Origin of the sequence: Jeotgalibacillus sp. ET6 (genome assembly GCF_029667115.1) — a bacterium.
GTDB lineage: Bacteria > Bacillota > Bacilli > Bacillales > Jeotgalibacillaceae > Jeotgalibacillus.
This window is the reverse complement of record NZ_JARUIU010000004.1, coordinates 1-57,671: the sequence shown is the minus strand read 5'-3', so window position 1 is coordinate 57,671 and position 57,671 is coordinate 1. Positions and strand designations below refer to the sequence as shown.

Genomic DNA, 57,671 nt, shown 5'->3' with positions numbered 1-57,671 from the left:
ACTGTTTTACTATAGTGGCAAAAGGGGAACGGTAGACCACTTCTATTCAGCTATTCTATTCAAATTTATTTTCAGGCTTACTCCAGCGTAAAGGAAGCCAAGCTCGCACTACCCGTTCCGCTAAACGTAAAGTATAACGCCTGCTTGCCGTCCGGAATGATAAGGTCGGCCGCATATTCAGTCCAAACGTTAGTAAAGTCCACCGGGATTCGCCCGTGCACCGGTCCGTTCCAGGCTGTTTTAACCTCAAAGCTGCCGCGGCAGTAGCCCCGAACCTCAATTTTCACTTTTTGAATGCCGTTGCAATCGAAATATTTAAATCCAGCAGTTGCTTCATTCTGCATATTGGCAATATACCCTCTTTCTTCGTCTCCATCTTTTCCGTCCTGTGTAATCTTCGGAAATCTCCCGTCCATCCACGCACCAAAGGAACCGGAATACACTTCTTCCTCTTTTGTGAAAAGGCTGCACGCAAGATGAGCGGGATACTCCCCGCGTCCGGCAAGCGGCCCCCCGTTTGGTCCGGAAGACGTCATCTCTACCTGAGGAATCGTTCCATCCGGGAGAAACTCTATCTGCTCAATGCAGCCCTGACGGCTAAAGCTCGTCCCATTCGTGTGCCTGTGGTAAAAGATATACCACCCGCCATTTACTTCAACGATGCTGCCGTGGTTATTGCCGCCGTAATACATCGGCTGCGCGGCAGGTTTATACGTCTCGATATGAAGATCGTTATTGCTTACAATGACGCCCTGGTAAACAAAATCCTTCGTCGGATGCTTGCTTGTTGCATAGCACAGCTCATGCATCACAATGGAGGAATAAATGAAATAATAGGTGTCGCCTTTTTTCCGCATAGACGGTGCCTCAAAAAATTCATGTCCTTCGTAGCCGCTTCCTTTGCTGTAAGGCTCACTCGGTGCAATAAAAACCGGCTCTTCCACGATTGTCAGCATATCGGCAGCCAATACCGTTGCCATCGCGCCCTTTCTAGACGTGTCGCCGGCCGCGCAAAATCCGGTATAAAGATAGACAGTATCACCTTCTGTCAGGACACCGGGATCAAACTGGGGCTGGTCGCCTTCTCTATCTCCAAGCAGACCACCTTCTGAATCCTGCACATAGCCGTAAAATTCATATTTCCCTGCCGGCGTGTCGCACACAGCCACAGATACAATGGACACTTTATCAAGCACATAGTATAGATAATAACGTCCACCCGGGCCCTGCGTTACATCCGGTGCGTACAGACACATTCTGCCGTCCGGGTTAAGGGGATCATCCCTTTTTTGGTAGATAACCCCCTCAAACCGCCAATCGCCAAGATCGTCAACCGGCGCCGACCAGCATACATAATCGTTTAAACAAAACACATGCCCGTTAAAGCGGTCATGGGAGCCATAAATATACACCCTCCCTTGAAAGACATGCGGCTCCGCATCCGGAATGTACTCCCAGGATGGAAGATACGGATTTACCCCTTGTTTCATCGTCATACGTGTTTTCACTCCCTGCATTTCCGTTTTGATCGTCATTATCGGAGAATCAGCTGATCGGTTTCAGCTTCCTGTTCGATGGTAAAGGAGACCTTTTCCCCATCGCATACCAGGTCGTACTCACCTAAAAACCCCTCAAAGGAAATCACTCCATTGTCATCGCTTTTCACGGTAAGATGTGTACTCCAATCCCCTTTAATCCGCTTTTTCAGCACCTTATACGCTGGTTTTGGACTGTTGTCTTTCCGAATAAATCCGGCAGGCGCACCAAGCCACGAACCATCGTCACTGAAGGACCAGGTCGTAATCGCTTGAACTAATGGATGCTGAAACAAAATCGAATACATTTCCTCTGCTTCTTTTGCCTGACGCTCTTCAAATTCCGGTGTAGACGGCCAGTGGGAAGGTTCATAATCATTTAAATCCACAATCTCAGGCGGCATCAGATGCCCGGAGGTTAAGGTGTTTTCAGTAAAGTGGATCGGCAGACCGAAATGTGAAAAACGATCCAGCACTTCCTCAAGTTTTTCACGGCCCCAATACCCCTGATGCTGATGGGACTGAATGCCAATCGCATCAATCTTAACCCCAGCATTCAAGCAGCCGTCGATTAAAATTTCATAGTTGATCGACGTATTAAAATCATTTAATAGAAGCGTCGCATCCGGGTTGTGTTCACGCGTTTTTGCAAACATTTCTTTAATGATGCCTACACGTCCTAGATCCTGACTGATTCTTGTAATGCCATTATCGTACTGATCAAAAATCGGCATAATCACCACTTCATTGATCACATCCCATGTATCAATCAGCCCTTTAAAGTCAGTCACCTCGCGCTCGATTCTAGCAAACTGCGCCTGAAGAATTTCCTCATTGCTCATTTCCAAAAGCCACGGGGCGGTTACAGTATGCCAGCAAAGCGGATGTCCTTTTACGGCAACATTCCGCTCCTTTAACCACCGGGCTGCTGCCTGTAATTCTTTTGTGAGCGGCTTTCCTTTTTCAGGCTCGAACCTCCCCCAGTAAAACGGCAGCGTGGCGGAGTTAAACACGTCTAAAAATAAATCCAGCTTTTCTTCCTGGAATGCAAGTCTGTCTGAGGGTACGTTTTGGTTTGCTACATCCACCGCGTCAAAAATGCCGCACCCAAACAAAAACGCATGATTTGTCTGCTTGATCTCGACTTCTTTTCCCGCGGCTGGTAGACCTGCTGCATCCACCAGCTTAATCGTCTTGTTCCCCATTCTGTGCTTCAACTCATGAGCCTGTCCCATCTAAACCCCTCCATTTTTCACGTATGTATTTTTGTTAAAATAGAAAGCGCTTACTTATTTCTAGATTTTAGCAGTACAGATTTCACAAGAACACAGGTAAACTATACAATTTTCTGTGAAAAGTATAGGAATTAGGGTGAATAGCTCTTCTAATATAAAAAAACAGGCGGCTAATTCTATTAAAATAGATAGCCACCTGCTGTAGGCATAATTATTATTTATTCAGCTTTAGCGAAAATAGATGCGTATTGTCCAACTCTCTTTTCTCCTTTTTCATATAGTAAATAGAAGGAGGTGAATAAAGAGATGACTATGGATCAAAATCAAGATTCCAATCATGATAGAGTGATAGAGAAAGAGCAGGAGTGTAAGAACCACTCATTAAAACCACACCAGGATTGCCTTGACCGCGCATTTCGCCTTCCCGTGTTCTTAAGCACGACGAATAACTTGAACGCAAAGCAGCGGCAATTTCTTAACCGGCTTATTTTTGAAATGGAGAATGCATTGCTTTTCCCTCGTACAGGTCCTATAACAGAAAACTACCCGGAAACCATTTTAACGAATGTCCGCAGACTGGTTTCTTCAAGCTACGGCATGCTGGCCGTGAACTTCCGCCGTTTTCTCATTGAAACCATCGATACAAATGTAGGGCCACCCCCATCAACCGAACCCTTCTGGCAGGGCTCAAGCTTTGCCCAAATCGAACCGGCCATGGCCTTTCAGCGCGGGATTCCCCTTCTACTAGTCCGGGAAGATGACACCGACCTCACAAATGGATTGTGGCTCGGAGGAATTCCCCCGCTTAATACACTAATCGTCTGGGATTCTGACAATCAATCTGTTGATGAATTTTTCAATAGTGTTTCCTGGAGGTCAGCCTTTGCCTTTTGGGTGGCAGAAGTGAGAACGGCTTATTATATCCAAACAGAACCTGAATTCAAGTACGGATGTGACCGGTAAACAGGCACACACTTAAAAATTATTGAATCGAAAACCCCTCTATTCTTCAATGTTTGAAGATTAGAGGGGTTGCTTATACATAGGAGAACCTATAGATTATAAATGAACCTGATCACCATTACTTTGAATTAACTTAAGCTCGATGCCATAAGAACTACCCGAATCAATGTGGTTGGGAACCTTAGATACATCCAGCAGCTCCGTCACGCGGATGGACCTTTTTTCATTCGCTTCCATGGTGACCTTATGCGGGCCAGCGAGATTCATAAGCGATACCATTCTTTGATTTTCTTCAACGTAATAAAAGGAATCCATAAACTCCACCTCAAACGTCACTTCTTCATTGCTCCGGTTACGCAAAACGAACGTGCATTCACCGTTTAATTGGTCTTCTTCAACCGTTTCAAAAAAGCACTCTCCATCTTGACCGTATGAGACCGCCTTTACCCCGGAAGCAAAGGTTTCCTGATACCCAGTCATGAGAATACCCGGCAAAAAAACGAACACAACCATCACGCCAATGACGGACCGTACACGATATTTTTCCAACCCCCTGGCCAGGCAAAATAGACACGCGATGAAAAACAATGTCCCAATCGTACCCAATACAACCATCCCATTGTGGTCTTGTACAGGAAAATTCATCACAGTAAGAGTTCCCTGCAATTTTCTTTCGTTTGGAATGATGAAATAGACAATGATGGAAAGACAAAACAGGATAGCTGAACTGATAAGGAAGAGTTTGTTCTTTATCATTGGATTCCTTCTCTCTGGGGTTTTTATTGTTATACATTATTTTGGAAGGAAAGGTTTCAATAATAAAAGAACAAAATACTAAAAGCTGAAACTTAAAAAAGTAAAACATTTAAACTTATTTCTTTGAATACCGATTGGAGAGTTGCAATTCCAATGTTACTTTACCCATTAATGGCCTACCATTAATTTCTATCACCCTATACAATAAGAGATATGGACTAACTAAACTTTACAGGGGGAATGAACATGCAGATTACTCTTGATAAAAAATACGAGTGGACTACTTTCTATATGGAACTAGCCAATAAATTGCTCGATTATAAACAAAATCGGCACGAATTATTGAAGACTACTCAGGAAATATTTAAAGAACTAAAAATGAAATATCCTTTCGTTGATAGGAGTAGCGGTATTGACGACTATATGATGGATGTATGTCCTTTCACTATTTTCGGAACGTTTAACAAAGGAATTAGAGATGATAACCGCACAGCGATTTTAACTAAATTTAAAGAGAAGTTTAATATTAGTGCCGTTGTACCAGATGTTTTTGATGGAGTTCCTGTGTTAAACAATATGGCAGCATGGTTTTTTGGTAATCATACCAATCGAGAATCCATGGATATTCAAAACCTTTGGGATTTTTTTGAAGCAAGCATCGTTTATTCAAATAACCCTTCAAATGAGACGGAAGAAATCTTTATAGATCTTTACAATCGTGTCATCCAACAGCATAAAATCAAATGGAATATTACTATGGGGTTATACTGGATTCGCCCTTTCACATTCATAAGTCTTGATGGGAAAAACCGCGCTTACTTTCAAGCAAATCCTCAAATAATAAATGAAGTTCTTAGTGGAATTTCTATAAACACCTTACCTGATGGAGAAAATTACTTAAGAATAAATAGTCGTATCAAACAGGCTATTACTGATAAAACATTATACTTTCAAAGTTTTCCTCATCTTTCCTATGATGCATGGATCAGTTCTTCTACTATGATAAATGAGCCAGGTAAAGAGAATGATAGTGTAATTTATGAAACACTTCCCTCGTCACAAAATGAAAAAAGATATTGGCTCTATTCTCCAGGCGAAAAGTCTTACAAATGGGAGGAATTTTATCAAGCTGGGATAATGGGCATAAGCTGGCATGAACTTGGTGATCTAACTCAATACGAGTCGAAAAATGCTATTAAAGAAAAAATGAATGAGCTCTTCGATGAAAATCAAAGCTATATGAATATCGGACATGCCCTATGGCAATTCAGCAACGAAATCACCCCTGGTGATATTATCTATGTTAAAAGCGGGTTATATAAGGTTGTTGGAAGAGGTATTGTAGAATCTGAATATATGTATGATGAGACACGAGAGGATTTTTGTCACGTTCACAAGGTAAAGTGGACTCACAAAGGAGAGTGGCCCCATCCAGGACAAGCACCTATGAAGACACTAACAGATGTTACAGACTATCCAGATTATCTTGAGCAGATCGAAAATCTGTTTGGAGGAGACATAGTTGATCCAATAATACAATACGATCCTTATACTAAAGAAAATTTCATAAGTGAGGTTTTCTTAGACGATTCTCAATATGATCGTTTAACAAATTTGCTCTTAATAAAGAAAAATTTAATTCTTCAAGGAGCACCTGGCGTAGGAAAAACTTATATTGCTAAACGTCTAGCATACGCACTGATGGGTGAGAAGGATTCCAGTCGTATTAAGATGATCCAATTTCATCAAAGTTATAGCTATGAAGATTTTATGATGGGTTATCGTCCAACTGAAAGTGGGTTCGAACTTTTGAAAGGACCATTTTATCAATTTTGTAAAACAGCAGAAAAGGATAGCGAGCGTCCTTATTTCTTTATTATTGACGAAATAAACCGCGGAAACCTTAGCAAAATTTTTGGTGAGCTACTTATGTTGATCGAAAAAGATAAACGTGGTGATAAATTGAGACTGCTGTATGCCAATGAGCTTTTTTCCGTTCCTGCAAATATTCATATTATTGGAATGATGAACACAGCTGACCGGAGCTTGGCAATGATGGATTACGCCTTACGCAGAAGATTTGCCTTTTTTGAGCTGACACCTGCATTTAATTCTAAGGGCTTTCAGCAAATTGTTGAAAAAGCCCAATCAAGTAATTTTCAAGAACTGGTGAATAGAGTTCAACTATTAAATCAGGACATTGCTCAGGATGAAGCGTTAGGGAGTGGTTTTATGATAGGCCACAGCTACCTTTACACAAATGAACCAGTTACTAATGAATGGTTAAATAGCGTAATTGAATACGAGCTAATTCCTCTTATACAGGAATATTGGTTTGATGAACCCGCCCATGTTGAAGAATGGTCTGTTCGCTTACGAGGAGTATTAAATGATTAAAATTCAAAATCTTTATTATATGCTCGCCTACGCTTTTCGGTTTTTAAAAGAAGATGGCACTGCGCATGTAGATACCGAATCTTTTGAACATGCAGCAGACCTTTGTGCTGCTCTCCTTGTTCTGGGTATGTCAAAACAAATTAAAAGAGGACTCGCAAAAGATTACATGCTTCATACAGAATCTATAACGTCCCCTCGTGGCAGAATAGATGTTGCAGCTTCTATTAAAGAAAGAGCTCCTTTCAAGAAACAGCTAGTCTGCGATTTTGATGAATACACTGAAAACACCAAAATTAATCAAATCGTTAAGACTACCTTATTATTACTTCTAAGATCAAAAGAGGTAAGCTTAACTCAAAAAAAAGAACTAAGAAGGATCGTGCTTTATTTAAGACAAGTAGGAACAGTCCACCTGACATCTGTACAGTGGAGTTCCATACAATACCAGCGTAATAACGTCACTTATCGGATGCTTATTAATATTTGTGAGTTTATAGTCAAAAGCAACCTTTTATCAACACAAGAGGGGTATTCAAAACAAAAACAAGTTACCGATGATCAAGCAATGCACGTATTATTTGAAAAATTTGTTTTGGGTTATTATCAAAAGCATCACCCTTCACTTCGTCCAGCCTCTTCCCATATTGAGTGGCAAGTGGATAATGATGAAAGAGATTTTTTGCCTAGAATGAAGAGCGATATAACCCTATATAAAGAAAACCGCACTCTCATAATAGACACAAAATATTATAAAAGTGCTTTGCAACACAATTCACTCTATAACAAGAAAACAATTCACTCTAGTAATCTGTATCAGATGTACACTTATGTTAAAAACAAAGATATGTTTCAAACTGGGCTGGTAAGTGGTCTTCTACTTTATGCGAAAACGGATGAAGAAATTGCTCCTAATCAAAGTTATATAATGGAGAGTAACCGAGTTAGTGTAAAAACGTTAGAACTTAACACTAATTTTTCAAATATAAAAGACCAGCTTGAAAAAATTTTGAAAGACTTTTAATTACTTTAGAAAAATATTCGATAAATAGATATTACAAAGTTGTTTTTCAATTTTTTATAATTTCATAAACTAATGGAACGGATTATCGAGGTTGTTTAAGGGGCAAGAAAATGAGCATTGGAAGTCTATCCAATGCTTTTATTAATTTTATGATAAGTTATATTACCACATTAGGATCGAGGATATAGATGTTACTTCAAAAAGTATCTCCACTTTGAGGTAAGGTCTGATAAATTTTATCGTACGTGTAAACAATACCTTTATCTTTTCTGTTTTATTTTGATGAAATCAATATATCGTTCAAGTGTGAGACGATAATGAGAGTCTTCTGGATAAGCCCTATCCATAGAAGCTCTCAAAGAAGGGGTAAGCTCTGTTTCCCCGTTATATAAGCCGTCGTTAACGATCCTGTTCCACCGACTAATATAATCTTTTACAGATTTGTCCCCTAAATGATAATTCTCTTTTAAAAAATCCTTAAATTCCACACCCTACCCCTCCTTCGTTACTGTTTTTTTAAATATCTATTCTCTACCAACTGCTTTTTCTCCTTTTTAAAAAGCTAAAAAAACATATATGAAAACCTTCACTGCCAACTATATAATCTACTATGCATTAAAAGCGAATAAATTCATCAACTAAATACTCTTTTAAGGGATAAAGAAATACTCTATATAGCTATGATATAATTATACCAAATAAAACCATATATCAGGGAAGGATCTCCATATGCTTAAAGAAGGAATATATGAAGAAATCATTACCGAAAAGCTTCACGAAGAGCTCAAAGGCTCTGATTTAGATTTTGATATTGGCAAGACTCCTCTGGATGTGGAGGAAGCTCGTAAAGTACTCTCTTCCTACATCAGCTCAGTCACCAGGAGTGCATTGAAATCTGTCCGCGATGAGGAGCGGAATGATCAACAGGCTCTTCTTAAACAAATCGAGACGTGTAATGAAATTATCACCATTCTTAGCCAGCGATTGGATCAACAAGAATTTGAAAAACTAAGAATCTCTGAAGAAGGTGAAGTCCTCACCCATATCTACTCTAAGATAAATTCCATCCGAAGTATTGGAAATCAGGGAGTGGTTCGTCCTATAACCCCCATTTCTGAGAGCTCGTTATTCACCGGTTCCAGCTACGAGCCAAACATGCTGGGTGAGTTGAAGAAGGAAATCGTCTCCTCTGACTCTATGGATATGCTGGTCTCCTTCATTAAATGGAGTGGTCTGCGAATCATTTTGGAGGAATTGAAGACATTCACTGAGGGTGGCGGCAGGCTTCGTGTCATCACGACTTCTTATATGGAAGCAACGGATTTCAAGGCAATACAGGAGCTGAGCAAGCTTCCCAACACCGAAATTCGTATTTCTTATGATGTGCAGCGGACAAGACTTCACGCCAAGGCCTATCTATTTAAAAGAGATACAGGCTTCAGCACGGCGTACATCGGCTCTTCCAACCTATCCAACCCAGCTCTAACTTCTGGTCTTGAGTGGAATGTGAAGGTAACAGAAAAGGATTCCTTCGATGTATTAAAAAAATGTGAAGCCACCTTTGAAAGCTATTGGAATGACAGGGAGTTCAAGCTGTTTAATGGAGAAAATGCGGAAGACTATCAGACTCTCAAGCTCGCTTTGGAAAAAAGTAAAGTGGCTGAGGACTCTGTTCAATATCTCTTTGACATCCAGCCTTATTTCTACCAAAAAGAGATCCTGGAAAAGCTTCAGGCAGAACGAGAAGTTCATCATCGCTATAAAAATTTATTGGTTGCCGCAACTGGTGTGGGGAAAACCATTATTTCTGCTTTCGATTACAAACGTTTCAGAAAAGCAAATGGAGGCAAAGCAAAGCTGCTTTTCGTTGCTCACCGTGAAGAAATCCTGAAACAAAGTTTGAATACTTTTCGTGCGATTTTACGAGATCAAAACTTCGGGGACATGCTTGTCGGCGCTCAACAGCCGTCCTCCCTTGATCACTTATTTGTTTCTATCCAAAGCTTTAATAGCAAGGAGCTTCACAAATACACCGAAAGCGGCTACTACGATTTCATTATTGTCGATGAGTTTCACCATGCGGCAGCAAGCTCTTATCAAAAGCTGCTGAACCATTATCAGCCGCAGATACTCCTGGGACTGACCGCTACACCTGAGAGGATGGACGGAAAAAGCATCCTCTCTTACTTTGATGATCACATTGCAGCCGAAATGCGCTTAACAGAAGCCGTTAATCAAAAGCTGTTAAGTCCTTTTCAATACTTCTGCGTCACTGATACCGTCGATCTCTCCAAACTGAAATGGTCGAGAGGCGGTTACGATACTAAGCAATTAGAAAATGTCTATACGTCCAATCACCTGAGAAGCTCCCAGATCGTCCAAAGTGTTCAAAAGTATGTAACGGAGATAGGCGATGTAAAAGGACTGGGCTTCTGCGTATCTATTGCTCACGCTCAGTACATGGCAGACTTTTTTAATAAGTCCGGTATCCCTTCCATCGCATTACACGGAGGAACAGACCGAAAATCCCGTCAGGATGCACAACAGCTGCTCGTCTCAGGAGAAATCAAGTTTATTTTTGTTGTCGACTTATACAACGAAGGAATCGATATCCCAGAAATCAATACCGTCTTATTCCTGCGCCCGACTGAAAGTATGACCGTCTTCCTGCAGCAGCTAGGACGGGGCCTTCGACTTTCAGAAGATAAAGAATGCCTGACAGTACTTGATTTCGTCGGACAGGCTCACCGCAACTATTCTTATGAAGAAAAGCTTCGTGCTTTGATCGGCAAATCAAAGCACTCCGTCCAGTACTATGTCGAAAATGGCTTCTTCAACCTGCCAAAAGGCTGCTTCATCCAGCTGGAAAAACAAGCAAAGGAATACATCCTGCGAAACATTAAGGCAGGTGCCAATACGAAAGGAAACCTGGTAGCCAAGTTAAAAACCTTTGTGAACGATACTGGGAAATCTATAACGTTGAAAAATTTCCTGGAGCACTATCACTTGGATGTCTATGACTTTTACGAAGGAAATCGAAATAGAAGCTTTTCCCGACTTCTAGTGGACGCTGGTATTACAGAAGATTTCACCTATGAGGACGAAATTTGGCTGACTAAACGCTTACCAAGCCTCTTTCATCTTAACTCAAGAAAGCTGCTGGAGTTTATAAAGGAATATATTGAAACAGGAGAAGCTAGCGGGAAAGAAGAAGAACTAATGCTGAACATGTTCTATTACTCCTTCTATCAAGCGCATCCTGAAAAAGAAGGACTCTCTTCAATAAAGGAAGGTATTGAAAATGTGTTGAAGCATCCTGTTTTCAAAGAGGAAATCAATCAAATTATCGGGGTATTGTACGACTCATTAGAAACCGTAGAACTGCAGCCTCACTTTGACTTCCCTTGCCCGCTCCAAGTCCATAGCCGCTACTCAACGGCTCAAGTGCTTGCTGGATTTGACTATAACAACGAAGAACAAAGCCCAGCGTTCCGGGAAGGAGTCAAATATTTCAAGGACAAAAACCTTGATATCTTTTTCATCACTCTAAACAAATCAGAAAAAGACTTCTCACCTTCAACTCTTTACGAGGACTATGCTATAAACGAAAAGCTTTTCCATTGGGAAACTCAAAGTCGTGTGACTGAAGAAAGTCCGACTGCCCAACGATATATTCACCACCGGGAGACCGGAAACAAAATCGCTCTGTTTGTCAGAGAATATAAAAAAGAGAAAGGTAGCATTCCTTCACCTTTCGTCTTTCTTGGCACAGCTAATTATATTAAGCACTCCGAGAACAAACCAATGAGTTTTGTTTGGGAGCTTGAGGAGGACATGCCTTCTTATTTGGTGCCGAGGGCTAATAAGAATATATTGTAGAGCTTAGAATGACTAACTATTTTTTTCACCATAATATTATTCATTTTGTTATAAATAAATTTAGTCATTTCGAAATAGATCCAGAAGGTCCTTACTTTCAAGGTGAGTACCTTCTGCTTTAAGATTAAGCTCTTTAATTTATCAGCAGTATTTACTTATGATACAGCTCTCCCCATCACATACATCAACCTTTTCTCACGCGCAGTATGCCCGCCTGTGTATATCTGTCCTTGTTGGCTATTTCCTGCGCATAAGGCCTGATAAAATCGATTTAGACAGCGTCTTCCACTCTTCATCTCCTCAATGTAATAAGCCTCGACCTGCCAGTACGCCTCGGAAAACACATCGTTACAAAATTTAGTTCATCATAAAAATCCCCGACTGCTCCACTTCACCATTTGGCATAATGATCGGCGTGTGGCATGAAGTGAAGTTATTTGGAATACTGTTTTCTCAACCTTGCTCAATTTCTGATAAATTTAGTCTAAAGCTATACTCAGGTATTAATATCTTATGACCAAGTAGAGAAAATCGACTATGCCTCTTTCTCCGCTCTATTGGAAGTTTTTTATCACTACTATTTAAAACAGTTCTAACTAATGACATGCCATTCCTTTTTTTCATTAAATCTTTATAATGATCCGTTAAAAGAATAGGTGTTGGCGTATTTTCTCCTATCCCAGTCCCTATAGAATAATTTGTTAAGACAAAGTAATCAATACGCCCAGGAATGACTTTCTCATATTCACTTCCAAAATATTCTTCTAATAATGTATGCATACGATCTTTAGTCAAACTTTTAGCCACTTCTACTTGTTGATAAGCTTTTTTTAACATATCATCTAAGTTTTTTATATCAAGTGTTGAATCAACTGGAATTTTATATTTCAATTCAATTATTTGAAGGTGTCTTCCTACAGGATCAAAAACTAGCATATCAATCCCTGGAAGATTTTTTTGTGCTTTACTAGTTCCATAACTCAATAGAAAATCTTTGTTAATGTTTCCTTCTATATCTTTTCTTTCTTGCTCTTCAAAATTATTTTGAGCAGCATCATAATTCGATGACTTGTTCTTCGCTAGTAAACGCAAAGCATTAGCTTCTGGTCTTGAAAGACTAAACACCGCTTCTGATATAACTATATAGTCATCTGAAATTGGAACAAGATAAGATAGTGAAATATCACTTTTCGGATTAGAAAAGTTGTACGTAAAAAAACTTATAATGTTTTCTATCTTCTCTTTAGTCATTTTTGTTTTATGAGCCAAATCATTTATGAAGATTTCCCTTTTATATATTAAATACCCCTCCTTTTTGGGATTTATAATATAATTTTTTCCATTAAATTTCTTCATTCTGTTTTCTGATAGCAAATTTGTTAATGTTGTAGAGAACTTTTTATAATCGTCCAAGTTAAATTGATCAAACTCAACGTTGAATGTACAAACAAAATCCATTTGATGGGCAATACTCATAGTTTCTTCAAAAGTATTATGATTTAAATCTGTAAAGAGATCTATCTTTAATCGGTTTTTAGCATCGCTTTCTTTTTTAAAATAAGTGTCATATAAAAGATGAGTAATGTAATTTTCTTCATTATTATAGTCAAAAGTTATTTTATTTTTGTATTTTTGAAATTTAACTTTTTTATGATTGTGCATTCCCCACATATCAATAAATTTTTCATAAGCATAAGCAGTGCCCATAAATTGAAAAACTTCTTCAGGGACTATATCGCCTTTATTTATTGAAGACTCTTCTTCACAATAGATTGCACACCAACGAAATATCCACTTTAAGGATTCTTGAAAAAATGAAATATCTTCAATCTCTGAAGCATTAGTTTTAACATATTCCTTAATGATTTTTTGCATTTTTTCATGTTCTAAAGTAATGGAAAGTGAAAATAAGACACCTACTACTTCAAAAATTAAAATTACTGCTTCGTCTACTGACAGCTTAAAAATCTTGTTTTGCTTAATACTTTTTTCTAGATCATTTTTTATGCTGTACAATTTTTCATAATTATTTGGCATATAATTCTTCCTCCGTGTAATTTTAATATTGGAATAAGTTGCATATCAAAGTAACTACAGAAGATAACACTTACGTTACTCGAGGAAGTAGAATCAAACTATTACGAAAAAAATTAGATAGAAATGCTCTATGTCCCTAAAAAAATCAAGTACTAATTGAAGCAGTACTTGATTTTGTATTACCATCATTTACTCTTTAATTACTTAGTTCCTACAACCATCCTTATCGCAATTATACCGGAACTAGTATCTACCCAGTGACTGGCACCTCATATTTCATATTGGAATAAAAAATATATATAGAGCTACAAATTTTATATTTTTTTATGAGAAAAATAATATATTGTCAATTATGTGGTCTATTCTTTCTTGAGATGGTAATTTTTCATCATATTGAGTCCCTAGAAATTCTAATTGCTTTAGTGATGGATACTTTAAAGATTTTAAGTCCCCCACATTGACTTGGGTACTTCCACTAAAAGTTCTGAAATAATTATCTACTAATGATGAATTTAAATATAACGATAAACCTCTTGCTAAGTTTAAGTTGTCTAAGCTGGAAAAATTTACATGAAAATAATTCAAATTATTATTAAAAGCTACTTTTCTTTGAGAAGTTTTTTCACTATTATATATAGCAGCAACTACCCTTTTACGCTCTTCTTTTGAACTCATTCTTTTGACTAATACATAAATACCTGGTTCTCTCAGTTTATTTATATTACTTTCACTTTCTAATATAAATCCTGGTTTTTTTCCGAATATTGGCCACTTTACAAATCCGGCTACAAAGTTTTCAGGGTATATTATTGGCAGTGACCATATATTCCCCTCATGAGATAAAAGAGATGGATGCTCTCTAAAATCTACTATAGGTCCGGTTGAGACACTTATATTTAAATCTTTCAATACGCAATTCAGGTTATGCATCCGCTCTACAATAGTTGTATCTTCATCTTTAATTATACGAATTAAATTTTCTGGATCATTTGGGAATACTACTTCTTCAAAACTTTTCTGAATAGTTATTATTTCTGAAAATTCATCTTTGACTGACTGGGTTACTTCAATCCTATCATTCGCATTTTGTTTGTTTCTTGACAAATACATGATTAGTGTTTCTTGCAGTACGTCATCTTTGAATATGTTTTTCCGGGAATCAAAAACATGCAACTTTTCCATTTTGACTTTAGTTGTGAGATCTTTTCTAAAGGCTTTGAAATATTGTCCATTGCAGAAGCTTCTAGGAATAATGCAAACTAATTGGGCTTTTTTATTCAGCAAGCGGTATGATAAGGCAACAAACGCTGCATAAAAGTTCGGGACGTCTATTCCAATTTTCATTAAACTTTGTTTATGCCGTTGATTTGTCCCCATTTTTTTGTAAGGTGGATTCAACAAAATATAATCAAAAAGATTTTTACTGTCCTCAGAGTTAATATCATTAATACAGCTATCAATATAGTCTTGATTAATTATTGTCACTTCTAATTCAATATTGTTATTTTCGCAAAATTCTTTAGCAAGTTCCATATTCTTATTTAGACCTGGAATCAATGTGGAGTCAATTTCGTATAGTACCGCTCTAATTTTTTGAGGTTTATTTTCCCACTTACAAACCGTGGAGATAAAAGATGCAGTTAAATTACCAAGACCTGCTCCAGCATCTAAAAATCTTATAGCTGATTTATCTTGGGGTTTGAACATAGAACTCATAAAAGATGCAACAGATAACGGCGTGAAATATTGTTCATTTTTTTCTTTGTTCTCAGTATTTAGTCTGTTTAAAGATACTGCAGTAGAATTATTATTAATATTATCTAAAAAACTTGTTATCATAATGTAGCCTCCATAGACTATATTATATATTATTATCAGTACTACTTAAATAACTTAAAAAGACCGAACATGTGACGAGTCCAGTCTTTTAAGTATACTTATTTAAAATAATTTATAATTTTAAATACCCTTTTATTTCAGCCGCCTCAATTACCTGACTCTTGAAACTCTCCATAATAAACAAAACTTGATTGTAAACTTCATAAAAATTATATTCAGTGTCCTTATAATTTTCTCCATGAACAATTTCATGTCTATATTTTAACATCTCATTATCTATGTAATTCTTTTTAGTTTCATATATATTTTCTAACCCTATACTTTTAATTATTTCATCAAACAAATCAAAGTTTAGATTGGAATTTGTGTTAATAATTCTGTTAAAAGGTCTATCATCATATTTAATGTAAAATACTTCTTCTTTTATACTTTCCAATCTTAAAATAAATTTAGTATGGACTGTATTTTTTTGTGAAGACCCTAAATTGATTACATCTTTTTTAAGTTTGAATGCCACAAAATTCTCTTTAAGGTATTTAAATTTTATTTTTTGATTGCAAACATAAACCACATAGTAATTTGCTACGCTTCTTATAAATCCTTCCCAATGAGCACACAGCAATGCTATTCCACTGCGTATAAGAGTTTTTTTCGAAAGAGTTGCATTATTTTTTTCAATAGCCATTTTTAATTGCAGAAGCTCCATTTTTCTCCAAGAAAAATCTTTATCTATCATTTCCTCCAACTTTTCGATACTTCTAATTTTCATTTTCAAATATTTCCCTAGACAAATTAGTTAATTCTTGAAACCTAGCAATGGGTCTTTTTCCTCTAGTTGTAGCATGTGCAAATCTAGCGTCAAATGGAATTTCTTTAATTTTCTCTTCCAATTCACTTGCGTTTTTCCATTTTTCATAATTTTCACTTAACCCAACCACTATAACTTCATACATACTAAGTGAAAAGCCACCCGAAAAATCACCTTTTTCAGAGTTATACTTTTTAAATCCATTAATCCCTAATGACTCATCTAATAATTTTATTACTTCTTTAAAATCTTCAATAAATTGATCTAAATCTGCTGAGCTTAACTCCATCAAATTCATCAATTCTTCTGTTAAATATATTCCCATATCTTGTTGTAGATTAATTTCTTTCAAGTTTGCTGACCTGGCTACAATATATCTTACTATTAATTCTTTGTCATACTGTTCTTCTATAAATTTAGGGGTTAATGATAACATGCCCTGAAGGACATCGTTTCCAGCTAGAGAATTTACCATCTCATGATATTCTGGGTTAATCATTAGCATTAAACAATTCCTAATTTCTTGCCCTGTAAGTTGAGAGCTATTTGTATTTAACCTCTGAAACATCTCATATTTGGCTTTAGGGTTCGTAGTACTATCGATAATTATGAAATCTAGTTTACTTCTCTTAATTCTTCTTCTTAAATCAGCACTTAAACTGTTTGTGGTGTCATGTTTATTTTCCCACCATTTACCCTCAAGCGAAGGTAAAAACTTTGTCTTTGTCATTCTGCTAGGCTCATACAACTCTTCTTCACTGTTTCTTTTTTTTAAAATTCCTACGAATTCGAGTATTGTACTTATTCTTTGTAATCCGTCTATTACATCCCATTTTCCTGAAGATTCTTGCGCCACAAATATGGGAGGGATTGGTATCCCTAGTATAATCGACTCTATTAAGTCAGATTTTTGAGTTTGATTCCATCTAAAGTACCTTTGATACTCGGGAAAAATTTCAATGTCATTGTCTTTATACAAATTAGTCACTTCACCAATTGACATACTATATGAATCTGTTTTTATCTCATTAATGCTTGCTTCTATCTCTTTTTCTAAACTCACATTATCACTCCACTTCCATATTTGATTCAATTATCTCAAATATAAGGACATATTTAAATAAAAAACAATACAATTTTCCTAATTGTATTGTCTTAGTATTCGTTATACGTTATTTGGCCAACCTCTCTTTTGTTCTCTTGTTAAAAATAGCCATTGTGATAAATATTAGTTGCTGTACCTTAGTTCACTAGCTCATCAAAACTTTTTACTGCCACGATTACCTTTGCGTATGAAAGTCAAATAATACAACTTAAAACTTTTCTATTAATTTAAATCAACATAAATTAAAAAGAGCCTCTATCTACTTATGATACAGTTCCCTACTGTATATTTAAATGAGGTTAACTTTCCTCTTAAATTGATTTAAACATTTTTATGATTAATTTTAATTTTTGGTTGTTGGTATTAAAAGGGCAAAATATAGATAATCTTTTATCTGTGTTTTTCCGTATATGATACTAATCTATAGCGATACTATCAGGTTTTTTCAAAGAGCTTTATTTAACATTGTATACCCAATAACTCTAATAAGTTTAACTTCATTAGAAAGTTGATTTAGATTGTCTACATTTGGAATAAAAACTTTTGGTTTTTCATACTTTTTACTATGTACAATGAAATTTCTCACAGCATAAATGCGTTCTGCAAGTTGTTTGCAAAATTTGTCAGTTAATTCAGTATCTGCATTATCGAGAAGATCTCTTCCTACGAACATACTTTTATCCATTCTTATCTTTGTTCCTGTTAATTTACATGCATCACTAGTTAAAAACCCTAAGGATATACCACTATTGTTTAAGGCGTGTCTGAGTAGATTATAACCTAAATCAGTACCAATTACGTATCCCAGTTGGTCAATTTCAGTTGTATTCTTATCTTCTTTTCTAAAATAAGAATCAAAGAGATTTATTAAATCCTTATAATATTCTTGCTTATTTTCCGAAATTCTTTTAGTCATTTCTATAGCTAACAAATCTTTAATAACATTTTCTACATCTTTTATTCGCTTATGTAAGAAATAATACTCTAATACATGATAATACTCTAAATATTTCAAATGAAGATGTTCAACAGACTCGGCAAAAAGGAAATAAGTTAATGGTTCGCTATCTTTTATTAAATTTACTCTTAAACTATCAGTTATTATATTCTCTATATTTGCCTGCTTAATTTTTGTTTCTCTTGGATTTTCTAAAAAGATATTATTTGAATACGATAAATGAGCTCTTATTGAATCTATATAATAGTCTACTTTGTCCTTAGTAATTTTATTGTTACTGTCAAATGTAACTTCACACACTAAAATACTATCATGAATAATTTCATCCAATGTATGTGTTTCTCCTACTTTAAATTTAGATTTATCAGCTAGGAACTCCAGATTGTTTAACAATAAGCCATATGCTCTTTTGTCACGTTTTAAACGAACGCGAGTAGTACTAGAAATTTCACCTAATATATCTAAATCATTAAAATCAGTTAAATTTGAAAAGGAATCCTTTAAAATAAAGCTAAATTGATCCTCAATAATGGTAAAATATTGACCCTTATCAACAATTAGAGACAACTCGGAATCTAGTTCACCTTCATCAAATGCTAATTTAAATATATGCTCTCCCATAGTTATACTTAGTTCATCATTATCTGCGGTAATTATCGATTCTTCCCCAAATAAAGTTTTAAATTTTTGTATAAGTAGTTCTTTACTAATTAACTCTGTCATAACTATACTCCCAATTTAGTTTATCAATTGCTGAAGAGGATAAGAAGAAATCTCTAAATGTTTCATAAATAAAACGACGCCGTTTATCACCAATACTTGTCTTAAAACTTGCATAATAATGAATAAATATTTTCATGTCTAAAGGGTCATCTATCTTGGTGAACCTTTCTTCAAGTATCCTTATTTTGTTCGATAAATTTATTGGGTCTTTCTTTTGACAATAACCGATACTAGCGAATAAAGAAATTATGAAGATTTCATACTTTTCAAGGGGATTATCATTTTTATATTTTTCATTTAGAAGTGCATTAAATTTAACCAGTACCCATTCTAAATATTCATATGTTGCATCATTTGTTATTAATGATATCCCACTTGATTCCTCATCCATATTTATATTAAATCTTTCGAATAAGTATTCTGCTGCATTTTTTTTACTTGGAATTGGTGAACCATTGATAAATGAAACTAATGCTTGAGTTATATTGGAGAGTTCGAAGTGACCTTCTTTTTTCCCGTCACTAATTCTTTCTTTTGTCGTAATATATGCTATATTTTTTTCTTGAAGTTTTTCTTTAACACTATCACTTAAAATATCAAGTTGATGACCATAATCCATCTTTTTTTGACCAGTATTCAATACAACCATTTTATAAAGAATATATTTCAAATCCACTTTTTCCCATATTTCAACATAAATGAGTTTTTCATAAAAACTATCAAGGTCTCGGAAAATGCCATTTGACTTACCTTTAATAATTCTATCTCTACACTCAAGAATACAATTAGTTCGTTGAAGACCATCTAAAATTATAAATTTTTTATCAATGCGTAATCCTTCTTTGAAATCAATAGCATTTTCGGGATATACCACAGAGATTGGAGGCATTGTTGTATCATCTAGTAAATCATTTATTAATTTATTATAGAAGCTTAAATTCTGTAGATTTCTCTGATATTGATTACTTTCAATATCAACCATTTGTAAGTAATCCCTAATTTTCATTTTAACCAACCATGACTTACCATCTATCTTTTTATCAATTAGAGGTTCAGAAAAATTTTGACTTACTAATACTCGTCTACTAGGTTGCACCATCTTTTCATCTCCTTAATTTTTTTAATTTGCTATGTTAAAAACTAATGTTGATTTTTTTAACTCTTGATTGGAGCGGAGGGCGATCTACTCCTTCAGGGAATTAATGGTCGTGGCCTCCCCGTGGAAAGTGAGCGCACAGATCGTAATTCAACACTCATTTATTACAAAGCCATTTATTAAAATAATAACAGAATATTCCACAAAAAACCTCATTTACTTATGATAAGGCTCCCCCCGATTAATCCGAAATCCCCGATAAACCTGCTCCAGCAGCACCAGCTTCATCAATTGATGAGGAAAGGTCATCTTAGAAAAAGATAGCGCAAAATCACTTCTTTTCGAAACGTCCTCACTTAAGCCCAGTGATCCTCCAATGATAAAGGCAATTCTGCTTTTGCCGTACGTCGCGAGCTGGTCCATTTGTTTGGCGAGTTCTTCTGAGGTGAGCTGTTTGCCTTTAATCTCCAGGGTGATGACGTGGGTGTCCGGGGTGATTTTGCTGAGGATGCGTTCGCCTTCTTTTTGTTTGACGATTTGCATGTCTGCTTCACTCAGGTTTTCGGGTGCTTTTTCGTCCGGTACTTCGATGAGGTCGATGGTGGCGTATGCTCCGAGGCGCTTGGTGTATTCAGCGATGCCCTGTTTGAGGTATTTTTCCTTTAGTTTTCCGACGGTGATGATTGAAATTTTCATGTGTTTCCTCCGATTAACTTGATGCTTTTATTGTATCACTTTTCCTCTCCCTTCATTAGCTGTCATTTTTCTCCTTCTTGTTTTTTTCGCCAATATTCTCGTCCATGATTCCCCCACCGATATTAGGGAAACCATAGAATAAAGAGATTCAGGAGGGATAGGGATGGAGAAGGCTGCTGTGGTTTGGTTTCGAAAGGATTTGCGTGTGCATGATCATGAGCCTCTTGTGCAGGCGGCAAAAAGCGGGCTGCCGGTGATTGGGCTTTATGTGTTTGATCCGAAAGAATATGAGGAAACACGCTTCGGCTTTAAGAAAACGGATCGCCATAGAGCGCGGTTTGTGCAGGATAGTGTGGAGGATTTGCGGCGTAATCTGGAGACGATTGGGGTGCCGCTGTTGATTCGTCATGAGGACTCGGCTGACGCTTTCTCTGCGCTTTCCCAAGAGCTGTTGATTCAATCGGTTTATCTCCATGAGGATATTGCGAGTGAGGAACAGGCCGTTGAAGATTCGGTGCGCAAGGTGCTGCCGGATGCTTCCTTTACCGTTTCACACGGTCGCAACCTGATTCATCCGGATGATCTGCCATTTGCGATTGAGGAACTGCCGCAGACCTTTTCTCAGTACAGAAAAAAACTAGAGAAGGCTGGGACTCCGATACGAACGGCGATGCCTGCTCCTCTGCACGTAACCGGCGTTTCACTGCCTGAGTCGCTTCCCCTTGGTGAATGCCCGTCTCTGTCAGAGCTTGGACTGGAGGAGGTAACGCGCGCTCCCCGCTATACAGGCGGTTCTTCGCAGGCAAAGGAGCGGCTGACGGATTATTTTTTCACGAAAGACCGTCTCAAGGTCTACAAGGAAACGCGGAATGGCATGCTGGCAGAGGATGATTCTTCGAAGTTTTCTCCCTGGCTTGCCCATGGCTGTCTGTCGCCGAGAGTCGTGTATGAGCAGATCAAACGCTATGAAAAGGAACGCGTGGAAAATGGCTCGACGTATTGGCTGTATGTGGAGCTGTTATGGAGAGATTATTTTCACATCGTTCACCGTAAATTTGGCAACAGGCTGTTTTTCGCTTCCGGTCTGCGGGACTTTTCCGTTCCGTGGGAGCAGGACGAGTCACATACTCAGGCCTGGATTCAGGGGAAAACCGGGTATCCTCTTGTGGACGCGTCGATGCGGGAGCTAAAAGAAACTGGATTTATGTCAAACCGTGCCAGGCAGAATGCTGCGTGCTTTTTCACGAAAAACCTGGGGCTGGATTGGCGGATTGGCGCTGCCTGGTTCGAATCACAGCTCGTGGATTTTGATGTAGCAAGCAATTACGGCAACTGGCTGTATAGTGCAGGTGTTGGAAACGATCCGATTCAGTTCCGGACATTTAATGTGGAAAAGCAGGCGGCTGATTATGACTCGGAAGGCGATTACCTGAAGCACTGGCTGCCCGAGCTTCGCCGCGTGCCTGTTCCCTGGATCCACGCCACCCGTGAGATGGGGCTGATTGAGCAGGAGGAGTACGGAGTGACGCTTGGTGAGGACTATCCCCTGCCGATCATTGACCTTCATGAAGCCATGCGGGAAAGAAGAGAAAAGATGAAGCAGGCGATGGGGAAAACATAAACAAATTAAACACATTATATGATGCGAAAGTCCTTCTTCTGTGATATGCTTTTTTTACTATATGAGAAGAAGGGCGGTGCTTTCATGCGCGAAGTTTTTATCCCATTAGCGATCTATATGCTGCCGGCATTTATCTTGTTTTACATGGCGGTGGATGTATTTTGGCGCAACCCCAAAAAGGTGGAGCACCGCTTAGTCAGTCTCTCGATTCTGTGCTACGGTATGCTGTTTTTATCTGAATACGTCAGGCATCTTTTGCCGATCGAATACAGCCCGGCACTTGTGACCTATTGGTTTGGCAATGCGGGCATTATGATTTTATCGCTGTTTACTCACTTTATCTTTAAGGCTTCTCTGCTTTATAAAAAATTACCTGCTTTTTTGTATCCTTCTATCTTCTACCTGCCGCTGGTTCCGATCCTTCTCACCTATGTATTCCAGGAAAACTTCATGAACAGCCAGGAATTTGTTCAGGTGGGCATGTGGAAGTACCCTGAGTTTAACACAGCTTATCTTGTGACCTTGACCGTATCGAATCTATTCCATTTATTCGTCATCGTCCTGCTTTATTACGCCCGAAAGAAAGCGCGCGTAGCCGTCCAGCAAAAGGTACTTTCCCTTTTGATATACGCAGCTTCCTTCGTGCTTGTATGGGATGTCATTTTTGGCTACGCTTCAATTAGAGGCGCGATCCCGCCTTACCCTTACATTTACGGCGCGTTTGCCTGGGCGGTTGCGTTAAGCTACGCGCTTCGGAAGTTTGATTTTCTCACTTCCTCCCATAAACGATTTGAGACACTGTATAACCTTAATCCCGCTGCGATCGTGCTGATTGACCGCTATGGATTAATCGAAAGTGCCAACCCCGCTGCCCGCCTTCTGCTTGAAGAGGGGCAGGTAAACCAGCTTTTTTTCCAGCATTTTATTCCGGTTAAACGTCAGAAGGAATGGATTCAGCACCTGCAGCATTCTTTTAGCAGTGAAGAGAAACTTACGAATTACGAAACGAAAATCATTACAGCCTCCGGCGCAGAAAAATATGTTGTGATGGACGGCGATTTTATTTTCATCGACCAGCATTTGCACTCCATGCTGATCATCCGGGATATTGATTCCACCAAAGAAGATGAAAAAACAATTCGCTTTTTAGCGTATCACGATTCCCTTACTCATCTCGCCAACCGCCGCTCGTTTTATGATCAGGGCGAAAAAGCGATCCGGGAATACCAGCAGCTTGCTGTGGTACTGATTGATCTCGATGGTTTTAAAAACGTCAATGACACATACGGCCATCAGGTGGGGGATGCCTTTTTAGTGCATGTGGCGCAGCTGTTAAAGCATTCTATGAAAAAATCCGGACTCGCTTCACGGGTTGGGGGAGACGAATTCTTCTTATACCTGCCGATCAGCTATGAACATGAAATTGAGGACTACCTGGATAATCTTTTAGCAGCATTTGAGCAGGAGCCTTTTCTCGCAGAAAACATTGAAATTCCGATTTCCGTTTCCATTGGTGCAAGCCTCTCCCCCCTCCATGGAAACGAGCTTGAAACCCTTATCCATAACGCCGACCAGGCAATGTATGAGATTAAGCACAACGGGAAAAACGGCTACCGGATTTATAACGAATCGATGGAGATCAAGCCACTGGTTCTGTAATCAAATAGCTAAACTAAATAATAATGACCATAAGAAAAGGACTCCAATCGAGTCCTTTTTTTACGCTATTTTAAAGCTCGATATTGATTTTTCACATCGGTTAGTCCTGCATAAAGACCCGTTAAGGAACGAAACAAAGCCCGATGCTAAAACTACCTTGGGACAATGGAATGGACTTAAACAATCTTAACTCACTAAGTCATTCAATCGAATGATCTCGCATCCTTTACTTTCATAATAGTCGATCATGCCATCAATCTTCTTTTTATCATAGCTGGTGATGCAATCTGATAGTACACTAACCTCGTAGCCTGATTTGCGTAAGTTATAGCAGGTTGATTTAACGCAAGCAGTCGCATCTGCTCCCGTGATGTAGAAGTCGTCTATTTCATTTACACGTATAAAGTCTGCGAATTCTTCACTGGTTAAGGCATTTCCTTTATATTTTGTAAAAACATTTTCGGATACCAGCTTCAAATCAGGAGCTAACTCGGCACCACGAGTACCTGTTTTAAACGTTCTCGTACCGGGTGACAAATTCTCATGCCGTATATAAACAACATGAAGATGATTTTCGACCGCCCAATCAATTGATTTGTTGATATTGCCTATAACCTCTTTGTAATTCTTTGTGATGTCATTTTGAATGTCAATTACGACTAAAGCTTTTTTCTCCATCCTGCTTCCTCCTACTAAATCAATTCCATTGAATGAGCGAACGCATTAATAAATGAACAATTTACCTTTTAATTCAATTTACTTAATTAATTAAAGACTCTTCAACGATGCGCATACACTCCCCGACAATCGATTCGGGCTGAGATACGCCTGGATCCTGATTCACCATTACCACGATTCCTGTCTGCTTTTCCGGATTAAACCTGACCTGACACTGAAATCCGACGCCCCAGCCGTTGGATACGATCTGTACTCCATTTTCACAATCTGCACGAAACACCCCAAGACCCGCTGCAGGCTCACAACCAAATGAGCTCAGCATCTTTCTTGCTGATGCTTGGGAGAAAACGTCAGATGAACCACTCCATGCTTTTGTTAATTCGATACATAATTTACCTAAATCTTCAGATGAAGTCCATATACCAGCGCCTGATTCATTTGGATAGACAGCTCTTTTCCCTTCAACAACCTTTCCAGTTTTGTGATGCCCGGAAGCCATAGGCAGCTCCGTTGGCATCGCAGACCACAGAAAGGTGTTCTCCATCCCTACCGGCTCCAAAACAAGCGAGGTTATGGCAGACGAAATGGGTTGTCCTGTCACATCCGTGATCACTTGTTCTGCGACAGCGTAGCCTGTGTCTGAATAAGAGAATTGAGTTTCAGGCTCGTACGAAACCGCAGCAGGTTTTGCATGATAAGGCGTTTTTCCGGAAAGCAGATCGAGATTACCCGGAACTTGTTCTCCGCTTTGAATCGGTTCATAGCTTCCGGGAGAATCAATAAAACCTGCCTGGTGTGCTAGAAGATTTTGAAGCGTCACCGTTTGCGCATCAGTCCATTCATGATCCGGAATCTTATAGGATACTAGATAATCATTTACAGGCCGCTCAAGCTGAACCACTCCCTGCTGGACAAGACGCATTATGGCAGCTGCCGTAATGAACTTGCTTATAGAACATGCATGAAATAGATCCTGTGCCTCTACCGGTTCGCCGCCTGCTTCTCTTACGCCCAGCTGAGCCTGCCAGAAGTCATTGCCGGTAAAAGCACTGATCGATAAACCGGGCACCTTCCACTTTTTCATTTTTTCTTCGATTTCCTGCAAGACTTTTTCTCTATTACGCATGCATTCTCCTCCACTCTGACTTTTTCAGTAGATAGTGGTGATGAGCTTCGTCATCAATTATCTGAATCCCCTTAAAAACAAACCCGCATTTTTTGATCACGTTCGTTGAGGAAACATTCCGGGGAAGCGCGACGGCATTTAAAATTTCTGTATTGGTTTCGCTAAATAAGTAATTGATCAAGCCTTGTGCCAATTTTGTCGCATAGCCTTTTCCCTGAAAGCGCTCAGAAATCGCATACACAATTTCACGGTTTGGCTCAGGAAGTTCCTCTTTTATCCCTGAACAGCACCAGCCAATGCATTCGTCTGTCGCCTTGATGAAGACCCCCAGCTTTAAAAAGTGCTCTCCTATGTTCCCTTGACTCACAGCTTCAAGAAACGCTTTATTTGCCGGTATTTCATAGTGAGTCAGCCACTCCTCTCTTTGTTCTTTGGTGGAGGACCAATCCGGCAGGAATTCTCTGATTGCCGGCTGGCTGGCGATGCTGGAAATACTCTCTGCATCTTCATTTGCAAATTCCTTAAGATAAAGTGCTCCGCAATCAATCTTAAATACATTCCGTTCTGTCTTGTTTTCCATTTATTTTCCGCCTTGCTATGTAGGTTTAAAGCAAATACATGATATACTTAGGTTACCAGACTTTACTAAATATTCCTAATCTTCTTTCGCTTTATTTTCTATATTCTTGCAAGGCAAATTCAGCTGTATAGGAGGAAAATACATGGCATTACTTGCCGCTATTCTCAGTGCATTTGGAATCTGGATTTATTTCCGTTTTAATGTGAAGTCGATGAACTTGCTTAGTCTTTTAATGGCAAAAGGGTGGGATGGTGTGGCTCAGGAGGAATCACGATCCATTCGCTGCTCCTATTGCAACGGTGTGATTAGAAGAGGCCACACAACGCCTTATTGCACGAAGTGTAAAAAGTTTATGTAATTCCAAAGCTTACGTTGTGTACTTAAATAGTGTAAGCATTATAGAATAGGATCTATTAGTGCTAAATAAGGTATCGTTGAAATGGACGAGACCTTTTTTTATATTCTTGTATCACATTTAATATGTAAACGAAGAAAGGACAGTAACTATGGATTGGAATGACGATAGCGTAGAACTGGAAAAAACTAAATTCTCAACTAAAATGGGCTGTCTGTTTATCCCAGTCGCTTTAGGTATTTCAGTTATTTCAATAGTGGCCTGGTATGTTATATCCTCTCAAGAAACTCAGTTAGAAATCAGTCATTCTCCAAATCAACTAAACTCAATCGAGATTGTTAAGAAACATGATTTTCCTGACCCAACTATTAGAATTTACTACGATGATAAAAACGTGATGAAAACACGGATACCGGACAAAATAACTATCGAATGGAAAAACGATTATCAAGCGATCGTCACCCTGACAAAACAAGGAAGAGAACCAGATGTTGTCGAAATAGAGTTTGCTGCAAATCCAGACAAAGAGAGATAAGTCGATAAGAAAAACTAATCGTTGGGGTACCGTGAAAAAGGTGGCGGCCCCAGGAAATAACGGCAATTTGAGACCCCAAAAGGCAAAGTCTAAGGGCTCAGCGTCCAATTAAAGCAGACCAGTCAAAGAGCTGAGACATATCCGTCTCAAGCTCTTTTTTAGTTTAAAGGCTTAAATGGAAAGCTAGCTTGACATCCCATAACATATAGAGTACATTTCAATTATGGAAAGTTAACTTTCCGTAAGGAGGGTGAGTGGGTGAACAACCGTTTAGAAGAAATACGAAAAAAGCATGGAATTAAACAGGAAGAATTAGCACGAGCGCTTGAAGTGTCCAGGCAGACGATCGGTTCGCTGGAGAATGGACGCTATAATCCATCGATCCTGTTAGCCTTCAAGATTGCCCGTTACTTTGAATTGAATATAGAAGAAATTTTTATTTATGAGGAGGAGGAAAAAGAATGAAGAAAATTCATACGGCTTATTTGCTTGCCGCTGTTGGGTTAGGTCTGCTGGCAATTGGTGTGTACTTCATTAAAACCGGTGACGATTTGCAGGGTTTGCTGGCAGCTTTGCCTTATCTTTCTGTTGGACTTGGCTGTGTGATTTTTGGTCACGGGATGGGAGAAATCGTCCTTCAGCACGCCAGCAGCAGAGCTCCCGAGGCTGCAAAGGACCTGGAGATTGAAAAGAAAGATGAGCGCAACATCGCGATTGCTAATCGGGCCAAAGCAAAAGCCTATGACATGATGATCTTTTTAATCAGCGCCTTATTATTCGCCGTTGCCATCATGGGGATCGATCTAATGCTATTATTGCTATTTGCTTTTACCTATTTTTTCGTCATTATGTACACGACCTATTACCGATATAAGTTTTATAAAGAAATGTGATGAATTAAAAGAAGTGATAGAGAGGTTGGGACTCAACTCTATAAAAGTTTAAAAAAAGAGGAAGTAATTATAAATAATATGAGGTGAGGGGCGCGGAGGGTGGCGACTCCATCAGGAGATTACGGTTGCTTGAGACTTCGCAGGGCAAAGCCCAAGAAGGCTCAGCGCCGTCCCTGCGGAAAGCGTCCACCTGAAGCGCAGTGAACCGGTCAAAGAGCATGAGACACTTGTCCCACGCTCTTTTGTTTACAATCCCCTATATTCAAACCAGTCAAAATAAGCCACAGTATCGCTTTTCTCTCCATTCGAGCTGGCATACAGTCCCATTTGTGCGCCGACAAACCCTCCTGCCACATCTGTACTCAGGATTCTTCCATCCACTTGCTGAATGAGAGACGTATAGCTGGAAGGATTTTCGCCATACCAAAAACTGAAATCCTGGCCCCTTCCTTCAACCTTTAAGTAGAGTTTCTCTGAATGAACCGGTTGTTCTTCCAGCAATTCTTCTTCTCCTGCGGCACATTTGATTAACCGGATGACGTTTTCCCCGCCTTTTTTAGTGTGCACAAATCGAAAATGGAATTCATTGCTTTGAAGGAGGACGATCCCTGCTTCTTCGTTGTCATTTTGGGGTGCTAACTCCAGAACCGTTGAGGCTTGAAAATGAAGATGCTGCTGTCTTCTTCCGACAAAGCTTGGATTGACGAGTTCCGTCATCTTCTCGGGTCTAAGCATCAAGCTTAAAAAGCCCGGCCGGCTGGTTAAGCTGTAACATTCTTCTTTTGGCGTGCGGATAAAATTCCAGTGAAGGGCAAGCTTGTCCTCATCAAAATGCTCACAGGCTGAAGAAGCAGGTGTTGTGACTTCTTGCTGGGGCAGCGCTGGTATGGGATAAGACATTTCCAATTTCCCTGTGCCCGGACTCATGATCGGCCAGCCGTCCTCCCATTGAATCGGCATCAAATATGTTTCTCTTCCCAGGTTTCGGTAATAGCCGCCGTTAATCCGGGAAGCCAGCCCGACAGCCCACCATTCGCCGTTCTGCGTTTCGACCATGTCGCAATGTCCGACATTCACGACAGGGTAGTCTTTTCCTAAATGTCTGTGCGTTAGAATTGGATTTCCCGGATTTCCTGTATAAGGACCTGTTATTTCCTTGCTTCGAGCGATCGATACAGCGTGATGGTGCCCGGTTCCCGCTTCAGAAATCAACAGATAATACATGCCATTTATTTTATATAGATGAGGGCCTTCTGGCCAAATGACCTCTCGTAATGCGCCCCTCCAAAGGCTGTATGAGTCTCCGACCAGCTTCATGGTGTCGAGATCCAGTTCCTGAAGCCATATTTCCCAGTTCCCGCTGTATGCTTCTCCCTCAGGAGCCGGCCTTGTTCCACAGTAGTACGCTTTGCCGTCGTCATCAAAAAATAAAGACGGGTCAATTCCCGGTGAGTCTAAGTAGGTCGGATCTGACCAGGGTCCTGAAGGGTCAGTCGCTGTAACCACGAAGTTTCCGCCCCGCCCGACATTTGTTGTGATCATATAAAAAACACCTTGATTGTAGCGTATGGTCGGCGCAAAAATTCCCTCTGACTGCTTTTGCCCATCCAAAGGAAGCTGTGAGGGCCGGTCTAAGACATGCCCGATCTGTTTCCAGTTCACCAGATCCTTGCTGTGAAAGATGGGTACGCCGGGGTAATACGCAAAGGATGACGTAACCAGATAATAGTCTTCCTTCACTCTGCAAATGGATGGATCCGGATAAAATCCCGGCAAAATTGGGTTTTGAAATGTTTTCATCTATGTACTCTCCTATCCCCGCTAAGATGGCTTTTTGCTTTCAAATCGGAAGTAATCAAACTCAACAAAACCGCCGGAAATGACGGTGGCATAATGAAACAGGGCAAACCGGTAGCCCATAAAGTGTTCGAGTTTATACGTTAACGGAAGGGGTTGTCCGATTGGATGCCACTCCTCTTCATCCAGACTATAAAAGAAATAGGCTTTGTCTGCCGCGTTTTGAAAATCAAATTCAACCTTCAAATAAATTCGATTCTGATCAACTGGCACAGAAGCAATTTCCTCTTCCCTTCCTGAGCTTGCATTGACCATGACAATGGATTTTGTGCTCCCAGCTGCTTTTACGCCTGCATAGCCGTAATCCTTTTGAAAGGCAGCTAGCCCTGCGACATCCCCGTCTTTCATATGGGCTGTTTCGATTGCAATCCGCCCTGAGCATGCCGGTCCAAGTGTTCGTTGAGTCAAAGTATTTTGAGCCTGCTCCAGATTTGAGCTGATTCCTCCTGAGGTTAATCTCAAAAACCCTGGACGCTCAAGTAAAGACCAATTCGTATGTAAGGGATAATGGTTCCATTGCCAGACGAGCTGAAGAGCATCGGTGCCGGAATCAAATTCATCTGATTGAATGATCGGGCTGATCCCGTTTTTCGCGTTAAGCGGAACAGGCAATCGTTCTGGTATCCTTCCATTGTCACCAAACACCGGCCACCCGTCTACCCATTCAACGGGAATAAGACATGGCGTGCGGCCAACAGGTCCGTAATCGTGAAACAGCATTCCATGCCAATTTCCTTCAGGGGTATCTACAATCCCTCCCTGAGCAATGCCAGCCGGGTCCTTCACTGCGACTCTGCCTTCATAGACACCGTCAATGCTCGTTGCCCGGTGCACAAGCTGGGTTCTCGGACCATTTTTCGGCCACGTGATCGTAAAAATATAATAGGATCCATTTCGTTTATGAATATGGGCTCCTTCGGCTGGGAGACCCACGTCTTCTTTTGCACTTGCGGCTAAGCTCGCATCCTTGATGATGATTTTGTTTAATCCGCCTTCTTTAATTGCCGTAGCATCTTCTGTCAGTTCAATCACCTTCAGATCGCCGGTGCCATACACCATAAAGACCCGGTCATCGTCGTCAAAAAGCAGGGACATGTCATGATAATACTCATTCAGCACAGAGCACTTCCATGGGCCCTGTTCGATATTTTGTGTTTGAAAAATGTACGTTTTCCCGGTAGACAGGGACCCTGCTGCTACGTAAAAAATCCCCTTATGATAACGGAGACTGCTGGCCCACGAGCCTTTGCCGTATTCGTTTTTTCCATTTAGAAGCTTCTGCTCATCCTGGCAGTCAAGCACATTGTACGTATAATTGATAATCTCCCAATGAAGAAGATCCGTAGATTTCATGATGGGGATTCCGGGGTTCATATGCATCGTGGTGCTCGACATATAATAGATTTCTCCGACTCTGATGACATCCGGATCCGGCACATCTGCCCAGATGATCGGATTTTCATAGAATCGCGGCTCCTGTTCGCTTGTCATGAAACTCCCCCTCGCCTTTGGTTGCGCGTCAGCTGCTGATTAAAGACTTCAGCAGGCTGAGCGCTTCTTCTTTTTCTTCACTGTACGCCGGAATAAATGCAGCCAGCGGCTCTTCGAGTGTCCAGCCCATTTCTTTTATAAAGGACGAATCGTTATCTACAGGAACTGCATAGACGTGCAGCTCATCAGTATCGGGATCCGTCCCTTTAAGCTCTTCCAGTGCCCCTTCTTCCAGTGAGGAAGCCTCAGCCACTTCGGTTAACGGGGTGAATGCAACGGGGTCAATCAGGTATTTCACATCTTTTAACGGCACAAAAAACAAATCTCCGTTTCGCCCTGCCAGTTCAATAACGATTTTTTCATAGTGATACGGGTAAAATTCCAGCTGAGAAGATGTGCCCTCTCCCGTATTTTCTTCAATAATCGCCTGTGCCTCTTCCTCTGCTCCTGCCGGAATTTCTGAGAAAAACAACAGCTGTACCTTTTCATTGCTTTGACTGCATCCGCTTGAAAATGCCGTCAAAAGAACCAGCATCAAAACGAGTCCAACGTGTTTCATGTGCCTCACCCTTCATGTTAATGCGTTATCATTTCTCCTATTCTATCTGTTTACCAATTTCCAGAAGGATTCTTTAGGCTGAAGATCCTGATCAAACAGCAGCGGCCAGTTTTTTCTTCCTTGTACTGGGAAATCATCAAGCCAGGTGTAGTTGTCTGCCACGCCCCAAAAGGTAACAGAAGAAATGACGTCTGAATATTCTCTGAAGCATTCAAAAAATTGATGGTATCGTTCAATTTGCTGCTGAGCCATTTCGGCTGTCATCGCGGTTAAATCGGTTCGCTTATCATCAAAGGCAAAGACGGAAACGTCCATTTCTGTTATATGAAGCTTTAAGCCCAAGGACGCGTATCGCTCGATGGCCGCTCTTATATGATCAAGCGTGGGATGATGCAAGCTCCAATGTGCCTGCAGGCCAATTCCATGAATGGGTACATCTTTTTCAACTAATTCTTTTACTGTTGTATAGATTTTTTCTCTTTTCTCTGGATCGGATTCATTGTAATCGTTGTAAAACAGCTCAGCATCGGGGTCAGCCAGATGGGCGTATTCAAACGCCTTTTCCATGAAGTCATCCCCAATAGTCTCTTGCCAGTTCGACTCTCTCAGCCGTCTGTCTCCGCTATCGGTCACTGCCTCATTGACCACGTCCCAGCTCTGGATCTGTCCTTTATATCTTCCAACGACGGTATCAATGTGATCTTTCATCCGGTCCAATACCAGCTGCCTGTCTGCCCTTCCGCCATTTTTGTTTTGAAAGACCCACTGGGGTGTTTGGTTATGCCAGACGAGTGTGTGCCCTCTTACCGTTTTTCCGTTTTGTTTGGCAAACGCCATAAGCTCATCCGCCTGCTCAAATGTAAAACGTCCTTCTTCCGGCTGCAGGTTTTCAAATTTCATATTGTTCTCTGATGTGAGACTATTAAAATGCGTATTTATAAACTCTTTCTGAGCCTGCAGCGTCATAGGGTTCACTGCCGCTCCTATTAAAAAATCATTTTCAAAGACGTTGAATAAAGCTGGGATTTCCCTTTGATCTGCATGTTTGGTCATCTGTGTCACTCCTTCAGAATAGGTCTCTTAACTCCTTATTTCACTGCTCCCAATGTCATCCCTTTTACAAAGTATTTTTGCAGGAATGGGTACACACAGATAATCGGTAGACTTGCGACAATCGTCATGGTTGCCTGAATGGATTTTGGTGTTACAGAGTTATCCGTATGCTCGCCGCTTGCAAGAGCAGAGTTCCAATCGGCATTTGATGTTGCGGTGTTTTGAAGAACCTTCATCAGCTCGTATTGGAGGGTTGTCAGGCTCGCATTACTTGAGTTGTACAGGAATACGTCAAACCACTGATTCCACTGGCCAACCGCAAGAAACAGCGATACCGTGGCAAGCACGGGCAAAGAAAGCGGCAGCACGATTTGAAAGAATACGCGAAAATCACCTGCACCGTCTATGCGGGCTTGTTCAAAAATACTTTTTGGTATGCCCTCTATAAAGGAACGCATGATAATCAGATTAAAAGCACTGATTAAGCCAGGCAGAATGTAAACCCAGAACGTCCCAATCAACTGGAGGTCTCTCATTAATAAATACGTCGGGATTAACCCGCCATTAAAATACATGGTCATGATAAAAATAATAGTGATGGATTTTTTGAATATGAATTTTTCCTGTGCTATGGCGTAGGCGACCATGGCTGTACATAATACCCCAAGTGCTGTCCCCACCACGGTTCTTGCGACAGAAACGATTATTCCCTGTATGATCGAAGCCTGGCTGAATACGTATTCGTAGTTATTCCAGGTAAATTGTCTAGGCCATAAATAAATTCCGCCTCTCACTGAATCACTCGCAGCATTTAATGAAAGGGCGATCTGATTTAAGAACGGATACAGCATGATGACACTCAGCACTAACATAAAAATAACGTTACACGTATCAAAAATCACATCTTCTCTCGTTTTGAACTTTCTATTTCGCTTTTTGCGTTGTAATATGTTCACCCTGTCATGCACCCCCTAATATAAGCCGCCCTGGCCCATTTTTTTTGCAAACGAATTTGCTGCGATTAAAAAGATTAAGCTGATCACGGTTTTAAATATTCCTGCTGCTGTGGCTAACGAAAAGTTAAACATGGAAATTCCGTAATTGATGACAAATACGTCAATATTCTCTGAGTACTCCATGTTTTGTCCGTTGCCAAGTAAATATTGTGCTTCAAAGCCCGCTTCAATTATGTAGCCAATATTCATAATTAATAGAATCACAATGACCTGTTTCATTCCCGGTATGGTAATGTATCGAATTCGCTGCAGACGGGAAGCTCCGTCGATTTTGGCCGCCTCATACTGCTCCTGGTCGATCATAGCAATGGCCGCCAAATAAATAATGGTATTCCAGCCGACATTCTTCCAAACATCAGAAGCAGCTAAAATTCCCCAAAAATACTCTCCGACTCCCAGAAAAAGAATTTTGGAATCGATCAGATTCAGCGCAAGCAAAATTTCATTGATGATTCCATCCATGGATAAAACAGATGAAACAAGGGCAGCTGCTACAACCCACGAAAGAAAATGGGGCAGGTAACTGATGGTCTGGATCACCCGTTTAAATTTCATATTCGCAAGCTCATTAATTAATACGGCTAAGCCGATTGCGGTCACAAACCCTAAAATCAGGTTGATCACGCTTTGTGCGAGGGTATTCCTAAGCACGAGCAGGAAGCGCTCATCCTGAAAAAGAAAGATGAAATGCTTTAGTCCAACCCATTCCTGTTCCGCAAATGCCCGAGCCGGCTTAAAATCCTGAAAAGCCATCGTCCATCCCCAAACAGGGAGATACCTAAAAACAAGAACCCAAATGACAAAAGGGATGGTCATCAATAATAATGCCCGTTGACTTTTACATTTTTTTAAAAAGGGCTTCAGTCCCTTTTCCTCTTGATGCAGTGCTTCAGAAGATGCGCTGTTTAATTTTGAATGGGCCTGCAATTTTCTACCTCCTATCTAGTAACCTTTCAATAAGCAGATCGTTTAAAGACAAATACCGTAAAAGAGTACTAAAAAAAAGAGAAAGCTGAATTTCTTCAGCAGATAATCAGCTCTCCCTCATTTATTTTATTTTCCTACTCCATCAATTCAGCTTCTCGTTTTACAGATGCCTCAATTACATCTTCAAAGGCTTCGTATGGAAGCTGATCAAAACTTGTCTTAAACTTTTCCCACTCAGAATCAAAGGCACCTGGGTCAGCAAGAATGATATCCGGATAGGAGCGTTTGATTAAGTCACGTGACTGCTGGTCATAAAGCTGTGCTTCAGAGCCCGTCTCAATGACTGCATCCCAAAATGGAATGTATGGTACCGGCTCCGGCTCTGTAAAGATATCGGTAAACATTTCAATGTCATAGGCTTCGAGGAATTCTTTGTCGACCTCATCGTAAGCCATCTCAGCGACCTCAGGCTGTACATTTGGATCAACGGAGTTTCCGTCATCAAAAACCCCCGCCATAATTGGCCAGTACCATCCAAGAGCTGTCAGTCCCATCTCATCACGGAATTCTTTTTCCTGAATCTGGGCAATCTGCTCTTCTGTTCGGATAAAGCGGCCTTCTTCATTTACTTCATAGGTTTCGCCTTCAATTCCCCATGTGATTAGCTTTTGGGATTCAATTTTAGCCATATGATCAAGGAACTTGATGATTCTTACCTGATCTTCTTCATCGGTTCCTGATGTTAATCCCATACCTGGAGAGGTTACATAGGATTCAGGGTTCAAATACTGATCTTTAATTCCTTCTTCAAATACGATTGGAAAGCCCATAAAGTCATTGTACGGATCATCATCGAGTTCAAGTGTATCAAGTGCTGCACCCGACTCCCAGCGTGGCCCAAACCAGCCGACTACGCGTCCTGATGAAATTTTTGCCAAGTACTCATCGTAGTTTTGTGTAAAAGATTCTCTGTCAAAGAGTCCTTTATCATTTAGTTCATTTAATTTTCCAAGCCATGTCTTGGTAATTTCTTTATTGTGGTGCACATTTACTTCGAGTGTTTCCCGGTCTATCATGATTCCTTCCTGCTCGCCGGATAAGAATGCAGGTGGATCAAAGAGCTGCCCTACATGCCAGTCATATTGCAATAGTGTATACGGAATGGTTTCTGCCCCATCCTCAGTTGTCGGATTGTTTTTCGCATATTCTTCAATAATCGCAAAATACTCATCGATTGTTTTTGGATGCGGATAGCCCTGTTCCTTTAGCGCTGCTCGTTTAATAAAGAAGGCAGATTGTCCAATATTCGGCGGTTTAATGTATCCATTTGAAACACCGGACGGAAGGATGTAAATATTTCCATCTTCAAGCTTCATTTTCTCCCAAATTGGATCGTACAATTTTCTAAGGTTTGGCGCGTGTTCTTCAATCAGGTCATTCAGCGGTACAAATCCTCCGGCATCAATAACATCATTTGTCGCATTTTGAGCGTTCAACAGATCCGGATATTCTCCGCTTGCGATCATGGTGCCGATTTTCTGGTTGCTGTCTCCTACGATATGTTCAATGTCGAAGTTTACCCCGGTTTCTTCTTCAAACATTTTTCCAATGGTCGTATCAGCCGTGTTAACATCTGTACCGGTTGACGAGGCGTTAAAGAATGTGTACGTATACACACCATCTTCTGAAGCATTGCTATCGTCTGAACAACCCGCTGCAAAAACTGACATCGCCAATACAGAAGCCGCTAAACCTGCTGCCTTCTTTTTTCCCAATTTGATTCCCCCTTGTTTTTATACTCTCACCCTTCTTTGTAAGCCCTTTCATTGTATCTTACATCGTGATGTGAATTGACCATGCAAAGTATAGCTTTTACTTTGTAAACTTTAGAAGCTTGATTATTGAAAAAACAATGCATGCCTTGTTAAGCCGGCATGCACTGTTGGTTTTAGTTTACATGATTTATCATGAAGCCCCGCTCCACCTTACCTTTCACACGGCAAAATGATCGAGATCGTGGTTCCTACTCCCTTTGTGCTGGCAATCGTAAACTTAAAATTGTCCCCATAATGAAGCTTTAAACGGCAATAGACATTTTTAATTCCTACATGATCCCCGATATTTTCCGTTTCTTCGAGTGAATGCATCAGCTCCTCGTATTCTTCTTTTTCCATTCCCTGACCCGTATCTGTAATCTCGCAGATCAATTGATCCTGGTTGCTTTTGATAGAAATATAGATGGTTCCTTTCCCTTTAATGGGCTCTATTCCATGGATACTGGCGTTTTCCACGAACGGAATCAGTGACATATTGGGCACAAGACAGTCATAGGCATCCTGGTCTACATCGATTTCATAGCTCATTTTGTCGTCAAACCGGTAATGCTGGATTTCAAGGAAGCATTTGATTAAATAGATTTCTTCTTCAACCTTCACCCAGTCTCTGCCCCAAATAAAGGATTTTCGAAGCATGCTGGCGATATTGTGAATAATATTGGCTGTTTCATCTTCTTTTTTCAATAAACTCCGCATACGGATCGTTTCGAGGACATTAAACAAAAAATGCGGATTAATTTGGCTTTGCAAAGCACTTAATTGCGCCTGCTTGCGTTTTAATTCCAGGCTCTTTTTTTGAATATCGGCTACATACACATCGTTAATGAGCTTTTTAATTTTAAACGCCATGCGATTAAACGCTTTTGTCAGCTCACCAATTTCATCCCCATGCTTTACTTCATCAATCAGCTCGAAATTCTGATCTTCTACTTTTCTCATATGCTTTAAAATCAGAAAAATCCTATGATGCAGCGAGCTTGTAATGTAAATAATAATAAGGGAGGGAAAGATTAAATTAATGAGCGCTAAGTAAAGGATGAAGTTTCGTGAATTCTCGACTTCCTCGAGCAGAACATGTTCCTCCGCCACTCCGACTACTCTCCAATTATTCAAATACTGCAGATTGAAAGACTCTTCAAACGCAATCGTCTCATCGGTTCCTTCTTCCGGTGCAAAGTTGTAATGACCTTCAGACCACTTCACATCCGGATTGGTGGTGTATTCAATAAAGCCTTCTCCATCCAGCAAATAAACATCACCTGGAAACGTGACATCACTGAAAATATTGTACATAAGGTCCCGGTCCAATCGGATTTCCAGTATTTTTTGGGTAGAGTCAATGGTCGTATAATTGTCCATTTCTCTTATTAAACTGAAAGAATCGAGTAATCCGGAATCCCCGATTCGGCGGGTCAAAATAGGATAGGAATTCCGGTTAAGCTCAGAATCTTGATACCACTGAGAATCTCTGACTGGCCCATCGATTTGCTTGATTCCGCCTGCATAAATCACTGTTTCATTATCGGTATACAGGTTGATGGAATGAACAGGTGAGTATAGGGAAACTTCCTTGCTAATTTTGTCATAATAGTCGTGATAGGCACGAATGAATTGCGGGGTTGAGTCATAGCTTGTGTCCAGAAACGTGTACAATTCATAGTCTGTGTAAAGCATAGAAGAAATCCCCACTGCATCATTTATCGCAATCAGAAAATTATCAGACATTCTTTCTACGGAAAGGGCCAGGTCATTCTCTTTTTGTGTCTTCACATTCGAAGACGTGACCTGGTAAAACACAATATGAGTTAACGTGATTGGAATAAAAACGGAGAAAATATAAATGATTAATAGTTTATGCCGCAGCCCAATATTATTAAAAGTAAATAATTTCATTTTAACCCCATTTTCACTCTTTGATTATAGTTTTTTTCGATATTGAGTCGGCGTCATTCCAGTGGCTTTTTCAAATTGCGTGACAAAGTAATCCGCATTGGAAAAACCGACACTTTCCGCCACCTGGAAAATCCGCATATCTGTTTGTCTCAGTTTTTTCTTGGCTTCACTGATTCGCACCTGTAAGATATAATCCTTAAAATACATGCCATAGGTTTTTTTAAACAATTGTCCTAAATAGACAGGGTTTAAAAAGAATTTATTGGCAATCGTCTTTAAGGTAAGATCCGCCTGGTAATTCGTATCGACATACTTTTTAATACGCCGGATATTCACCGCTCCGCAATCCCTATTCATTCTTTTTAGCATCGCTGCTGCCTCCAGCAGAAACGCGACAAACATTTTCTTTATTTCGCTCAGCGTACGGGGCAGATTATCCCAATTCAGCATCATTTGCAGGGAGGCTAATTTCGTCTCGTCCCCCTCCATTGACCGCACCGTTCTTACAACCTCATGAATCACACGATTAATAGACGTTCTGACAGCATCCTTCGCAAATGCTTTAGACTCAAACTGCTCGAACATAATCTGAGCTGTTTTTTTAATCTCATCTGTTTTATTTTCTTCTATTTGCTCCATCAAAAGCTGATAAAAAGATTGCTCCAGCTCAATGTAATTCACAGAGGATTTGCCTGTATAATCGTACGCGATAACCTTGTCTGATTTTTCCAAAAATTTAAACTGCAAAGCTTTCATGGCAGCATCATATGATTCCTTAATCCCGCCTGCATGATCTACAACCTTCCCCACATAAATGGTTACCTCTGTTTTCAGGCAGGCAGAAAGCTGATCCTGAAGGTTTTCAGAAAACGCATGAATATCTCCTCTAAATCTCCTGAGGTCTCCTCCATTAACCAGCAGTCCGATCCGGTTATTGCCATGTTCCCGAAATAAAGCAGTTGATCTTATCTCTTCACCGTACATCACTTTATTAACGATTTCGCGTGATTTAATTGTATTTACGACGATGTTATTGATTTCAATAATAATATAGGCAATTCCTTTCGTTGGGCTGCCCATTAAATTCAGCATGCTTGCATCCATCTGCTCCTGATCAAGCCCGCCTGTAATTAAATCATTGAACGCAGCTTCAGCAAGAGTATGTTCCCTGTTTTGTTTAAGCTTCAGTTTTCTGGCCTGCCCCTTTGCAACTTTTTTAAGCGTTTCTTCAATTTCAAATTTATCCACCGGCTTTAGGATGAAATCATGCACTCCATATTTCACAGCTTTTTGTGCATATTTAAAATCACTGTAGCCCGTAATAATAATAAAGTCAGGAATCGATTGGTTTAATTCCAATGCTGATTTTATGAGTGTAAGACCATCTACTACAGGCATTTTAATATCTGTAATGACTAAATCGGGTGTATTTTCCTGAATGTACACCAGCGCATCTTCGCCGTTATCCGCTTCGGCACATACTTCAAATCCGCAGCTTTTCCAATCAATGAGATTGATTAACCCTTTTCGAACATACCGGTCATCGTCTACTAAAAATACTTTATACGCCACTGCAGGTTCCCTCCATTTCAAAAAGGCACCGGAGCATTCAATAAAACCCTTGTGCAGAAATTGTATTCAACTTAAAGTTCTGGCAACGATTACGTGATGCCAGGAGCTGCATATTGTTTGTTTTCAAGTCTGCGAAAAGCCGCTAACGTGCAGCTCATGAGGAGTAACGCAATTGTACTTGCGGTAATGAAGGGAATCAACCCAGGTATCGTGTTCAGGAGAAAGTATAACAGGATGAATCCAAGTATCATCGCAATGGTCACCACCGGACTAACCATTCCAATTAAAACAGCATGCCTGAAGTACTGGAAAAAGCTTAAATCGTAATGAACGTAAACGGGGATAAGGTAAAACAATGTGATGATATAGACAAAAACAATAAAAAGTAAGCCTGTAAAAAATACATAGTAGGAAATCCCCTCTATCCCTTGAATAAAGACAAAATTCAAATACAGGATGAACCCGGCAAGCAACATGATGAACCCCATCACATTTGATTTCAGAAATTCCTTCTTATAGGTTAAAGCAAATGTCTTAAAGATGTCTTTTCCGGCCGCGTTGTTTATCAGCAAATCCCGTATGACCGTAAACATGGCAACGGTAGCCGGCAGGATCCCAAACACTACCAATCCCAAAAGAACACTGCCAATCCATAATAGATTGATATAGGCAATCCACATAATCCACTCTAATATAAAGTACAATTTTGCTATGTTCAGAACGTTTCCCTTTCCCATCTGAAGCCCCGTCCCTTCATTATACGTTTTCTTTGTGCTATAAGGGTTTATATTTAAGATAAGATTAAAATGTAAGCACTTACAATTATATCTTTTAGCGGTACAATCTATTACCCTGTAAAATATAGATTTACTTTGAAATCTATAGCACTTTTCATTTTCCCCTTTTTAAAAATTGGACAGGCATATTTAAATCATGTAGTTTAGCATACCATTCACCTAATAGAAGGTAAAGGAGTGAAAATTTAGTATAATTAAGGAGCAATCATATGTGGTCCACTTGCAATAAGCGGCTCACATTCAAAGGAGATTACGATGAAAATAGATGTGTTACGCAATCATCCCAATATAATAACAGAGGTTTCTACGATGATTTATGAGGAATTTGTGTTGAAAACGGGCAGCAAGATGTCATACGAAGAAGTCGTTCAGCATTTTTCAACTGTCCACGATCACACCTTTCCAGTAACGCTTGTTGCGCTGGAGAAGGAGTGTTGTCTAGGAACGGTGTCCATTGTTGAAAACGATTTGGCATGCCGGCCTGCATACAGACCCTGGCTTGCATCCCTTTATACCAAGCCTGAATACCGCGGCATGGGGGTAGGTCAACGATTAACCGCTGAAACAATCGAAATGGCGAAAAAAGTAGGGTTTAAAGAGATTTACTTGCGAACGGAAGAGGCATCAGACTATTATCGAAAAAGAGGCTGGACGTGGGTTGAAACGGTTTCTGATGAGAAACACGAGAAGATTGATGTGTTTAAGCAGACGTGGGATTGATTTTTCTTAATCGAAGTCGCTGTGAAAAATAAAAAGAACCTTGGACAAATTTGTCTCAGGTTCTTTGACGGGTTCATGTTCATAAAGTGGCCAAGGTTAAACTTACGCCTACGAACCCACTTTAAATGCCTTTTGCAGCACACCAAGCGCATCGGTGATTACGGCTTCTATATAATTTAAGTTAATGGAGATCAGTTCTTCTGCTTCATTGACTGTATAAAGGCGGATCGCAATCCCTTCCTGAACCGCTTTTTCCGCTTCTTCTGTTTTCATAAATGACAACTGGCAGTGAAGATCCGATTTAAGCGACAGCGCTTTTGTGACGGCTTCTTCGGTCTGTTCGCTGATCAGATAAGCAAGCTTGACAGAAGCATCGAGTTCTCTTAACCGTTTCAGCGTTTCAATATTAAAAGAAGAGAGTACAATGCGGTCCTGCAAGACGTATTCATTGATTAAATCAAGGACTGCCTGCTCTATGCCGGGGTATGGATCATCTTCTGTTTTAAGCTCGATATTCAGCTCAAGCTCAGTCGACTGGATCCATTGAAGCACTTCTTCAAGTGTCGGAATTTTTTCATCTTTGCAGGCTTCATTGTACCAGCTTCCTGCATCTAGACTTTGGAGCTGCTCCAGTGTCAAACCTGCCACAGTGCCTCTCCCATTGGTGGTCCGGGTCACGGTGCGATCGTGAATTACTACTACATAGCCGTCCCTGCTCATGCGGACATCGAGTTCAATTCCGTCTGCCCCTTCACGCAAGGCCTGACGAAAAGCCGCCATTGTATTTTCAGGGCACATGGTACACGATCCTCGGTGGGCAAACAGCTTCACATTTGTCATCTTGATCCTCCTCAAAGGTAAGTACGTGCGCGAATGAAGTAAAATAAGCCATATAAACGTGCGCATCCACTCGTTCTATGGCTTTCCTGGTCACCTTATTTTTGGGGCTGTACGCTTTTGCGTCCTAGTTTAACCATACTGAATAATTGTTAAGACAGCATAAATCTACTGTAAAGGATTTATAAGTTTACACACCAAAAAACCTCTGCAGGGCTGCTCTCCGCAAAGGTTTTTTTGATTTATTCTTTCCTGAAATAACGGTAAAGGACCTGCTTCAATGAATGGTCAAACTCCATGCACCCGTCGAGCGAAAATTGGTTGAGTACTTTCGCAGTATTGGGTTTTATTCCAATAATCTTTATTTTTTTACCGGTCATAAGATGAAGCGTTTTTAATAACAGGACAAATTTTTCCATGCCCTTCACTTCTACTTCACCCACTGCTGTAAAATCAATGAGGATGTCCTCGTACTCTCCCGAAAAAACAGACTGAAGGCAGCTTTGCGAAATAATATGAATCTTTTTCTCCGTTATATCACCAAACAGCGGAATGAGCGACATTTTATCCGTTAACGGAATAAATGGCCCGGACAATTCATGAAGTCTCGTTAAGATCTGCTCCAGCTCTTCCCGCTGTTCGTAGAGCTCAAAGTCGGTGGAAGCGAGACGCTGCTGAAGCGCGGCCATTTTTTCCACCAGGAGCTGATTGGACCCATCCTTTGGGACCAGCAGCATATTAGCGTACAGATCATCATCCCACACCATATGCACCTCATACAGGGCAAGCGGTGTCTTGCGGGATTTGAATACCAGCTCCATTTGAAGCTCTCTTGTCTGATGATCACTGCTGTATTTCAACAGTTTTTCATAGCTTTCTTCATCTACAATGCTTTTAATATTATCTTCCTGTAAATCAAAATGCTCCAGCGCCAGTGTAGAATAGTAGATAATGTTTCCTTCTTTATCTAATTTTAAAAAAGGGAGCGGAAGCGGTTCGTTAAAATGCTGCATCTTGTTTGCTCGTAGTCTGTTCATTTTTTAGCCAATCTCTCATTTCAATCAAGTCTTTTAAAATAATCGTGTTCTCCGAGCAATACGGACGCAGGTCGTAGTGCTCCGATAAACGCCCGCCTACAATAATAACGGGAGGCTTTGGCAGCTTGCCAAGCTCTGTAATGTATTCATTCAATTTGGGCAGGTGATAGACAATGGATACGGAAAGACCGATGACTTCGGGATTCCAGGCCTCTGCAGACTTTACCACAAATTCCACGGGAAGATCGGAGCCGAAATATTTTGTTTCCCATCCGTTCTCCTTAAAGAGACTGTTCACCATTTTCAAGCCGATATAATGCTGTTCTCCTTCTAAACATAAGAACATTGCTCTGCGGCTGTGCTGCTTTTCTTTTCCGAGACGGGCATGGGCTAGTCTCGATATAATAAAGTCACAGGTTACCGTGGCAAGATGCTCGTCTGCGACGGATATTTCGTTGTTTTCCCATAAAAACCCCACATGCTGCATGGCAGGCGTAATGATTTCATGGTACGTATCAAGCAGGGACAGCTCTTTTTGCTGTTCAATCGCTTTCCATGCTTTTGCTGTGTTTCCTTCGAGTAAATAACCGGCAAGCTCTTTAGGAAAAGACAAGTTAATCATCTCCTTTGTCAGATTGCCCGGTAAGTTCTGAAATTGCCTGATTTAAAAACGTTTTATATACAGGCAGTGCTTCTTCTTCCACCTGGGAGGAAGCGGTCAGCACTTCTTTCATAATTTCAAAGTTATCGATTAAATGCTGTTCATTCATGCCGTGTTTAGATAAAATTCCATTCAGCCAGACAGCATAATCTATAAAAAAAGCTGCCTTCTTCAATTCATAGGCGGAGTGAAGCTGCCTGAAATGATGCACATTATCTTCGTAGCATTTTGTTTTGCCTTGGTCTCCGTACCGGTCTAGTAATGATGGATCACGTTCATAAATTCTCTTTGTTGCCTGTTCTGCCAATGGTTGAATGGCTCTCATCTTGCCACCACCTGATATTGTGTCACCTTCGGAACAATAGCGGTTAATTCCTCATCCGGATACTTTTTCTCCAGCTCATGAATTCTCTTAAAATCATCGCTTCTGACCCAATTTAAATAGTCTCTTTTTGTATCAAAGAAAAGCTGGACCGTAATCTCTCCTGCTCTTTTATCGTTCTGCAGAAGAAGAAAATCCTTAAAGCCAGGTGCAAGATCTACAGATCGCGACCTGTTCTTATATATTTTAATGACCTGATCTGCTTTTCCTTCTGGTACATCAAATGTTGAAAAAACGGTGTACATTAAACAGACCCCTTTCAAATTAGCATCCGATTCTTAATTTCCACTATCTTATAAGTATACTAGTTAAAAGGCAATCAAAACAGCTTATCATGGGGATTTTTTAAGGCGTTTCCGGTGCTTTTATTCATCACGCATCTTTAACAGTTACAAATAAAGGTAAATTACACAAAAAAACTTTCGCTGTGGATAACTAATTTAGAAAAAAAGGGGTCAAAGAAGTTTTCCCTGCTCTTCATATAAGCCCGCCATTATAGGTTTTTCAGGCATTTTTAAAATAAACCGTTTTCTTTTTTCACTGAAGAGGTCTGTTGATAAAAAGTTATTCTTTTATTATAAACAGTTTATCCCCAAAAGTTATACACATATCCACAATTTCTATCCACATGTCGTATGGGATCAGACGTTCTCCACAAGATATGCTGCTTGGTTTCGACAATATTCACAGTTTGTGGACAACCTTTCGGGGTTATCCACTGTGCGTAACTCCGGGAACGTTTCTTCTTCGTCTACAAAAACATCCAGCGCCAGTTCGACATGTTCTTCACAGCAGTAAATTTTCATTTTAAAAAACTCCTTCATTTTTTTCTTCATTTAGTTTAGCATAAAGTCGTTTTTCGTATTCTTTTTTCACTTATTTGCTCATGAAAAAAGCAGGAATCCCAAGGATCCCTGCTCCCGACTTTTATTCGGCTTAGAAATAAGAGTCGTATTTATGTGAACTTACTACTTACAGCTGCGCATCATCTGTAAGCGTAAGAGTAAGATCCTGCATTTCTCCGTCACGGTATACTTTTACCTGCATCTCATCTCCAACAGATTTCTCTGTATATAGATGCTGACGAAGTTCAATCGTGTTCGTGATTTTCTCGCCATCCATTTCCACGATGACGTCACGGTCCTGCATTCCTGCTTCAGAGGCTGCAGAGTTTGGAATAACCCGTTCGATGACAACGCCTGTTTTCACTTCTTCAGGCAGATTCAGTTCATCCTGCTGATACACAGAAGGAACATTGGCTAAATCAATCAGTGTCACACCCATCGTTGGACGCTGTACTTCACCGGAGGTTTCAAGATCTTCGATGACTGGTACAGCCATTTCAATCGGGATGGCAAGCCCAATTCCTTCTACTGATGATTGTGCAATTTTCATGGAGTTGATTCCAATCACCTGACCCTGAATATTTACCAAAGCACCACCGCTGTTTCCTGGATTAATGGCGGCATCGGTTTGAATAACCTCCGCCTGCCAGTCTGGAGCACCGTCCTGGTTAACGTCTACTGGTATTGTACGTTCAAGACCTGAAATAACTCCTGTTGTTACAGAACCTGAGAACTGAAGGCCAAGCGGATTCCCAATTGCAATAACCGGTTCACCTGGTTTAAGCGCATTAGAATCTCCAAATTCTGCAACGGTTTCGATTTGTGCACCTTCTACTTCAAGTACAGCAAGATCGGTCCAGACATCTCCACCCCGGACTTCAGCTGCAAGCTTTGTGCCGTCTGCCAGCGTGACTTCAACCTGCTCTGCTCCTTCGATCACGTGATAATTCGTGACGATAAAGGCACTGTCGCCTTCTTTTTTATAAATAACTCCAGAGCCTGTTCCCGCTTCCTGGGAGTCTTCAGCTGTCTGGCCGAACATTCCCCCGCCTCCGGATTGAATATTTGTTACTCCGACAACAGCATCTCCTGCAACATCCACAGCATCCGTGACACTGGAGTTTACGTCATAGGAAATCGACTCGGTTTGAGCAGATTCACTAGAATCCGTCGAATTCAACAGGTTGCTGCCCGCAGGTTCAGATCCATAATCCCCAATCATCGGAAGTGCCAGCACCACTAGAAGTGCGCCGACAATCAAACCGGCAAGACTCGATAAAAAATACCCCGCCTTGCTTCCCCGCTTTGATTTGGACCTTGTTTCCTGGTGATCATCGTAATAGCCCATCTGCATCGCCCTTTCTTTATTCTCTTTTCTATATGGTCTACTATAAAACCTGAAAATGAAAATCAGATGAAAAACAGCTAAAAAATAAAAAAAATTTTAACTTTATTTCTTTATACCCCGCTTATGCGATCTTTAGCCTATCCAAAACAAATAGGAGTCCATTAACATGAAGATCATCCAAACATTCGACAAGCTGCTGGTCGCCCGTTTAAATGAAACCGTCCAGACGCTGCACGCAGAAAAGCTGCCAGAGGTTTTCAACGAATACCGTTTTGAGGAAGTGGCACTCGAACTCGAAAGCATCCTTTCAAAGGGAATGCATGAAATCTATGTCGTAGAAGAAGACCAGGAGCCGATTGGCTATGTCTGGTTTGAAATCAGGCGCAGTGAGGGAAATGCGTTTAAAAAACCATCCAGCTCTTTATATGTTCACCAATTAGCTGTCGTACATACAAAGCGCGGCGCCGGCTATGGCAAAGGGTTAATGGAAAAAGTGGTCGAACGCGCCAGAGCACACGGAATTCATGCGATTGAGCTGGACTACTGGTGTGTCAACGAAGGGGCAAAAAGATTTTATGAAAACCTGGGCTTTTCCATTCAACGGGAGGTTGTCCGGAAAATGATCTGATGGATGCAGAAACGCCTTCTTTGACAAACCCCTTGAAAAAGAGCCATGATAGGATGAGAAGTACTCATAAAAAAGGGGGGCTGAACATGCGAATGGAAGAAGTATATGAGCAATTGCAGCTTTGGGTGGAGGAAAACCGTTCTCACACCATGCTCGGAGCTACAGCAAAATACATCCCGGCATTAGCTGAGCAGAACCCGGATCAGCTGGGGATCTGTATCATGGACTATGATGGGGATACCTATCTTGCAGGTGAAACGGATGTAACCTTTACGCTTCAAAGCGTATCTAAAATTATCAGCTTTGTGGCGCTGTGTCATTTTAAAGGAATGGACTTTGTTCTGGATAAAGTGGATGTTGAGCCCACTGGAGAATCGTTTAATTCAATCATTCCGTTTGAAATTCACCGTCCCGGCAAGCCATTTAATCCTCTCATTAATGCGGGAGCCATTACGGTTGCCTCCATGCTTCCGGGAGATACATCTGACGAAAAATTTGAACGCTTTATTTTATTTGTAGAAGGCATGATCGGCAGACGGCTCGAGCTGGATGAAGAGGTCTACCAGTCAGAGTGGAAAACGGCTCACCGAAACCGCGCGCTTGCTTATTATTTAAAAGAATCAGATTTGCTTGAGCTGGATGTGGAAGAAGCACTGGATATTTATATCCGCTTGTGTTCCATCAATATCGGCCTCAAGGATTTGTCGAAAATCGGACTGGTCATTGCACATGACGGCTACGATCCTGTAAACAAACAGCAGATTTTCAGCAGTGATGTCGCCCGCATCGCTAAGGTGCTGATGGTCACATGCGGAATGTACAATTCCTCTGGAAAATTCGCTGCACACGTAGGAATTCCAGCAAAAAGCGGCGTCTCAGGCGGCATTATTGCCTCTGTTCCGCCAAAATGGCATTCAGAAGAAAAAGCGTTTCGAAAAGGCTGCGGAATCGCCGTATTCGGACCAGCGATCGACGCAAATGGCAACAGTGCAGCTGGCACGATGCTGCTGCGCCAGATTTCAACTGAATGGGATTTAAGCATCTTTTAAAAAATGGTCAGCCCTCGTCGAGATGGGCTGACCATTTTTGCTTTCTTTACTTCATCAAGTCCTTCATCATTTCCTGATCCATCGGCCCCATCAGTTTTTTTGTCACCTTGCCTTCTTCGTCAAGCAAATAGGTGGTCGGGATCGTGAAGGCATAAAAGGTTTCCCCAAGCCGTCCTGATTCATCCAGCAGTACGGGAAAGGTCAGACCATAATCCTTTTTAAAGCTTTCTACCCGGCGAATTCCATTATCCCGTGTCGTCAAATTTACCGCGAGAATTTCGACATTTTGATTTTCGGCATCTTCTTCATAATACTTTTGCATATGAGGCATTTCCTCGATGCAGGGCGGACACCAGGTGGTCCAGAAGTTTAAAATTACTTTCTTCCCTTGATAATCGCTTAACGAGACGTTTTCCCCTTCAACTGTCACGGTATCGAAATCCGGGGCTTGCTCTCCTTCTTCAAGCAGTCCATCAGAAGGAGCCACCTGGGCTTTGTCGTTTTCAGCCGGCTGGACTTCGTACGTATGCTGCAAGGCCTGCTGTCTTTCTCTTTCTTTTTTATCTTCCAGTACATTGATGAGTAATATCGTGATAAGCGCTCCGATTAAAAGGAGGGCAAGGATCCGTTTAACCATAGAGGACTCCTTTCCGTTTGGGCTGTTCTCTCCATCATACCCTTTTTACCCGAGTCACTGTATGTGGTTCTGAGATGTTTCACAAAGGTGTCGAAATGACAGACAAAAAAAGTCACAGCCTGCAATACGTAGACTGTGACTCAAAAGCCATTAAATGGCATATAATTCAGTTGGGATTTTGGCATCTGTATCGTACAGCTCAAACTTTTCGCCGACAATATGTCCGCAGCTTTCAAGCGTTTGACTCACACTCATTCGTGCCAGATCCTTCATATTGTTGTCTTTTGACAGGTGGGCCAGATAAATTCGCTTCGTATTATCTTTTAACACATCGCTCATCGCAAGTGCCGCATCTTCATTTGACACATGTCCCACATCGCTTAATATCCGGCGCTTGATGTTCCAAGGGTATCGGCACATACGAAGCATGCCGACATCATGATTGCTTTCAAATACATATACATCGGCTCCTTCGATGATTTTCTTCATCCGGTCGCTCACATAGCCGGTATCGGTCATCAGTACAAGTTTTTTGCCGTTTTGGTGGAAAACATAAAACATTGGTTCAGCAGCATCATGTGATACACCAAAGGATTCAATATCCAGACTCCCGAAGGATTTGATGGTTTCCATCGGAAAATCGAACTTCTGTTCAGCGTCTATTTTTCCGATTAACGGCTCCATTGCTGACCAGGTTTTTTCATTGGCGTACACAGGAAGCTGATATTTTCTTGCTACAATGCCAAGCCCCTTTATATGATCGCTGTGTTCATGTGTAACAAGCAAGCCGCTTAAATTTTTCATCGAACGGCCGATTTGCTGAAACAGCAGGTCCATTTGTTTGCCGCTCAATCCTGCATCGACTAAAAACGAATGATCCTCTGTTTCCACATATACGGCATTTCCTGTACTTCCGCTTGCGAGCACACTCATGTGCATCGTCATCCTGCTTCACTCCACTGTATCTTCGATTTCTTCTAATCTTTCAAATTCCAGACCTTCAAAGTCAATCTCTATTATACTAAAATTTACCGCATTTAGATAATGAACTTCTCTGTCTCCGTCCTCCTGCTCGATGGTGATTTTCCAGGCAGGTGTCAGCACTTGTGTCTCAGAGGCTGCATCCGTCAGCTGAATAATAGAGTAGTAGCCAAGCTCCGACTCTACCACCTCTGAATTCGGTTCAACAGCGCTCAGTTTGTAATACTCAAGAAACGCTTCTCTTGGACTGATCAGGTCCTGTTCATCAGGAAATTTTTCAATCGTACCCAACATCGTCTGCTCGTAAGACACGGCCTGGTTCTGATCGTTCAACTGAACAACCATCCTGCCGGTGATATTATGATAGATCGGCATTCCCTCAAACTCCTGATAATAAATCAGCCGCTGTTCTTCTTCCTCATACTTCCAAAATGAATAATCTTCTCCGCCGATGATGAATTCATCGAGCAGTTCCTCAAGTTCCTCTGGATCAGATGGATTGGCAATATCTACGGGCTGTGTCAGCTCAGAAGCTAATAGGATATCGTTTCGGACGGTCGCACTCTGCTGTTCCAGGCCATCTACATCGGTCTGGGCAAACTCATAAGCCTTTGCATTTAAGTAAGGCTGCGGGTCTGCTTCATTAGACAGCTCAGAAAATGTAATATTGTCCTCAACCAGCCGCTCATCTGCAGACAGAGGAGACCGTATGGATAATTGACTGTCTTCATATTTGTTTAAAAACAAAATAAACAGAAATACATTCAATACTAAAAACACAATAATAAAAATGGTTTTTGTTTTACTCCAATCCAACTGGGTCCCCCCCATCTAAAGGAACTCGCTGCCAGCTCCCATTATATAAATAAAACCACATTGGTTCGAGTGTATAAAGATCTTCCTCTCTTGGCTCCATTGACATATAGTAGCCGACCAGCACGTCCTGAAGCAGAGACGGGTCATATTCTTCACGATCCTCAATTGCTTCAATAACATCATATCCGGAAGCAACAGAAGCGGTTTGAGTCGTTGAAGGCACTTGAAGCTGCATTTGCATTAACGAGCGATCGTATTTGTAGATGCGGTTTTCGCCCCACTGCAAATCAATCTGCGCGATATTTGACTGTCCTTTGTCATTAAAAACCGGCAGCCCCTGCACATGCATCCTGTAACTGACGCGGTGCGATACAACATCCAGATTGTATAGATAGTACGTATCGGTCCATCCCTTATGTTCATTCACAAAACGCTGGCTTTTCTGAAGCAGATCCCCAGGACTAGCCGGTACAGCTGATCTTCCGACAGATGGGTTCACATAATTGAAAATATTCGATCCCTCATCGACTTCCATCAGGCTCGTTTGATCAAAGTACTGCTTTTTATTGGAGCTGATGGAGTTTAAATCTACATCATTCACGTCTTGAAACAACGCATTACGGAACTCCACTTCCCTCAGCTCGTCCATAACATGATTGTATTGCAAAACTTCACTCGAGGCCTGAGGAAGATAATGAAGACGATTGCCTGCACGATACTCAAAGTAGACAGGGTATTCCTCATCAGCTGTAGCAACGATCGCTTCATTTACAGGATCAAAATCCTCTTCATCCACTTTTGCCTCAAACACTTGCCTTGCGTCATAGGAGACAAAGTACACAGTAAAGGTCGCGTTTTCCTCTTGAGGCATCTTAACCACCACCCTGTCAAAGGTAGCATCAGGAAGCTGGGATACTTCAAAGTTAAGAACATCCTGGTATGTCGAAAAAGGAACTTGTGCAGGAAAAATAATTTCAAGACGGTTCGCTCCATGAACCACTTCTTCAAACTCCTCTTCATTTAAAGAGGTGTTTTCACGCAGGTTAAAAAGAGTCCATTGCTCCATCAGTGCCACAAGCTCGTTCAGTTCATTTATGCTTGACGTGCCGCGGATCGTTTCATCACTGTGGACTAAAAAGCGTCCCGGTTTAATTAATTCTTTATTGGTTCGTTCATCTGCAATTGAGATGTCCACAGTGGACGCGGAATTTTCGATTGGATCTAGCGGCGGCTGATAGGACCAGATATTCCACGTCAAAAGACCACTTAAAATCACAAGAAGTGTCAGCAATATGGATTTAAACAATTCAATATTCATGACCATTCATCCTCATTTGCCGGGTCATATGGAAGCGTGAAATAAATGGTGGTTCCTCTGCCTTCCACACTTGATGCCCAGATTCTGCCGCCATGTGCTGTAATCATTTCTTTGGCGATCGCAAGTCCAAGACCGGTTCCGCCGAGCTGGCGTGTTCGTGCTTTATCCACTCTGTAAAAGCGCTCGAAAATATTTTTCACATTTTCCCGCGGAATACCCATTCCCTGGTCAGCCACACTGACAACCAGTTCTTTTTCTTTTTCCTTTTTCTCCACTTTGAATCGAAGCTGTCCTCCATCGGGAGAATACTTCAAGGCGTTGGATATAATATTATCGAGCACCTGCGTCATTTTGTCTGTATCAATTTCCACATACAGCAATTCATTGGGCAGCTTGGTTTTAAACGTCACATTTTGAGATCTTCCCATTTCAAATCGGTCAATGATCCGCTGAAAGAAATCAATAAAGTTAACCCAGTCTTTATTTAAGCGGTAATCCCTGCTATCCATTTTCGATAATTGCAGAAGATCATTCACTAGACGGATCATGCGCTCGGTTTCCGTTTGGGTAACATTTAAAAATTGAGGGGCAATTTCTTTATCCTCCCAAGCGCCTTCAGCCAGGGCCTCAAGATAGCTTCTCATGGTCGTCAGAGGCGTTCTCAGTTCATGGGAGACATTTGCTACAAATTCTCTGCGCTCCGCATCAATTTTCTCCTGCTCCGTAATATCGTGAAGCACAGCAATCAAGCCGTTAACAAACCCTGTTTCTTTTTGAATGATGGAAAAATTAGCGCGCAGCACGTAAGGACGTGCAGGCGTACTGAAATTCAAAATGACAGAATCCTGCTGATTAAGAAGATCATCAAACGTGAACTCCTCCTCCACACCAAGCACTTCTGTAATGGATTGGGAAAGCACTGTTTCACGTGAAACATTTAGCAAACCTGCTGCAGGATCATTAATTAAAATCACACGGCCTCTTCGATCGGTGGCGATAACACCATCCGTCATAAAGGAAAGAACCGAGGAAAGCTTTCTTCGTTCTCCTTCTGTCGTTGCCTGTGCTTCCTGCAGCCTTTTCGTGAGATTATTAAACGTGATGGCAAGCTGGCCAATTTCATCGTAGCCGTATACTTTTACTTTTCTGGAGAAATTCCCTTTTGACATCGCCAGTGCCTGCTTTCTCATTTCTGAGATGGGGCGTGTAATAGTCTGGGCGAGCAGAACGCCGAGAACTGCCGTAATAACAAGTGAAATCGCTGTTCCGCCTGCCAAAATGCTATTGATGTCATTCATCTGGGCGTACACTTTTTCCACTCTGGACTCAATGTAGATGGCCCCGATCACTTCTCCATTCACATTGGAGATTAATGGAGAGGTTACGACCCATATGCGGCCGAGATCGGGATCGTTTTGGTCAACAAAGGTTTGATTCGGCTTGTCCTCTATGCCTGCGCCGACTCCGTCAAGTGCTTCCTGCACAAGATTACCAGCTGTCAATCTTTGGCCGATAATCGGTTCATTGTTGTCATCAGCCGACCAGGCCCCGATTATACGGCTTCTGGTATCCACCACCCGAACTTCATCAATATCATCAGAATCGAGTCCTCCGAGCAGCACTTCAATTGTATTCGCAAGTGGCCCGTCTTCCTCTGTCCGGTTCCCCTGTATATCGGCATCCAGTTCTTCAATTACGCTGTACTCTAAAGGACCAAGCCTGTCTATGATGGAGGTGGTGAAATTCTCCACCAGTGTTTCCTCCAGCACACGAACAAAATATACCCCAATGATCTGCATCGCAAGTGCAATCAGCAAAACATAAATTAACACAAACTTAAGATGAATCGACCGAAAAAAACCAACCTTCCTCATTTACACTACTCCTGATCCGGGTTTCTCAAATAATACCCGACTCCACGGCGCGTAACGATCCACGCTGGGTGACTCGGATTATCTTCAATTTTCTCACGCAGACGGCGGACTGTTACATCGACTGTTCTGACATCGCCGTAATAATCATAGCCCCATACCGTTTGCAATAGGTGCTCGCGTGTCATGACCTGACCGATATGCTTAGACAAATAGTGAAGCAATTCAAACTCACGGTGTGTTAATTCAATCGTTTCCCCGCGCTTTGAAACAATATAGGCATCAGGATGAATCGTTAGTGCCCCTACTTCAATCTCATTGGTTTCACTTTCTTCTTCAAGCTGTCCTTTCAGTGCCTGGTGGCGTCTGAGATTCGCTTTTACACGTGCGACAAGCTCTCTCGTGCTGAATGGCTTTGTGACATAGTCATCGGCCCCCAATTCAAGACCCAGCACTTTATCAATCTCCGAATCTTTTGCGGTCAGCATAATAATCGGCATTTCAAACGTTTTGCGGACCTCCCGGCATACTTCCATTCCGTCACGGCTTGGCAGCATGATATCAAGCAGGATCAGATCCGGTTTAATCTCATTCACCTTCGCAATGGCTTCATCGCCATCATATGCACAATGCACCTCGTACCCTTCTTTTTTTAAATTAAATTGAAGAATATCTGCAATTGGCTTCTCATCATCGACTACTAATATTTTTTTATCCATATCATCGATCTCCTTTATGTCCCGTCTCTATTACAAATTCGTTACTCATTTAAATTTCAGCTATCATATCAAACGTGCGTATAGCTAATGTATCATGTTACACCATATAATTCACTCATTTGAAGAAACCGTTTGAGGAAATGTCACAGAATGACAAGTCAAAATAAAGGAAAGAAACTTCTATTACTGTTCCTGCATAAGTCGCTGCTGTCATAATGGACCATGAATAATGTTACTATTTCCTTGGAAATAATTCAGGCGATGATCCTTTTCTATGAAAAAGAGCTTGGGACAAAAGTGTCTCAAGCTCTACGACCGGTTCACTTCGCTTCAGTCGGACGCTTTCCGCAGGGACGGCGCTGAGCCCTCCTCAGGCTTTTCCTTGCGGGGGTCTCAGCTTGCTGTCATATCCTGCAGGAGTCGCCACCTTCCGTTCCGCTCACCTACTACTAGTAAAAATATATCCTCATTTTTTAAATTTTTATGGGTAATGTCCCAGCCGCTTTAACTAAACTACTCCAGATAATCCATTGGATTTTGCAGTTTTCCATTGGAATAGACCTCAAAATGAAGATGGATCCCTGTAGAAAACCCCGTATCTCCCATGATGCCGAGAGATTCACCCTGCTTGACGATTTGACCTTTTTTCACATGTATTTTATCTAAATGAGCATAAATGGTACGCAGGCCGTTATTATGGTCCACAACTACTTTATTGCCGTAGTCGCCTTCATTTCCAGCTGAAATAACCGTTCCGTTATCAACCGTTTTGATCGTGTAATCATCCGGCTGAGCAATATCAATTCCTTTGTGGTGCTTACCCCATCTTGGTCCCTGATGGCTGGAGATATATCCTCCATTGGTAGGCCAGATAAAAGATCCGGTTCCTTTAGACGGGATTTCTTTTGTTCCTTCTGCCACAATTTCAGTCACCGGTTTATCCGTTACTTTTTCATCCTTGACGGTTTGTGACTTCTCCTTACCGTCTTCTTCAGTCGTAACGATCGTGAATTCTTTTTCACCATCCCGGCCTTCCTGCTTCACTCGTGTTTCTCCCACGAGCAAATCCTTATCTTTCACGACTTTCTTCTCATGTGGAATGCGTTCGGTTACCCGCTCTGCTGATGTGATCCTTACAGTCACGCCCTGAATAGGCTTGATCACATTCAGATTTGTTCCTGGCTTTAACGGCGTTAGCTGTTCAAGATTAGGATTCAGTTCGAGCAGCTTTTCTTCCTTCATGTTAAACTTTTCACCAATTTTCTCCGGTGTATCTCCCTTTACGGTTTTATAGGAGGATTCTTTTTTCGTTCCTTTTTTTAATTTTTCTGCCGCCTTTTCTGCAGAGAGAATATTTTCAGGGGATACTTCCGCTTTCACCGCCTGATCAAATCTTTGGAGCTGGATGTTTGTAACAGTTGATTCACCTGCTTCTAATTCTTCTGCAGCTTCACTCTGATCTTGAAAAGAAGATAGCTCTTTATCAGAAACCGTCGTCTTTTTTACAAGCTCCAGTGCTTTCTCCACCTCTTTTTCGCTCTCCACGTAGGCAATCGTTTCCCCGTCCACCTTCAATGCTTTGGCATCTGTCTTAAAGATCGCGGTTTCTTCGATTTGGTCCAGGACCTTCCCGTTTTTTTCAGGTGCCTGAAATACGCGTTCAGGAATAATAGCAAGTTTATCTTCAAGATACACTTCAGCAGACAAATCATGTTCCTTCTTTAATTCTTCCTTTTTGCTGTTCATCCAGTCGAGGACAGGTTCTTTCTCCGGCACAGCCCCGAGGTACTGGTCGCCGGTGTACACGTGATACAATTTCTCAAGCCCCTGATCCCCTTTTTCCTTCGCTTCAGCTCCATTTATTGTAAGGATGCTGAATAATAAGATTGAGACCATAGTGAAAGTTCCTACTTTCCTTGAGCCCTTATATATAGAACTAAATGATGCGCGTGAATTCTTTGTACTCATGTGTTGCTCCTTCCGCTTTTAAAAAAGTAATCCGAACCGGAATTTATTACCACTTTTCTGGTTCTTTGTTTTTACACCAACTCAATGTATCACATTGAATGAAGAAAAAACGGACACCAGAAAAACTGTAAAGGAACTGTAGTAATCAATAGAAATGCTGGAAATAGAGGGAGTTAAACGCATGGAAAGTGCTGCATAAGCAGGAGTTTGAAGGAGAGGATACCGGGTCATTCCAAAAATGCACATAAAAAAAAGATACACCGCGATTGCAGCATATCTTGATGGCTTTGGACGGAATCGAACCGCCGACACATGGATTTTCAGTCCATTGCTCTACCGACTGAGCTACAAAGCCTTGA

The 57,671-nt window shown here is 40.9% G+C and carries 51 protein-coding genes and 1 tRNA gene; 13 read left to right on the top strand and 39 right to left on the bottom strand.

Annotated elements, in window-relative coordinates; all coding sequences use genetic code 11:
- Positions 1-77: 77 nt before the first annotated feature.
- Positions 78-1,496, bottom strand: coding sequence for a family 43 glycosylhydrolase (locus P6709_RS11760; protein WP_278241118.1), 1,419 nt, complete (start codon positions 1,494-1,496; stop codon positions 78-80).
- 38 nt (positions 1,497-1,534) lie between these two features.
- Positions 1,535-2,770, bottom strand: a complete 1,236-nt coding sequence (locus tag P6709_RS11755; protein WP_278241117.1) for an endo-1,4-beta-xylanase — start codon at positions 2,768-2,770, stop codon at positions 1,535-1,537.
- A gap of 306 nt (positions 2,771-3,076) precedes the next feature.
- On the opposite strand from P6709_RS11755, the gene P6709_RS11750 reads away from it, so the two are divergent.
- Positions 3,077-3,733, top strand: a complete 657-nt coding sequence (locus tag P6709_RS11750; protein WP_278241116.1) for a hypothetical protein — start codon at positions 3,077-3,079, stop codon at positions 3,731-3,733.
- A gap of 96 nt (positions 3,734-3,829) precedes the next feature.
- Here the strand turns inward: P6709_RS11750 and P6709_RS11745 are convergent, their stop codons facing one another.
- Positions 3,830-4,489: a hypothetical protein gene (locus tag P6709_RS11745; RefSeq protein ID WP_278241115.1), complete on the bottom strand. Its 660-nt coding sequence runs from the start codon at positions 4,487-4,489 to the stop codon at positions 3,830-3,832.
- 246 nt (positions 4,490-4,735) lie between these two features.
- Between P6709_RS11745 and P6709_RS11740 the strand changes: the two genes are divergently transcribed.
- Positions 4,736-6,886 carry an AAA family ATPase gene (locus P6709_RS11740; RefSeq protein WP_278241114.1) on the top strand — a complete coding sequence of 717 codons (2,151 nt, stop codon included), beginning with the start codon at positions 4,736-4,738 and terminating at the stop codon, positions 6,884-6,886.
- The gene (gene mcrC / locus P6709_RS11735; RefSeq protein ID WP_278241113.1) at positions 6,879-7,907 is read left to right on the top strand and encodes a 5-methylcytosine-specific restriction endonuclease system specificity protein McrC; all 1,029 of its coding nucleotides are present in this window, start codon (positions 6,879-6,881) and stop codon (positions 7,905-7,907) included. Before P6709_RS11740 ends, mcrC begins: the two co-directional genes overlap by 8 nt.
- Before the next feature lie 260 nt (positions 7,908-8,167).
- Here the strand turns inward: mcrC and P6709_RS11730 are convergent, their stop codons facing one another.
- Positions 8,168-8,395, bottom strand: a complete 228-nt coding sequence (locus P6709_RS11730; RefSeq protein WP_278241112.1) for a hypothetical protein — start codon at positions 8,393-8,395, stop codon at positions 8,168-8,170.
- 241 nt (positions 8,396-8,636) lie between these two features.
- Between P6709_RS11730 and P6709_RS11725 the strand changes: the two genes are divergently transcribed.
- Complete coding sequence (locus P6709_RS11725) at positions 8,637-11,786, top strand: DEAD/DEAH box helicase (protein WP_278241111.1); 3,150 nt, start codon at positions 8,637-8,639, stop codon at positions 11,784-11,786.
- Between the two features lie 453 nt (positions 11,787-12,239).
- On the opposite strand, the gene P6709_RS11720 is transcribed toward P6709_RS11725, so the two are convergent.
- The 7 genes from P6709_RS11720 to rlmH all read right to left on the bottom strand — a co-directional run bounded on the left by P6709_RS11720 (position 12,240) and on the right by rlmH (position 21,048).
- Positions 12,240-13,823, bottom strand: a complete 1,584-nt coding sequence (locus P6709_RS11720; protein ID WP_278241110.1) for a hypothetical protein — start codon at positions 13,821-13,823, stop codon at positions 12,240-12,242.
- Positions 13,824-14,147: 324 nt separating this feature from the next.
- Positions 14,148-15,662, bottom strand: a complete 1,515-nt coding sequence (locus P6709_RS11715) for an Eco57I restriction-modification methylase domain-containing protein (protein ID WP_278241109.1) — start codon at positions 15,660-15,662, stop codon at positions 14,148-14,150.
- A 112-nt stretch (positions 15,663-15,774) separates the two neighbouring features.
- Positions 15,775-16,431, bottom strand: coding sequence for an MAE_28990/MAE_18760 family HEPN-like nuclease (locus P6709_RS11710; protein WP_278241108.1), 657 nt, complete (start codon positions 16,429-16,431; stop codon positions 15,775-15,777).
- A complete protein-coding gene (locus P6709_RS11705) occupies positions 16,421-17,533 on the bottom strand; it encodes a DUF262 domain-containing protein (protein ID WP_278241107.1) in 1,113 nt (370 codons plus the stop codon). Before P6709_RS11705 ends, P6709_RS11710 begins: the two co-directional genes overlap by 11 nt.
- Positions 17,534-18,020: 487 nt before the next feature.
- On the bottom strand, positions 18,021-19,256 hold the full coding sequence (locus P6709_RS11700) for a hypothetical protein (protein WP_278241106.1): 1,236 nt from the start codon (positions 19,254-19,256) through the stop codon (positions 18,021-18,023).
- On the bottom strand, positions 19,240-20,355 hold the full coding sequence (locus tag P6709_RS11695) for a hypothetical protein (protein WP_278241105.1): 1,116 nt from the start codon (positions 20,353-20,355) through the stop codon (positions 19,240-19,242). Before P6709_RS11695 ends, P6709_RS11700 begins: the two co-directional genes overlap by 17 nt.
- Before the next feature lie 213 nt (positions 20,356-20,568).
- A complete protein-coding gene (rlmH, locus tag P6709_RS11690; protein ID WP_278241104.1) occupies positions 20,569-21,048 on the bottom strand; it encodes a 23S rRNA (pseudouridine(1915)-N(3))-methyltransferase RlmH in 480 nt (159 codons plus the stop codon).
- Positions 21,049-21,211: 163 nt separating this feature from the next.
- Here rlmH and P6709_RS11685 point away from each other — a divergent pair, with 163 nt between their 5' ends.
- Both P6709_RS11685 and P6709_RS11680 read left to right on the top strand, forming a co-directional pair.
- Positions 21,212-22,669, top strand: coding sequence for a DASH family cryptochrome (locus P6709_RS11685; RefSeq protein ID WP_278241103.1), 1,458 nt, complete (start codon positions 21,212-21,214; stop codon positions 22,667-22,669).
- An 84-nt stretch (positions 22,670-22,753) separates the two neighbouring features.
- Positions 22,754-24,328: a sensor domain-containing diguanylate cyclase gene (locus tag P6709_RS11680; RefSeq protein ID WP_278241102.1), complete on the top strand. Its 1,575-nt coding sequence runs from the start codon at positions 22,754-22,756 to the stop codon at positions 24,326-24,328.
- A gap of 186 nt (positions 24,329-24,514) precedes the next feature.
- Here P6709_RS11680 and P6709_RS11675 read toward each other — a convergent pair whose 3' ends face one another.
- The 3 genes from P6709_RS11675 to P6709_RS11665 form a co-directional block, all read right to left on the bottom strand.
- On the bottom strand, positions 24,515-25,006 hold the full coding sequence (locus tag P6709_RS11675) for a cysteine hydrolase family protein (RefSeq protein WP_278241101.1): 492 nt from the start codon (positions 25,004-25,006) through the stop codon (positions 24,515-24,517).
- A gap of 82 nt (positions 25,007-25,088) precedes the next feature.
- Positions 25,089-26,132 (bottom strand): serine hydrolase domain-containing protein, encoded by a 1,044-nt coding sequence (locus P6709_RS11670; RefSeq protein WP_278241100.1) that lies wholly within the window; start codon positions 26,130-26,132, stop codon positions 25,089-25,091.
- On the bottom strand, positions 26,125-26,712 hold the full coding sequence (locus P6709_RS11665) for a GNAT family N-acetyltransferase (RefSeq protein ID WP_278241099.1): 588 nt from the start codon (positions 26,710-26,712) through the stop codon (positions 26,125-26,127). Before P6709_RS11665 ends, P6709_RS11670 begins: the two co-directional genes overlap by 8 nt.
- A 142-nt stretch (positions 26,713-26,854) precedes the next feature.
- On the opposite strand from P6709_RS11665, the gene P6709_RS11660 reads away from it, so the two are divergent.
- The 4 genes from P6709_RS11660 to P6709_RS11645 all read left to right on the top strand — a co-directional run bounded on the left by P6709_RS11660 (position 26,855) and on the right by P6709_RS11645 (position 28,495).
- Entirely contained in the window at positions 26,855-27,070 is a 216-nt protein-coding gene (locus tag P6709_RS11660) for a hypothetical protein (protein ID WP_278241098.1), read from the top strand.
- Between the two features lie 148 nt (positions 27,071-27,218).
- Positions 27,219-27,602 (top strand): hypothetical protein, encoded by a 384-nt coding sequence (locus P6709_RS11655; protein WP_278241097.1) that lies wholly within the window; start codon positions 27,219-27,221, stop codon positions 27,600-27,602.
- A gap of 258 nt (positions 27,603-27,860) precedes the next feature.
- Positions 27,861-28,067: a helix-turn-helix transcriptional regulator gene (locus P6709_RS11650; protein WP_041054271.1), complete on the top strand. Its 207-nt coding sequence runs from the start codon at positions 27,861-27,863 to the stop codon at positions 28,065-28,067.
- Positions 28,064-28,495: a hypothetical protein gene (locus P6709_RS11645; RefSeq protein WP_278241096.1), complete on the top strand. Its 432-nt coding sequence runs from the start codon at positions 28,064-28,066 to the stop codon at positions 28,493-28,495. The genes P6709_RS11650 and P6709_RS11645 overlap by 4 nt, the downstream gene beginning before the upstream one ends.
- A gap of 246 nt (positions 28,496-28,741) precedes the next feature.
- Here P6709_RS11645 and P6709_RS11640 read toward each other — a convergent pair whose 3' ends face one another.
- From P6709_RS11640 to P6709_RS11595, 10 genes are all read right to left on the bottom strand, one after another.
- Entirely contained in the window at positions 28,742-30,295 is a 1,554-nt protein-coding gene (locus P6709_RS11640; RefSeq protein WP_278241095.1) for a glycoside hydrolase family 43 protein, read from the bottom strand.
- A gap of 21 nt (positions 30,296-30,316) precedes the next feature.
- Positions 30,317-31,843, bottom strand: a complete 1,527-nt coding sequence (locus P6709_RS11635; RefSeq protein ID WP_278241094.1) for a glycoside hydrolase family 43 protein — start codon at positions 31,841-31,843, stop codon at positions 30,317-30,319.
- A 28-nt stretch (positions 31,844-31,871) separates the two neighbouring features.
- Positions 31,872-32,402, bottom strand: coding sequence for a hypothetical protein (locus P6709_RS11630; protein WP_278241093.1), 531 nt, complete (start codon positions 32,400-32,402; stop codon positions 31,872-31,874).
- A gap of 42 nt (positions 32,403-32,444) precedes the next feature.
- Positions 32,445-33,455, bottom strand: a complete 1,011-nt coding sequence (locus P6709_RS11625) for an endo-1,4-beta-xylanase (RefSeq protein ID WP_278241092.1) — start codon at positions 33,453-33,455, stop codon at positions 32,445-32,447.
- Positions 33,456-33,490: 35 nt separating this feature from the next.
- Positions 33,491-34,327, bottom strand: coding sequence for a carbohydrate ABC transporter permease (locus tag P6709_RS11620; RefSeq protein WP_278241492.1), 837 nt, complete (start codon positions 34,325-34,327; stop codon positions 33,491-33,493).
- Between the two features lie 99 nt (positions 34,328-34,426).
- On the bottom strand, positions 34,427-35,398 hold the full coding sequence (locus P6709_RS11615) for an ABC transporter permease (RefSeq protein ID WP_278241091.1): 972 nt from the start codon (positions 35,396-35,398) through the stop codon (positions 34,427-34,429).
- Between the two features lie 134 nt (positions 35,399-35,532).
- The gene (locus P6709_RS11610) at positions 35,533-37,173 is read right to left on the bottom strand and encodes an extracellular solute-binding protein (protein ID WP_278241090.1); all 1,641 of its coding nucleotides are present in this window, start codon (positions 37,171-37,173) and stop codon (positions 35,533-35,535) included.
- 210 nt (positions 37,174-37,383) lie between these two features.
- Positions 37,384-39,126 carry a sensor histidine kinase gene (locus tag P6709_RS11605; RefSeq protein WP_278241089.1) on the bottom strand — a complete coding sequence of 581 codons (1,743 nt, stop codon included), beginning with the start codon at positions 39,124-39,126 and terminating at the stop codon, positions 37,384-37,386.
- A 24-nt stretch (positions 39,127-39,150) separates the two neighbouring features.
- Complete coding sequence (locus P6709_RS11600; protein WP_278241088.1) at positions 39,151-40,698, bottom strand: response regulator transcription factor; 1,548 nt, start codon at positions 40,696-40,698, stop codon at positions 39,151-39,153.
- 89 nt (positions 40,699-40,787) lie between these two features.
- Positions 40,788-41,435, bottom strand: coding sequence for a YesL family protein (locus P6709_RS11595; RefSeq protein ID WP_278241087.1), 648 nt, complete (start codon positions 41,433-41,435; stop codon positions 40,788-40,790).
- Between the two features lie 315 nt (positions 41,436-41,750).
- Here P6709_RS11595 and P6709_RS11590 point away from each other — a divergent pair, with 315 nt between their 5' ends.
- Entirely contained in the window at positions 41,751-42,215 is a 465-nt protein-coding gene (locus P6709_RS11590) for a GNAT family N-acetyltransferase (RefSeq protein WP_278241086.1), read from the top strand.
- A gap of 108 nt (positions 42,216-42,323) precedes the next feature.
- Here the strand turns inward: P6709_RS11590 and P6709_RS11585 are convergent, their stop codons facing one another.
- From P6709_RS11585 to P6709_RS11555, 7 genes are all read right to left on the bottom strand, one after another.
- Positions 42,324-43,055 (bottom strand): glycerophosphodiester phosphodiesterase, encoded by a 732-nt coding sequence (locus tag P6709_RS11585; RefSeq protein ID WP_278241085.1) that lies wholly within the window; start codon positions 43,053-43,055, stop codon positions 42,324-42,326.
- Positions 43,056-43,294: 239 nt separating this feature from the next.
- Positions 43,295-44,089, bottom strand: coding sequence for a Stressosome protein rsbRB (locus P6709_RS11580; protein ID WP_278241084.1), 795 nt, complete (start codon positions 44,087-44,089; stop codon positions 43,295-43,297).
- Positions 44,052-44,711 carry a cobalamin B12-binding domain-containing protein gene (locus P6709_RS11575; protein WP_278241083.1) on the bottom strand — a complete coding sequence of 220 codons (660 nt, stop codon included), beginning with the start codon at positions 44,709-44,711 and terminating at the stop codon, positions 44,052-44,054. Before P6709_RS11575 ends, P6709_RS11580 begins: the two co-directional genes overlap by 38 nt.
- A complete protein-coding gene (locus P6709_RS11570) occupies positions 44,704-45,075 on the bottom strand; it encodes a hypothetical protein (protein WP_278241082.1) in 372 nt (123 codons plus the stop codon). The genes P6709_RS11575 and P6709_RS11570 overlap by 8 nt, the downstream gene beginning before the upstream one ends.
- The gene (locus P6709_RS11565; protein WP_278241081.1) at positions 45,072-45,377 is read right to left on the bottom strand and encodes an antibiotic biosynthesis monooxygenase family protein; all 306 of its coding nucleotides are present in this window, start codon (positions 45,375-45,377) and stop codon (positions 45,072-45,074) included. The genes P6709_RS11570 and P6709_RS11565 overlap by 4 nt, the downstream gene beginning before the upstream one ends.
- Positions 45,378-45,773: 396 nt before the next feature.
- The gene (locus P6709_RS11560) at positions 45,774-45,938 is read right to left on the bottom strand and encodes a CxxH/CxxC protein (protein ID WP_442905321.1); all 165 of its coding nucleotides are present in this window, start codon (positions 45,936-45,938) and stop codon (positions 45,774-45,776) included.
- A gap of 166 nt (positions 45,939-46,104) precedes the next feature.
- A complete protein-coding gene (locus tag P6709_RS11555; RefSeq protein WP_278241079.1) occupies positions 46,105-47,325 on the bottom strand; it encodes a S1C family serine protease in 1,221 nt (406 codons plus the stop codon).
- Between the two features lie 166 nt (positions 47,326-47,491).
- Here P6709_RS11555 and P6709_RS11550 point away from each other — a divergent pair, with 166 nt between their 5' ends.
- Positions 47,492-47,953: a GNAT family N-acetyltransferase gene (locus P6709_RS11550; RefSeq protein ID WP_278241078.1), complete on the top strand. Its 462-nt coding sequence runs from the start codon at positions 47,492-47,494 to the stop codon at positions 47,951-47,953.
- A gap of 86 nt (positions 47,954-48,039) precedes the next feature.
- Complete coding sequence (locus P6709_RS11545) at positions 48,040-49,002, top strand: glutaminase (protein WP_278241077.1); 963 nt, start codon at positions 48,040-48,042, stop codon at positions 49,000-49,002.
- A gap of 46 nt (positions 49,003-49,048) precedes the next feature.
- On the opposite strand, the gene P6709_RS11540 is transcribed toward P6709_RS11545, so the two are convergent.
- The 8 genes from P6709_RS11540 to P6709_RS11505 form a co-directional block, all read right to left on the bottom strand.
- On the bottom strand, positions 49,049-49,639 hold the full coding sequence (locus tag P6709_RS11540; protein ID WP_278241076.1) for a peroxiredoxin family protein: 591 nt from the start codon (positions 49,637-49,639) through the stop codon (positions 49,049-49,051).
- A 150-nt stretch (positions 49,640-49,789) separates the two neighbouring features.
- The gene (locus P6709_RS11535) at positions 49,790-50,584 is read right to left on the bottom strand and encodes an MBL fold metallo-hydrolase (protein WP_278241075.1); all 795 of its coding nucleotides are present in this window, start codon (positions 50,582-50,584) and stop codon (positions 49,790-49,792) included.
- Positions 50,585-50,590: 6 nt separating this feature from the next.
- Positions 50,591-51,436: a two-component system regulatory protein YycI gene (locus P6709_RS11530; RefSeq protein ID WP_278241074.1), complete on the bottom strand. Its 846-nt coding sequence runs from the start codon at positions 51,434-51,436 to the stop codon at positions 50,591-50,593.
- Complete coding sequence (locus P6709_RS11525; protein ID WP_278241073.1) at positions 51,423-52,754, bottom strand: YycH family regulatory protein; 1,332 nt, start codon at positions 52,752-52,754, stop codon at positions 51,423-51,425. The genes P6709_RS11530 and P6709_RS11525 overlap by 14 nt, the downstream gene beginning before the upstream one ends.
- Complete coding sequence (gene walK, locus P6709_RS11520; protein ID WP_278241072.1) at positions 52,751-54,628, bottom strand: cell wall metabolism sensor histidine kinase WalK; 1,878 nt, start codon at positions 54,626-54,628, stop codon at positions 52,751-52,753. The genes P6709_RS11525 and walK overlap by 4 nt, the downstream gene beginning before the upstream one ends.
- Before the next feature lie 5 nt (positions 54,629-54,633).
- On the bottom strand, positions 54,634-55,344 hold the full coding sequence (gene yycF / locus P6709_RS11515) for a response regulator YycF (protein ID WP_278241071.1): 711 nt from the start codon (positions 55,342-55,344) through the stop codon (positions 54,634-54,636).
- A gap of 513 nt (positions 55,345-55,857) precedes the next feature.
- Positions 55,858-57,240, bottom strand: coding sequence for a LysM peptidoglycan-binding domain-containing M23 family metallopeptidase (locus tag P6709_RS11510; protein WP_278241070.1), 1,383 nt, complete (start codon positions 57,238-57,240; stop codon positions 55,858-55,860).
- 354 nt (positions 57,241-57,594) lie between these two features.
- Positions 57,595-57,667, bottom strand: a tRNA-Phe gene (locus P6709_RS11505).
- Positions 57,668-57,671 lie beyond the last annotated feature (4 nt).

What these genes read in the sequence shown, in the direction of transcription:
- P6709_RS11760 (WP_278241118.1), bottom strand. Translation starts at nt 1,496, where the DNA reads ATGACGATGAAACAAGGGGTAAATCCGTATCTTCCATCCTGGGAGTAC.
- P6709_RS11755 (WP_278241117.1), bottom strand. Translation starts at nt 2,770, where the DNA reads ATGGGACAGGCTCATGAGTTGAAGCACAGAATGGGGAACAAGACGATT.
- P6709_RS11750 (WP_278241116.1), top strand. Translation starts at nt 3,077, where the DNA reads ATGACTATGGATCAAAATCAAGATTCCAATCATGATAGAGTGATAGAG.
- P6709_RS11745 (WP_278241115.1), bottom strand. Translation starts at nt 4,489, where the DNA reads ATGATAAAGAACAAACTCTTCCTTATCAGTTCAGCTATCCTGTTTTGT.
- P6709_RS11740 (WP_278241114.1), top strand. Translation starts at nt 4,736, where the DNA reads ATGCAGATTACTCTTGATAAAAAATACGAGTGGACTACTTTCTATATG.
- mcrC (WP_278241113.1), top strand. Translation starts at nt 6,879, where the DNA reads ATGATTAAAATTCAAAATCTTTATTATATGCTCGCCTACGCTTTTCGG.
- P6709_RS11725 (WP_278241111.1), top strand. Translation starts at nt 8,637, where the DNA reads ATGCTTAAAGAAGGAATATATGAAGAAATCATTACCGAAAAGCTTCAC.
- P6709_RS11720 (WP_278241110.1), bottom strand. Translation starts at nt 13,823, where the DNA reads ATGCCAAATAATTATGAAAAATTGTACAGCATAAAAAATGATCTAGAA.
- P6709_RS11715 (WP_278241109.1), bottom strand. Translation starts at nt 15,662, where the DNA reads ATGATAACAAGTTTTTTAGATAATATTAATAATAATTCTACTGCAGTA.
- P6709_RS11710 (WP_278241108.1), bottom strand. Translation starts at nt 16,431, where the DNA reads ATGAAAATTAGAAGTATCGAAAAGTTGGAGGAAATGATAGATAAAGAT.
- P6709_RS11700 (WP_278241106.1), bottom strand. Translation starts at nt 19,256, where the DNA reads ATGACAGAGTTAATTAGTAAAGAACTACTTATACAAAAATTTAAAACT.
- P6709_RS11695 (WP_278241105.1), bottom strand. Translation starts at nt 20,355, where the DNA reads ATGGTGCAACCTAGTAGACGAGTATTAGTAAGTCAAAATTTTTCTGAA.
- rlmH (WP_278241104.1), bottom strand. Translation starts at nt 21,048, where the DNA reads ATGAAAATTTCAATCATCACCGTCGGAAAACTAAAGGAAAAATACCTC.
- P6709_RS11685 (WP_278241103.1), top strand. Translation starts at nt 21,212, where the DNA reads ATGGAGAAGGCTGCTGTGGTTTGGTTTCGAAAGGATTTGCGTGTGCAT.
- P6709_RS11680 (WP_278241102.1), top strand. Translation starts at nt 22,754, where the DNA reads ATGCGCGAAGTTTTTATCCCATTAGCGATCTATATGCTGCCGGCATTT.
- P6709_RS11675 (WP_278241101.1), bottom strand. Translation starts at nt 25,006, where the DNA reads ATGGAGAAAAAAGCTTTAGTCGTAATTGACATTCAAAATGACATCACA.
- P6709_RS11670 (WP_278241100.1), bottom strand. Translation starts at nt 26,132, where the DNA reads ATGCGTAATAGAGAAAAAGTCTTGCAGGAAATCGAAGAAAAAATGAAA.
- P6709_RS11665 (WP_278241099.1), bottom strand. Translation starts at nt 26,712, where the DNA reads ATGGAAAACAAGACAGAACGGAATGTATTTAAGATTGATTGCGGAGCA.
- P6709_RS11660 (WP_278241098.1), top strand. Translation starts at nt 26,855, where the DNA reads ATGGCATTACTTGCCGCTATTCTCAGTGCATTTGGAATCTGGATTTAT.
- P6709_RS11655 (WP_278241097.1), top strand. Translation starts at nt 27,219, where the DNA reads ATGGATTGGAATGACGATAGCGTAGAACTGGAAAAAACTAAATTCTCA.
- P6709_RS11645 (WP_278241096.1), top strand. Translation starts at nt 28,064, where the DNA reads ATGAAGAAAATTCATACGGCTTATTTGCTTGCCGCTGTTGGGTTAGGT.
- P6709_RS11640 (WP_278241095.1), bottom strand. Translation starts at nt 30,295, where the DNA reads ATGAAAACATTTCAAAACCCAATTTTGCCGGGATTTTATCCGGATCCA.
- P6709_RS11635 (WP_278241094.1), bottom strand. Translation starts at nt 31,843, where the DNA reads ATGACAAGCGAACAGGAGCCGCGATTCTATGAAAATCCGATCATCTGG.
- P6709_RS11630 (WP_278241093.1), bottom strand. Translation starts at nt 32,402, where the DNA reads ATGAAACACGTTGGACTCGTTTTGATGCTGGTTCTTTTGACGGCATTT.
- P6709_RS11625 (WP_278241092.1), bottom strand. Translation starts at nt 33,455, where the DNA reads ATGACCAAACATGCAGATCAAAGGGAAATCCCAGCTTTATTCAACGTC.
- P6709_RS11620 (WP_278241492.1), bottom strand. Translation starts at nt 34,327, where the DNA reads ATGTTAGTGCTGAGTGTCATCATGCTGTATCCGTTCTTAAATCAGATC.
- P6709_RS11605 (WP_278241089.1), bottom strand. Translation starts at nt 39,126, where the DNA reads ATGAAATTATTTACTTTTAATAATATTGGGCTGCGGCATAAACTATTA.
- P6709_RS11595 (WP_278241087.1), bottom strand. Translation starts at nt 41,435, where the DNA reads ATGGGAAAGGGAAACGTTCTGAACATAGCAAAATTGTACTTTATATTA.
- P6709_RS11590 (WP_278241086.1), top strand. Translation starts at nt 41,751, where the DNA reads ATGAAAATAGATGTGTTACGCAATCATCCCAATATAATAACAGAGGTT.
- P6709_RS11585 (WP_278241085.1), bottom strand. Translation starts at nt 43,055, where the DNA reads ATGACAAATGTGAAGCTGTTTGCCCACCGAGGATCGTGTACCATGTGC.
- P6709_RS11580 (WP_278241084.1), bottom strand. Translation starts at nt 44,089, where the DNA reads ATGAACAGACTACGAGCAAACAAGATGCAGCATTTTAACGAACCGCTT.
- P6709_RS11575 (WP_278241083.1), bottom strand. Translation starts at nt 44,711, where the DNA reads ATGATTAACTTGTCTTTTCCTAAAGAGCTTGCCGGTTATTTACTCGAA.
- P6709_RS11570 (WP_278241082.1), bottom strand. Translation starts at nt 45,075, where the DNA reads ATGAGAGCCATTCAACCATTGGCAGAACAGGCAACAAAGAGAATTTAT.
- P6709_RS11565 (WP_278241081.1), bottom strand. Translation starts at nt 45,377, where the DNA reads ATGTACACCGTTTTTTCAACATTTGATGTACCAGAAGGAAAAGCAGAT.
- P6709_RS11560 (WP_442905321.1), bottom strand. Translation starts at nt 45,938, where the DNA reads ATGAAAATTTACTGCTGTGAAGAACATGTCGAACTGGCGCTGGATGTT.
- P6709_RS11555 (WP_278241079.1), bottom strand. Translation starts at nt 47,325, where the DNA reads ATGGGCTATTACGATGATCACCAGGAAACAAGGTCCAAATCAAAGCGG.
- P6709_RS11550 (WP_278241078.1), top strand. Translation starts at nt 47,492, where the DNA reads ATGAAGATCATCCAAACATTCGACAAGCTGCTGGTCGCCCGTTTAAAT.
- P6709_RS11545 (WP_278241077.1), top strand. Translation starts at nt 48,040, where the DNA reads ATGCGAATGGAAGAAGTATATGAGCAATTGCAGCTTTGGGTGGAGGAA.
- P6709_RS11540 (WP_278241076.1), bottom strand. Translation starts at nt 49,639, where the DNA reads ATGGTTAAACGGATCCTTGCCCTCCTTTTAATCGGAGCGCTTATCACG.
- P6709_RS11535 (WP_278241075.1), bottom strand. Translation starts at nt 50,584, where the DNA reads ATGACGATGCACATGAGTGTGCTCGCAAGCGGAAGTACAGGAAATGCC.
- P6709_RS11525 (WP_278241073.1), bottom strand. Translation starts at nt 52,754, where the DNA reads ATGAATATTGAATTGTTTAAATCCATATTGCTGACACTTCTTGTGATT.
- walK (WP_278241072.1), bottom strand. Translation starts at nt 54,628, where the DNA reads ATGAGGAAGGTTGGTTTTTTTCGGTCGATTCATCTTAAGTTTGTGTTA.
- yycF (WP_278241071.1), bottom strand. Translation starts at nt 55,344, where the DNA reads ATGGATAAAAAAATATTAGTAGTCGATGATGAGAAGCCAATTGCAGAT.
- P6709_RS11510 (WP_278241070.1), bottom strand. Translation starts at nt 57,240, where the DNA reads ATGGTCTCAATCTTATTATTCAGCATCCTTACAATAAATGGAGCTGAA.